The organism is Rhodospirillales bacterium RIFCSPLOWO2_02_FULL_58_16 (assembly GCA_001830425.1).
GTDB lineage: Bacteria > Pseudomonadota > Alphaproteobacteria > Rhodospirillales > 2-02-FULL-58-16 > 2-02-FULL-58-16.
This window is the reverse complement of the sequence record MIAA01000016.1, coordinates 52253-103883: the sequence shown is the minus strand read 5'-3', so window position 1 is coordinate 103883 and position 51631 is coordinate 52253. Positions and strand designations below refer to the sequence as shown.

Below are 51631 nucleotides of genomic sequence, written 5' to 3'. Positions count from 1 at the left end.
CCGTAACCGGCGATTCCGACCTTTAGTTTATCCGTCATGACAATGGAGTCCGGTAACGCTTTGAAATTTCATCGTCTTTACGGCCAAGGCGAACGGATTGCCGGTCGCTGTTTACGTCTGCCCAGTCTCCCGTTTCGTCCGAGCGGTAAAAGGCGTGCAACAGCTTCAGGGTGCCGAGGCAGTCGGCATGGTCAACCGGGTAGGGAACGCCGCCGGCGAAGAAAGCGGCGATATCCCTGTACATTTCGCTGTGGCCGAAGCCGTAGACGGCGCCGTGGCCCTTAACGCCCTTGAAATCCTCGCTGTTGGCGGCGCAGGCGTCGGGATCAGGGGTGAAGATTTGCAGCTCGTTGACGGCGATGCCGCCGATCTGGGCCAGACCCTTGGCGCCGACGATGCTTAAGGACGCCTCGAAGTCATCAGGCCGCGCCGCCGTCGTCACCTCGACGGTTCCCACCGCGCCGGAGCGATAGTTGATAATGGCGACCGCCGTGTCCTCGACCTCGATGTCGGCGCCCAACGTCGTCATAACGGCGTTGACCCGCTCGACCTCGCCGCCCAGATAGCGCAACAAATCGACATGGTGAATACCTTGATTGGTCAGGGCGCCGCCGTCATGGGAGAAGGTTCCGCGCCACGGCGCCATGTCGTAGTAGCGCTGGGGCCGGCACCAGCGGACTCTTGCCGCGACAATGCGGATATCGCCCAGTTCGTCGTTATCCAGCGCCTGCTTGGCGCGGCGAACCGCCTTGTTGTAGCGATTCTGGAATACCGGGAACATCTTCAGGCCGAGGCGGTCAGCGGCGGCGAGAGCGTCATGGAGCTGCTCAGGGCGCATAAAGGTGGGTTTTTCCATGATGACGTGCTTGCCGTGGCGCTCCATCACGTCCATGGCGTGCTCAAAATGCATGCCGGACGGCGTGATGACGGCGGCGATGTCGATGTCGCGGACTTTGTTGAACATAGCGTGGTAATCGGTGAAGCCGGGGACGCCGAATTCTCCGGCGTAGGCTTGCGCTCTTTCGTCGATCAGATCGCATACCGCCGCCAGTTCAATTCCTTCCACGGAAGAAATGGCGCGGCAGTGGTGTCCGGCAATGCGGCCGCAGCCGATCAAGGCGACTCTGATGGTCATTATGCTTTCTCCCCCCGGCCCGCGTGCATATCATTAGTAAGCAGACGACGCCAGAGGTCCATGTCCGGATGAGAAAGAACCCGCTCCCAGGCAAGGCGCTCAGGCTTGGCCGGAGCATCCATGATTTGGGACACGGTGTGGATGGTTACGCTCTGCGCCTCCATTTCGGCGGGCAGGACATCAATGGCGATGCGGTCTTCCAGCATCAGCCGATAGGCGGGCAGGCCGGCGAGCAACGCCTCCAGCGCCGATGTCCCGGTGCTGTACAACACCGCCGACAGGCCGGTCTGCTCCTGAAGCGGCACATCGGTGCGCGACAGGTTGGGGGCGTCCTTGAAGTCCAGCGGATACATCGGGTGTTCCTTGACCACCACCCGGCGGCCGGTTTTGGCGATGGCGCGGGCGGCTTCCACCTGCCGGCGGGCGGCCATGGGAATCGCCGACAAGGGGACGAACACCGGCCCTTGCGCGTCATAAATGCTTTTGGCGAAGGGCTTGAAGCGCAAGGCGCCGCCGATGACCAGACGGTCGGCGGGGATGCCCCAGGCCTCCAGTTCGCTCCGGTAGGCCGGGCCGTTGCTGACTACCAGATCGGGAATGCCGGCCAGGCCGTCGTGGTTGGTGGCGGTGGAGTAGTTGATCTGATAAGGCCCGATCACCGTGTGCTGATAGCCCAAGGTGGGGACGCCGAGCCGCCGCGCCGCCCGGCAAAAGGCCCGCTCCCAGCCGTGGTTCTCCCAGGGCCACGCCACCCGCGACGGCTTTACGGCTTGCAGCCATCGTTGCTGGCAGTGGTGCTGCCAGCGGTTCATCGCCGGGCCGCCGCCGCCGTTTTCTTTTGCCGCAGAGCGGCGCACCAGCCACCCGTAGGGGCCATGGGTATGAATTCGTTCCGGTCGCCACCGCGTCGCCGCCGGCCATAAGGCGAAAAGCGGACTACCCCAGCCGTGAAGGCTCGCCGTCTTGCCGTCGACGGCCAGTTCCTGCGCCCGGCGGGGCGGACAATCGGTATGCAACAATCTTTTCAGCCCCGGAATGTCTTTCATCAGGCTTCCGAAATAATCATCGAAGCCCTCGGCGTTGCTGCGGGGATGCCCGTAAACCAGCAGGAAATAAGCACCCTTGGCGTGGGCGCCGTTGAATCGTTTCAGTAAAAGCGAGGCGACGGCTACGCTGAGGCTGACCTTGATCCCGGCCATCAGGCCTCTCAGGCGCAGGAAGACAAGGCGGGGCCAAAGCGGCGGCGGCTTTCCCGCCTTGACGCCGGGCAAGCGGGCCAGATGACGAAACAGCCAGGGATCGGAGCAGACGGCGAGGCAAGTTTCTTCATCGGCGGCAGTCTGTTCGGCGATTTTGCTCCATGCCAGCATTAACCCGAAGTCCGAGCCGAAGGCCGCCGCCGTCGGGGTTTGCGCTGTTGAAGCGGTGGGGGCGGCGCTCATTTCCCGTCCTAATCGCCACCAAATATCCCGGCAGTCCTTGAACGCATCTTCCAGGCGCCGTTCCAGTTGCGGCAATCTGTTCGCGGCGTCAAGCGCCGCCGCCGCATCCGTCGTCGCAAACCATCGGCTATAGGAGCCGGGTTCCGGCAAATCATAGGGTGTGTGCAAAAGCAGCGTCATGGTGTTAAAGTCTTGCGGCAATATTGGTTGTACCGGAGTCCCTCATGTTTTTTGAAAAAGTCCTCAACTGCATCCGTGAATCTGACCTGAACGGCCCCTTGTCCTGCAAGGGCGGCGATGTCCTTGATGGTCTTTCCGGCAGCAAAACGGTCGGCGTTCTGCAAAGGCTGACGGGGTTGTTTGCCGATGATCCGACGGCTTGTTATGTGGAAATCGGGGTATTCCAGGGGCTGACCTTGTTTTCAGTAGCCGTTCATTTCCCGGACTTCCCCTGTTTCGGCATCGACAATTTCTCGATTCTCGACCCTCAAGGGAAAAATTACGATATAGTAACGAACCGCAAGGCCAGACTCAATGCGACAAACGCGACATTAATTAACAAGGACTTCGAGGTTGCTCTTGAGACTCTGGGTGAGCATTTGGCGGGGCGCAAGGTCGGGGTCTATTTCATTGACGGCGCCCATGACTACCGGAGTCAACTGATCGCCCTTTTGCTGGCCGCGCCCCTTTTGCATGAAAATGCGGTGATTCTGGTCGATGACGCCAACTATGCTTTTGTGCGGCAATCGACCCGGGACTTTCTGATCTCCCATCCGAAATACAAGATGATTTTCGAGGCCTACAGCCCGGATCATCCCGCCAATATGGCGCCGAACGCCTTGAAACAGTGGGAGAAGGGATGGCTTAACGGCATTAATATTCTGGTGCGCGACCCTGCGGGGGCGTTGCCCGAAATGCTGCCGCCGACGGAAGCGGATCGCACCCTTTACGTCAATGATTGGCTGGTGCATCGCCATCAGCTTGCCGAACTGGCTCCCCAAGCGTTGAATCTGGCCCAAGCGGTTTGCCGAGGCGACGGCGCGGCGGAGGCCGCATGCCGCGAGGAACTCATCAATCGCTTTAACAAAATGCGCGATGGCCTTGATTTGCGCCGCCCGGATCGCAACACTTACAGCGCCGGATTAACAACCGGGCGGTATAATGAACTTTAAAGGCAATCCTGCAAAACCGGTTCAAATTCTTTTAAAAAGGCGTTGGTCCAAATCTCCGCGCTGGCCGGGTTCAGGTGGCCTGAATCGCTGCCGGTCAGGCCTTCTACATCAGGTTGGATAAAAGGAGTTCCCAGGTTCTCGGCGATCTTCCGGCCGACTAGCGGAGTGGCGACAGGAGACGGCACCACGGTAATGACAAGACATATTTTTCTGTCGGATGCGAATTTCTTGAATTTCCGCGCATTGTTCAGCAATTCCTGAAAAGCGTTCTCGGGGTAATCATCGGAATAGGATACCGGAATGTTTTCGTTCGGCCAGTTCGGAGACGTTATGCGACCGTTCTTGCGGGATCTGTATTGTGTTTTCTGGTCGCCGCAGAGCAAGTTTTTAAAGAGGCGTCTTTCGCCGCCGCAAATATCTTTGTGAAGAGGCTGCACCCAGGCTTTCATGGTATATTCGAATTTAGCCATAGGGGTTTCCGACATTATTTTTTTGGCCGTAGAATTGGCGCTGTTATAAAAAAAATAATCGGAATTAATGATTATTATCCGGGGAGACAAGGCATATTTTTCAATAATTTTCCTTGGGAAAACATCCTGTTCGCCGTTAAAGGTCAGATTGAAGTGTTTAATGTTCCTGTCATCAAAAAAAGCCTGAATAGCGGTTGTTGAAAATGCCATCTGCGCTCGGCTGTTTCCAAGAATTAAAACATCGGCAAGTTTTAAATTGCGAATGCTCTCTTCATCCGTTCCCAGAAATATAGCGCCGTGTTCATAACTGCCGAACGCTTGGTCGGCGCAATACGACAAGTAATATTCGCTTGAATAAAGGGAAGCATTGCATCTGAACACCCAAAAGTTTGTACTTAAATATCCAAATACCATGGCATATACAAACATAATACTTGTCGCAATTCCCCCTCCAACCAGGAGGATAATATTATACCGTCTAAATATTTTCTTTGTCATTATGCTTAATTAGAATTGCCAATAAAGAAACTCACTTGGCCGTAGCGCAAGAATAAGAGCGATGCCGACCAGCATAACGGTAACGCCGGCCCAGAGGGGCGTGGGACGCCAAAGGAAGGCGCGCGGTAAGCCGGGATAAGGCTCAACGGCGTCGGTGGACGGATAGTAGCGTCGTGTCCATTGCTGGGTGTTGGGAAAGGCGAGGGCCAGAATCATGACGGCGGCGAGCCATCCTATTTGTGAGCGGCCGTCGAAATAGATCAACGGCGCCGAGGCTATCTTAAAGTTTCCGATCAGCGGCTTTAATAATTCAAAAAAAGGCGCGTAGCCGACCGTCACTACAAGACGACCGTCCATGCCGCTCATTCCCTGGAGCACATTAAGGGCCGCCTCCCAGGATTCGGCGCGGAAAAAGACCCACGCTATAACGACCGCCATAAATGTTATTAACCACGAGACAGCACGGCCTATGGGCGAGGTAACGCCGGGAGCAAGGCTCAAACGGCGCCGAACAGCATGCCAGACATGATTACAAATCAGGTAAAAACCATGTAAAAATCCCCAAAATACAAATGTCCAGCCGGCGCCGTGCCATAAACCGCCGAGCAGCATAACCGTCAAAAGGTTAATGTAACGGCGCGAGGGGCCTTTTCGGTTGCCGCCCAGGGGATAGTACAAATAGTCACGGAAAAAACGGGAAAGGGTCATATGCCAGCAACGCCAAAATTCAATAATATTGAGGGCTTTGTAGGGGGAATTGAAATTTAGGGGGAGCTTGACGCCGAACATGCAGGAGAGGCCGATCGCCATATCCGAGTATCCGGAAAAATCAAAATAAATCTGGAATGTATAGGCCAGAGATCCTCCCCATGCTTCCAGGAAGGTAATGGCTTCTCCCGCCGCCGCTCCGGTAAACATGGGAGTTGAATATCCGGCCATGTTATCGGCGATGACTACCTTCTTAAACAGGCCGAGAATGAAAATGGTCGCGCCGACGGCAAAATTTTCGGACGTTAATTTTCTGTCGCCACGGGTAAATTGGGGTAACATTTCCGCTTGATGAACAATGGGGCCGGCCACCAGTTGGGGGAAAAAGGTGACAAACAGGCCATATTCAACCCAGCCGTGAGGCACAGTCAGGCGCTTGTATGAATCCACTAGATAAGCAACCTGCTGGAAGGTGAAGAACGAAATGCCTAGGGGCAATAAGATATCGCCAAGATCGAACGAGGCCCCTGTGGCGTCGGAAAAGATTCCGGCAAAGAAGCCCGCGTATTTAAAATAGCCCAGCAGAGAAAGATTAAAGGTAATGGCTAGGACAAAAATAGTCTTTGATGAATTACGATAAAGATAAGATCCGGCGGCGAAATTCAATAAAAGCGATAATATGATGGGCCACACAAAAAGGGGGTTCCACCATCCGTAAAAGAACAGAGAGACGATAAGCAGCCATCCTATCGCCAGGCGGTTAGAGCGTTTTCCGGCAAGAAAATAGCCGCCGAGCGCCACCGGCAGGAACAGAAAGATAAAGAGGTAAGAGTTGAACAGCATAGGTCAGCGCAAAATAAATTCCCGCAGCAACGGCCGACGATAACGCACGGTGATCTGCGGCGTCCCTGCCGGAACCGCCACCGCCATATGGATGCCGTCGGCGGGGACGATGCCTAAGGGCTGGTCGCCGGCCCACGCTTGCCAGAAGGGCGAAAACGTTTGATTCAAAACCAGGACGCCGCCTTTCGGCGCATCCGTCGCGACATCAAAACCGTCGCGCACTTTTTGGAAAGACGTGACCTGCAAGTTTCCAGGCCCGCTTAAATCTTTCATGAATCTTTCCTGCACAATGATCGTGCGGGCCGGGGCGGCGGCGACTTGGCTGTAAAGCGTCGACTCATCGATCATGGCGTTGACGCCCTTTGCGCCGAAAACCCTGGGGAGCGCGTCGGGCAATTCGTAGACATAAAGTTTTCCGGGGTCGAATATGCGCTTCAGACGGTAGCGGGCGAAGGCCGCGAAGCCGTCAAAGAATTGTGGACGAACCTTGGCCCAATCCTCTTTTTTCGATGCCGAAACCAGAACCATGTCTTTTCCCGACAGCGGAAGGGCGCTGAAAATATAGCGGACGCCGGCGATCTTCAGAAGATCGGTGCGGATATGGCTTTCGATATCGTAAACTTCGCCGTTCCATAGCGGCCATTTAACGCCGGCGCGGGTCCCCAGGACATGGCTCGTATCGCGGCGCATGATTTCAAACCAATACTTTTCCCATGCCGCGCTTCCCAGGTTTGTCATCCCGTCGAAGGAATCAAAATCGTAAAAGCCGGAGACTACGTTAGGCGGCGGAGCTTCGAACAAAGTGATGACCCGATAATTTTTGTCGGGATTCCATTGAGGATTGTTTAGGGTTTCATAGCCGATGAGATTGCCTTGTCCGCCGAACCACAGCCAATCCCCGAAATTAACAAATTTATTCCAGGTGGCTATCGACAGGCCCATGGCGATGATGACAATTTCCGGGCGCAAGAATCCTTGGCGGATCAACCTTGAAGCATCAAGACCGGCAAGCGCCCCGGCGGCGACCGGCACGAACAGAGTGGTTATCGAAATCAGCATATAGTAGTGGCTGATTTTATTGACGAACGCCAACCCTACGCTTTCCCAGGGGAAGGATTGAGCGACGGCAAAAGTCAGAATCAGCATGGCCAAAACGCCGATAGAGCGCAACGCGAGACGGTCTTTGCGTATAACCAAAACCATGACGCCGGCAAGATACAGGGAGGTGGGAACCCAATTTCTCAACAGAATGTCAACGCCGGACAGAATTGCCTCAAGGAAATTATCAGAAGTTTTAACCCCTCGCCCCGTATCCGCCGCGCCCAGATAATTGGCGAAAAGAAACTCATGCCAGACAAGGAGGGAAAAAAAGGCAAATATGGAAAAACCGATAACTACCTTTTTCAAATCTACGTCTTTGAACAGCAAGGCGCCGCCGATGACGGCAAGGGCGAGGGGAGGGAAGGTATGAATCGGTTCGCCGGCGGCCAAAACCAGGGTCGCCAGAAAAATCCATCGCCAAAAAAAGCGATCCTTTGAGCAGACAACGCAGGCGTAAACGGCCAACGGCAGCGCCGCAAAGCCGGTTCCCCAGTTGGTGCTGAAATTCAGCAGATATTCGTGGGAAACCGGGAATATCGCGGCGACGGCGACGGCGATCGCCCGGTTGTCCGGGGCTGCCTTGCGGGCCAATAGATAACTGCCGGCGAATCCTAAAGCCGCCAGGAATATTTTGTGCGCCGCCACCACGATCCAGGTGGGGAAGATATACGCCAACAGCAGTTCCGGGTTGAAATACTGCTTTCCCGGCAACATGGAATAAACATCCTGCCCGCCGCTGAATTGGTGAGAGAAGCGACCGCCGTTATACTGGTGGGACAGGTAATAATTTAAGGCAACGTTGAAGTTGCCTTCGTGGCTCATCTCGATAAACGAATAAGGGCCGAGGATGTAGAACTCGAAGGTAAACAAAAGCAGCCAGACGGCGAAAAATATGCCGACGTGGCGCGGGGCGGTAATTTTGAGTCTGTCTGAGGCGAGGGCGAAATAGTACGGCGCGCTCAAAGCGGCGGAGACGATAAGGGCGGCGGTTAAAGCCTTGTTTTCAAATATCGGCATCAGTCAGCTTTTGGCGAACATCCGGAAAAACAGTCCGATGTAATAAGCGCCTTCGCGCCGCCAATTAATGGGGTTCAGCTTCATTTTCAGGCAGTAGCCGTACCATAAATAATAAACGGCGCGGTAAAATCCGCTGAAAGGAAGGCGACACAAAAACCCGACGGCGGGCCTGAGAAACGGGAAACTGACTATGAGGCCGAACAACTTATGCAGGTTCTCTATTTTTCTTTTTTCTGCGGGCGAAGAAAAATCAAGCATGGATGAGCGCTTGTAGGTTTCCATGTAAACCGGCTCGCCTTTAAGGAATCCCTTTTCGCGGGCATAGCGTTCGATGGGGGTGCCGGGAAACGGATAAAGGATCGAAGAACCGGCATAGGCCGGCTTGATTTTTATATTGAGATCAAGCGTTTTCAAATCCGTTTGGTAGGGATCAGGGACCGGCAGCCCGATGATGTTGAGAGTCAGGATGCCGACTCCATGGCGATGGAGCATTGCGGCGGCGGAAATAATTTGTTCGTTGCTCAGGCCGCGACCGAGAATATCATTGGCCGCTTGTTCATCGCCGCTTTCGATTCCCATCCACACAAAGCTGAGTCCGGCGTCGCGTAATTGAATCAGAACATCTTCTTTCAGCGAATTGGCGCGCACTGTGCCGTCGAAGGGAATGCCGATCCGATCCTTGTATAATCTGCAAAATTCATCAAACCATTTTCCCGGTTTCGCTGGAAAGGTGTCATCGACGAAAGCGATATGGTCGGTCGGATAACGGTCGCGTATCCATTCTATCTCCTGGATTACCTGCTCCGGCGTCCGCCAGCGCAGCACCTTGCCGAGGCCCTTGTAGGACTGGTTGTATTCCACGTTGAAGCAATAGGCGCATTTGTAAGGGCAGCCGCGCGCCGCCATGACGAACCGGTTGCCGGTTCCGGCCAGACCGGGGTCGGCGTCGTAGAGAATCTTGTGGTCGGGAAAGGGAAGAGCCGAGACGTCGACCAGCGCCATCAGGGGATTTTTATATGTCTTGCCGTCATGCTTCACATGAAAGCTGGGCGTTTCCCAATGGTTTTCTCCGTTTTCAAGGCGGCGGCAGAACTCGGGAAAGGCTTCGTCTCCCTCGCCGGCGCAGATGGCGTCAACACCGTCTTCATCAATAAGTTCGGGAAAGAAAGTGGCATGGGCGCCGCCGAACACCGAGGTAAATCGGAAATCCTTTTTGAGTTTGCGGTTCAATTTCAGAAGCGAGATGTGTTCGCCGGTCATGGCGCTGTAGCCGACGACATGCGGGGCGAAATCTTGCATCGTCGCCGCCAGCTTGCCCGGTTCCGTTACTCCCTGAATGACAAGGGCGACTTGATGACCGCGCTCTTTAAGGACGGCGCTCAGGCAGCAGATGGCCATGCGGTCCTGGGCGAAAGAGTCTTTATAGACGAGAAGGATTTTCATTAAAAAACGGCTCTTAAGAAGAACCAAATCTTCCGGCCGGGTTGCCCATGTAGGTTCCCGGTTCGGTGATATTTTTCGTCACCACGGCGCCAGCGCCGATTACCACATTATCGCAAATCGTTACCGGCAGGATAGTCACGTTGGAGCCGATAGAGACATTGTTGCCGATGCCGGTCGGCAGCCATAGTTCAGGGTTTTCCCGCGCCGGTTTTCCGGCCTTGAACAGATCGTTGATGAACATCACCCCATGACCGATGAAGCAATCGTCGCCGATGGTTACAAGCTCACAGATGAAACTATGTGATTGAATTCGGCATCTTTTGCCGATAACTGCGTTGCGTTGGATTTCGACGAAAGGGCCGACGAAGCAGTCATCGCCTATGGCGCATCCGTAAAGATTTACGGGGCGCACGATGGTGACGTTATCGCCGAAAGTAACATCTTTGATCCCTGAATCCCTGAATGTAACCATTCTGTTTTTCGGATTATCGCCTGTTGAAGAAAAAGATAAAAAGCTCCCTGATGGTTTTCAGGATCGTTCTTGGCTGCACGCCGGTCGGAATGCCTGATTCCCGCTCGGTGTAGTTGACGTCAACTCCGACGATCCTCAATCCCAGGCGCTTGGCGCGAATAATATTTTCCGCCAGAAGAAAAACCCCGTCGCTTTTTCCCAGATAGGTTTCGATCTGGTCGCGTTTGTACATATGGATCCAGTTGACGTCGAAGAAATTGAGATTGAAAACCAAATTTACCAACTGATGATAAATCGCCGAAACCATTTTTCCGTAAAACGGAAGCTGAAGCCGGCGATGACGCCGGTAGCCGATAACGATGTCGGCATATCTGATTAGCACAAGATAGACGTTAAAATCTTCCAGCGTGAAGCGGTAGTCGGCGGGGCAGATCATGACATAGGTCTTTGTCGCCCGCATGAGGCCGGTGCGGACGGTTATGCCGAAGCCGCCGTTTTTTTTCTGTTGAATGCCGATGACATTTTTGTACTTGTTCGCCAATTCATCGACGATGCGTCCGGTCGAATCGGAGCTGCCGTCGTTGACGACTATAACTTCAAGGTCATCCACCCATTGGGGCGCCGTGGCCAGCAGGTGCTCGACGGTATGGGCTATTAACTCTTCTTCATTGTAGGCGGGAACGACGATGCTCAGGCTGGCTTTTGAATCTTTTTTTGTCATGCGCCTGCCTTGGCGGTGAAACGGGCAAGGGTTTCGACCGTGCGACTGATCTGTTCGTCGGTAATTTCCGGAAATATCGGCAATGAAAGAATCCGTTTGCAAGCATCTTCAGCAACCGGAAAGTCGCCTTTTTTATAGCCGAGATTCTTGTAGCATTCCTGCAAGTGGATCACTTTGGGGTAATGAATCTGCGCCATCACGCCGTTTTCCCGCAAATAGGCATGGCAGGCGTCCCGATTATCAACCTGGATCACATAGAGATGATAAACCGGCTCGGCCCCCTTGGCCGTAACGGGACGCTTGACGGGAAGCGGTTTAAGCAATTCGTCATACTTGGCGGCGGCTCTTTGTCGCGCCGCTGTCCATTCCTTCAAGTAGGGGAGCTTGCACAGCAAAATCGCCGCCTGAAGCGCGTCAAGACGTGAGTTATAGCCGATGTCCTCATGAATCCCGGTCATTGATCGCCCGTTTTGGCCGTAGTTGGACAGGCGCAGCGCCGTCGCCGCCGATTGATCGTCGTTAGTCAGAATAAGGCCGCCGTCGCCGAAGCCGCCGAGATTCTTGCTGGGATAGAAACTGAAACAGGAGATATCGCCGATGGCGCCCGCTATCCTGCCGTCGCTTTCGGCCAGGGTCGCCTGGGCGACATCCTCAATGATGCGGATGCCGCGAGGCCGGCATATGGCCTCGATTGCCGCCATCGGCGCCGGGTGTCCGAAAAGGTGAACCGGAATCACCGCCCTGGTGCGGGGCGTTATGGCTTTTTCCAGGGCCTCAGGGTTCATCTGATAGGTGTCGGGATCAATATCCGCAAAAACCGGCGTCGCTCCGGCGTGGGAGACGGCGAAAGCGGTGGAAATCCAGGTATTGGGAACGGTAATCACTTCGTCCCCCGGCCCGATGCCGAGCGCCCGCACCGCCAGGAACAGGGCGTCGGTTCCCGACGCCGTCCCGATGGCGTGGCGGACATTGTGCAGCGCCGCGAACCGCTCCTCGAATTCGGCGAGGACCGGGCCGCGAATAAAACACGCCTCCTCGGCGACCTTTCTTATGGCGGACATGATCTCGGCGTCCAGGCTTGAGAACTGCCGGGTAAGATCGACAAAGGGAATGACATCTGTTTTGGTCGGCGACATCGTTCTTCCTATTACAGCCAATCGCCGCCGGTCAACGGAATCATCTGGCCGGTGATGAATTGGGACCATCCCGACAACAGATAGATCATCAGCGCGGCGGCTTCATCCGGATGGCCGCCCCGTTTCAAAGGCACCATTTCGGCGCGTTCCTGCATATCTTTTTCGGTTTTATTGTGCCAGCGTTGATGAAATCCGCTGGCAATAAAACCGAGGCGGACGCCGTTCACCAGAATGTTATCGGGCGCTCCTTCGCGGGCCAGACCCTGGACCAGACATTCGGTTCCGCGCTTGGCGACGGCGTAGGGGAAAGACATGGCGCTGCCGCCGTGCAGAGCCGATTCGGTGCCGGTTAACAAGATGCGCCCTCCCCGGCCTTGTTTTTTCATGCGGGCCATGGCGGCGCGGGCCAGGTAGAAAGGCCGGTTGAGATTGAGGTCGATGTCTTGCTCCCATTCCGCCGCCGGCATGTCCTTCCAATGGCCGCTGAAATGAATGCCTCCCGACAGGACCGCCAGGGCGTCAACGCCTCCCGCTTTTTCAGAAAATTCATCGACAACCGCGACGCAGTCCGCTTCATCCGCGAACTTTCGCGTCAGCGGAATAATGCGGGCGTCATTTTTTTGACCGGCGTGGCTTTGACCATGGGCGCCGATGATGCAGTCCGACCCCGCAAGCAGCATTTTGACAAGGGCTTGGCCCAGGCCGCCGGTGGCGCCGGCGATTAATATGCGCGATCCCGGCGGCGCCTTGGGGGTCCAGTCGGGAAAATTCAGTTTGCTCATCGGTAACATTCTTTCAGAACGGCGGCGCTCCGCGCAATGTCGGCGAGCGGGTCCGCTTCGTTTAACATGCGCTGCTCGATAGAAACAAAACCATCATATCCTATGTCGTCAAGCATACGGCCCATGGCGGCGTGGTCAACGGCTCCGGAGACGCCCAATACCCCAAGACCCGGCTCGTTGGCGTGAAAATGAACCAGATGCTCCTTCACCGCCCGGAAGGTGGCGGGTTCAGCCTCGTTATTGTCAACCAGGGCCTTGGCGTCCAGTTGAACCTGTAGCGCCGGATGGTTTATTGAATTGACGATATCCAGGGATTCAAAGGCCGAGTTGATGAAATCGGCGTCTTGCGGACCCAGCGGCTCGAAGCAATAACAGACGCCGTGGCCTTCGATGCGGCGGCACAGTTCCCCAAGGAAGCCGACCGCTTCCTTGGTCGCTTCATCAAGGGGAGTATTATTGCGTCTGCGTCCGCCGCCGTAGATGATGGTCTTGCCGCCCAGGTCGCGGCATACCGCCGAAAGATGTTCCATGAAGTCCATGGTGCGGCTGCGGGTTTCCCTGTCGCGGAACAGCCCCAATTCCGGGTGGTCATAGAAAATGGAATGCAGCCCGATCACCTTAAGACTGGCGGTCTCCGCCTGTCGGCGGTAAGCCTCGACCTGTTGCGGCGCAGGGCCGGGCCAGGTGTCTCTCCAGACGCGGCCGGGGGCCACCTCCAGTCCTTGCAGGCCTAACTCGGGCAGACGTTCCAGCTCCGCCGCATGATCAAAGGCGTTGAGCGCGATATTGGAGACGGCGAATTTAGGCATTAGGTTTTAAGATAAATTCAGTATTAAAAGCCTCCGGGTGATTGACAAGTTCATTAATATCAAGTGGAGACAGAAAAGAGGATAATACTTCAAATATAAATATGGTATAATTTATTTCATGTAACAGCGAAAGAAGTTCTTCAGGAGTATGCTTGGCCATTTGTTGGGAGCAAAAATAATATTCCAACTGAATAATAGGCCGAAACTTTTTGATTGTGGCTATTCCTCCTTTAAGAAAGTTGATTTCATGGCCTTCCACATCAACCTTCAAGTAATCCATTCGTCGGATGTCATTGTCGGCTATATAGTTGTCCAGAGTATCGAAGCGGGCTTCCTGTGAAAGGATTCTTATCGCCGGGTCATCTTGATTCACATACACCGTAAAGTTTCCGGAATCGCTATCGATTTTCGGTGGGCCGATGAGCATTGAAGCCTTTTTGTCTGAAAGGCCGATGTTAACAGGGATGATGTTTTTCACGTTATTTATGCGGATGTTTTCCTCGAAAAAACTAAACGTGCTTGGCGTTGGCTCGAAGCCGTAAACCGAGGCGCCGTTGATGCGTGAAAAAGCCAGTGCGGATAATCCGATGTTTGCGCCTACATCAAAAATGACCGGACTTGGGCCGCAGAGGACTACGGCCATATCGGCCATTGCGGAGAATTCCTTCAGGCCGTTTATAATATTTCCGGCGGCATAAGGGGTTTTCCATTCCTCGCGGATGGTAAAGCCGTTCCAGCGAAAGACGCGATATCCCTGATTTTTTGATCGCCAACGAATCCATGCCTTCAGAAGTTTAACGGCCATGTCATAAAACAGCAGATAAACGGCGCGCGCAAACGCATACATACGGCGGGTCAAAGGGTGGGAACGCAGGAGTTTTTTCATAAAGGGGCGCCGTTAATGTCGATATTTCCGATTTGAACCAGGCGTTGAAAATCCGGGTTTTTTTCCATCAGTTCATTAAATGTCCCCGTATCTTTGATGTGGCCGTCCTTCATGAGAATCAGGCGTCGGCATCGGCGTACGGTGCTGAGTCTATGGGCGATAATTATCAACGTCTTTTCTCCTGACAATTCTTCAATAGCCCGCGTTACCTCGTGTTCGGTTTTTCCATCAAGGGACGAAGTAGCCTCGTCGAAAACCAGGATGTCCGGATCACGGTAAAGCGCTCTGGCGATGCCGATACGCTGCTGCTGCCCGCCGGACAGCCTCATTCCTCTCTCGCCGACTTCCGTACCAAGCCCCGCCGGCAACTCGGCAACCAGGTCTTCCAGGTGGGCCATGCTGACCACTTCGGCGATGCGCTCTTCATTGATGTTTTCATCCTCTATGCCGAAGGCGATATTGCGCCTGAGGGTGTCATCGAGAAGATAGACCTGTTGAGGGACATATCCTAAATGGTTTTGCCATGCGCGCAAGCGGGAGAAGGCGTCGATGCCGTCAACCAGCATTTCGCCGGTGCCGGGGTGCAACAACCCCATAAAAATGTTGATCAGGGTGGTCTTTCCCGACCCGGAAGGCCCGACCACGCCGATGGACTCTCCTTTGGCGATGCGCAGGTTGATTCCATACAGGGCAGATTTATCCTGGGCCGCTTGTTCATAGCGGAAGGTAAGGTTATTCAGGTGAATTTCATGCTCAAAGGGCAGGCTTTCCCCGGCGTCGCCCTGCTTGTTTTTCTCGGCGTCAATCAGGCCTTCCTGAAAATCCACATACAAAGCATCGACCATTGCGGTGCGTTGTTTGATTTCGGCCATGGAACTGATGATGCGGTTCATGGAGGGCATCAGCCTGAGGGTGGCCATGCCGAACAAGCCGAGGACCGAGATGGCTTCTTCAACCGAGCCGCGTAGTTCCAACAGAACAATAACGACCACCATGAACCCCAGAATAATTATGGTTTCGATAAGCAATCGCGGCGATTGGTTAGCGGTTATGGTTCGTGTTAACAAAACGGCCCGGCGGGCGGTTTTTTCGGCGAAGGCGCGGTTCAAATAATCATGACAATCAAGAATCTTGATATCCTTGATGGCGCCGAATCCCTGGCTGATCGACTTAATGATCTCGGCTTCCAGACTGAACCCTTGTGCGCCCCACCGTTGCAGGAGCGGCGCAAGCTTACGATAAAAAGCCAGGCTCATGATCAACAGAAAAATCCCAACGCCGATGGTAACCCAAGGTTCGACGATCAAAAGCAATAAGCAGGCCGCCGCCGCCAATAAAACATCCATGAGCAGATTCATGATCAGGCGCAGACCGTCGAAGGACGAGCCGATGCTACTGCCTAGGTCGCGTATGGTTTTGGCGGTGTTGCGCCGAAGATGAAAGGCATATGGCCGTTGCAGATATAAATTGAACATTTGCTGCTGAAAAAGCGCCATCCTGGTTTGCGTGAACCGTGTAATCAAAAACAGCATCGTCAGAATGGCGGCGTTTTTCAAAATGAAAAAAACAACAAACACGCCGACCATATAAAATAATAATTGTTGCTGGTCTGCGAGCATCGGTGGGGATAGCGCCCATGCCATATATTTTTGATATTTATCGGTGCTGTTTCCAATTAATGCGAACGACAGCGGCAAGATCATGCCGATGCTGGCCATTTCCAGGATTGATGTCGCCAGCATCGGCGCCAACAGCAGATAAAACTGCCGGCGCGACCGGGAATCCATGAAAGCCAGCAACTTAAGCGCGACGTTAAGCATGAATGGGCAAGGCCCTATGGTTTAATATTTTGATGTTAAAACCTGTTCTCAAAGAGATACGTCGTTCGGAAGGCGTGTGATGGTATAACCCAGCGGCCGGATCGTGGCCTTCATCAGGCATTTTGCCTTGTCTATGGCGCGAAGCCGCGCCAGTCGCAAGGCGCCTTGAGCAGTCGAAGGCAGCGAAGTCGGCTCTTTGGGATATACGCCGTGGAAATTCATAGCCAGATTCAGGTAGGCAATATCGGCTCCCGTTAAGTGCTTGTACCAGCGTTCATTATCGATGGCGCCGACGTAGGGCTGGATGGCTTTGTCTTCAAAGCTCACATTATTCCCCCGGACGACGTTTTCGGACGTGTTGCCGTGGAAAGTACCGCCGCGCCGGTTGAGTAGCTTGATGTTCCTGACTTTCTCGCCCAGCCATTCGGAAATCTCGAACAGACATTTGTCGGTATTTTCGGTTAAGTCCTCGTAACGCACCACCAGAAATCTTTCATGCCGGAACGTGGCGGCAAAGCGTAAAGCGTCTTCCTTGTTGAGATTGTTGGACACGAGGTCATCCCAGCCGCCTTTCTTTTCCGAGGAATAGGTGGCATAGGGCGAACGCACGAGTTCGAGCCAGTAAGCCCTGGGCGAATCGAGAAATACAGGCGCGTAATTATGATTGTATGTCCACTTTGTCGCCATGACTTTGACGCCGGTTGCTTCCCCCATCGCCGCAAGAAGCGCCGCGATATCGGTGATTGGATCGTGCTGGCTGATGATGTCCATGAGCGCCATGAGCTGATCCTTGGATAATCCGTAAATATTGTTGTGTTCCGAGGCTAAGTAATGCGGCGACGTGCTGATGCCGGCAATCATGGACATGTAGGAATTCATGAGGGCATAACGCAGGAGGCTATATGACTTCTCCGTTATTCTGTTCATGCCGGAGGTGAATGATTCGCGGACGATAAAATCCTTTTCAGGCAGTCCGCGCATGCCGGCGATGATCCGCAGCATCTCAAAAAGATGACCGAAGCATATCATGTCCGGCTGAGAGTCGATCAATCGCTCCAGCATGGTGGTGCCGCTGCGGTGAAGGCCGTTGATGACTAGAGACTTGATCATGTCTGTATCCTATCGATATTGGGAACTATCTTTTCGACGGTCTCGTCCGGCGTTGTGGACTCCACGTCCAAAGCTTGGTCATGTTGCAAAATTGTGGTGCGCACGTTCTCAATTATGTGAGCGCGGCATCACATTTTCGAGGCATGTTAACATCAGGTTTCTTGGCGATAATTCTCAGGTCGCGTCCGCGTTCGCCTGCGGCATGGTAACTTTCAAAGGATTGAAAGACGGCATCATGGGAATACAGATGTCCGCCATCGCTGTTGATCGGCTCCTGTTCCCAAGGACGCCCCCCGGGAGCAATGATGACTTTATCCGGCGCAGGGTTCAGCCGGTCAATGAAGAAACGCGCGGATTTTGATGTAAAGTGCAGTGTGTGCGGGATGTCCATTCGGTCAGGTATCTTATGATACTCCTGAGTTGTATTGGGCACCTCAAGAAACAGAAAGCCGCCGGGCGCTACATGTTCCCATAAGAATGATAATGAAGCAGATGGATCGAGCAAGTGCTCCCATACTCCGGTGGCGGCGACAATGTCAAAAGACCGGCCTATCAAAACCCCTTCAGCATATACTTTTTCGAAAACATTCATCTCTTTAAGGAGGTTCACTTTTCTTTCTACGTCGGTCGCAAAAAGTTGCCAGTCAGGCCTCTTGAACTTGATCTGTTGCGCAAGGCCGCCAAGGCCGGCGCCGAAGTCAAGAAGTGAGCAGACGGTTTTGTCGCTACAATAGAACAGTAAGAAATCTACTCTGTTAATTAATTCGGGAGACGAATCTATATTATTTTCGCTTATATTCAAATCTTCCGGCGTTGATTGGTAGTATTCGTTATAAAATAATTTGACATCATTATGTGACGGCATAGGCTCGATTTTTCCAAACCCACAATCTTCACATATTGACAAATTATGGTGGCAAAAAACAGATTGAGTTAGTCGCCCGCTCCAATGTTTCCCGAAAAAAACCCTTAAAAAAAGCAGCAAATGCACAACGCGCCATACAACCCTGCGAATAGCGAAAAGATACGGGTTTGAGGTCATATCGGCTCTATAGACCCGCCTAAATATCCGTACAGAACCGCACGCATCACATTGTTTCATTCGAGAATTCTCCGGATAAATTCAGTGAAGTAGTTCTATTCGACCGGACAGTCCGGTAGCGAAGTTAAGATGCTTTTGCAACAGGCCTATCTGGAGCACGTCAGGATTGCAGGGATGCGATGGCTTCATCGGATAATCGGCTGGGACTGAAATAGAAGGCGTCATTGGAATTAGCGCGGCATCCGGTTCCGCCCTCGACATAGTGCCGTAATTTTTCTTCCTGGGTCAGTCCCAGGAATTCGGATTTATATATATCCATAAATTCAGCCAGAACGGCATCTCCTTCGGCGTCGGCGGTTTCGGCGCGGCGGAGTCTTTCCCATTGATCCTTGGGGAAGTAGCAATAGAGAGGCACTACGCGCATCAGACCGTCAATGTCGCCGGCACTCAGATACGGAGCCGGCATGGACAGGAGTGATCGTGAGGTGGTGTGAACGGTTATGGTATTCGGATCCAGCCAGCCGTTGCGAACCGCCACCTCGCGCAGTTTGGCGCCGTGGTAGGGAGTGAAGATGCTGACCGTGATCGAGTCATAGCCACAAATCGAACGGACCAGTTCGACGGTATCCATGACATGCTCTCGCGTCTCGCCGGGGAAGCCGATGATCAGATTGACGGAAAAAGCAATTCCGGACGCCGCGATACGCTCGAACGATTCAATGATCTGACGGTTGTTGTTGCGGCGTTGCAGTACGTTGCGCCGGAACTCCTCGTTGCCTGATTCGATACCGAACGAGATACGGTAGGCTCCGACTTCCTTAAGTCGAATCAGAACATCTTCGGTGCAGGCCTCGGGCCGGGTGTTGAACCAGAACGGCAGCTTATATTCTTCATACATATTGCAAAATTCAAAGATTTCCCGGTAGGGGCGGGCCAGAAAACTGTCATCAATAAAGTAAAAAAATTCCGGGTGATATCGGTCGATGACTTCACGCAATTCTTCACGCAGTTGAGTCATGTTCTTGCGCCGCAGGAAATTGCCGAGACCCGCCGCCCGTGATTGTGATGTCTGCATAGGTGAATTACAGAATGTGCAGGTAAAGGGACACCCGCGATAAGTTTCGATCGGCATGGTGCGAAAGATTTTTCCGCCCATGGGCCGGTAGAAGCGTCGTTCATCGAACAAGCTGAAATCGGGGCGATATTTGCCTATATCCACTAACGGCGGACGGGTATTCTTGCGAATACGTCCGTCGGGCAGGCGCGTCCATACGCCGTTAATGTTCTCGGTAGGCAATCCCAGGCGAATCGCTTCGGCCATTTCAAGGACGATCTTCTCTCCCTCTCCCAAAGCGATTTGCCGGATTACCGGATGCTTGAAGCAGGTTTCCGGCGCGCTGGTGGGAAAAACACCGCCGACCAGGTGGGCAATAGCCAAGTCGTTAATTGCCGTCATTAAGGATATACATTGAAGGAAGGCATCCTCAACAACCGAATACAGAATAAGGTCGGGTTGAAACGCCGATACTTCTTCGCGGAAATCGACGCACATGTCGCTGCGACGCGGTTTGATGCCCAGGTCGTGCTCGTAGTCGAAATTACGCGCTTGTGAGAACTTGACGCGGTTCTCAGGGCTGGAACTGTCTACTTCCGGCGGCAGATAGCCGGTGGTTTCGAAGAGTTTGACGGCGTATCCCTGACCTTTGAGTATCCGCGTAAAAATACTTACGCTGAGTGACGGAACCAGCATCAGCGGGAGATTGGGGTAAACGATCAGGACTCGGAAATCGGTTTTATCCTTCATGGTCATTCACTATGCTTCCGGAGATTAGGGGTAAGCGAACAGGTTGACAGCGGATTGGGGCGCGTTCCGGCGGCCGATTATATGCTGTTGTTCACGCTTTTGAATTCTGGCGGCAAGCCGATGTCTTCTCTGACGATATCGAAGAAAACTCGTCCTGAAAGATCGATAAGATCGGCGTAACTTTCTCTGGGGTATTTCCAATCCCCGGATTCCAGATTCTTGACCCGCATTATGGCTTCTTCGGCGGATTTTACGCAAATTCCCGGAAAATTCCTGAATATGCAAACCTCATGGATGTCCGAAATATCGAGCATGAATGACGCCAAACCGAATTGCATAGCCTCAATAACCACGGTTGAGGGGTCTGAAAAGGCGAAAGTCACCCGTTTGAAAATGTCGAAAATAGGATCGCGGGTATAAACAACATTTGTAAGGCCGCAGCTACAGGCGTTGACAAAATCTATACCACGTTTCATACCGGCGTAATTGGCCTTTACTTGCAGCCAAATGGTGCGTTCGGGAAATGCCGTTGCAAGACTTCGCACGATTTCTACAAAAATTGAGGAGTTGGTGAAAAGACCGGCGAGAACGGCTATGTCATTGGGACGAGGATCGCCCATGCACATATAATCCTTTCTGGATGCTCCAAACGTTCCTGACGGCACGACGGCCATGTCCTTCGCCCATGTGTCTTTATATATCTCTTGAAGAATTTTTCCGAAGACATAGTAGCGGTCGTAATTTATGTAGCGAAACGGGGCCAAGAGATCGGCATATGGGCCAAAGCCCAGGCAGACCCCATATGAGTGTTTGCCGATGCGGTTCAACTCCTGACGCCTTAGTATGTGCTCCACATTGTATTCGTCGCGTCCCCAGAAATATTCCGGCGTGAAGCGCGAGAATAATGCCCGCAGCATCGTTCTGCGGTGCGGCAGGGTGGCGATCTGGAAGAAAACGGCAGGATCCATGGACCGAAAATGTTTAAAAAGGCGGAATGTGTCTCTCATTGCAAGCGCCGATAATTCAATGCCATCCCGAATCGTCAATAGTCCATCCTTGGAATTACATGTGCGGTAGGTGTTGAGCGTTTCTTCTTCAAGGGGGTGGCCGGACAAACACCTGATAACCAGTAATATCGGCCCACCGTCCGCAATTTCCCGGTAAAGGTGAACATCACGTGGATCGCCCAGATAATCCGCTGCGAAAAAAAAGGTTTCATGTCGGAACCCAAAGGGCCGTACGCGCGAAATTATCCAGGCGCAGGCATAGACGGCTATGGCGACGGCGGCGAGCATATTGACCGCCGGGTGGTAAAGGGAAGTTCGTGGGGTGATGTCCTTGAAACACGAACGCTCGGCATAAACATTCATGGCTTGCAGCATGGCGGGAGGCAATCCCTTGACTTTTGCCCCCGCTAGTTCCGGTTTGTCCAATGCCGCCGCCAGTGTAAGAATAAAGATGAATCTCCAGTCGAAGTGCTTACATACGACATTCTTATACGCCATGGCATAATCGGGAATGATTCGGTCCACCTTTGCAAAGTCGAAATAGTCGTTTATCCACGGCTCGATTTTTCCGAAAACATTATACAGATAGACCTCTGAATGTCTGTCCTTGACATGTTGGAGGTCGGGGCACAGTTCGATCAGATCGTGCGCCCGTCCGGATCTGATCGACCAGACGAGAACCATTTGGAGTGGGCGCTGCAGAATGAAAAACAAAGGATCAATACAAAGGACATAAACTTTTCTACGAAACAGGCACAATAACACAAACCGGAAAACCGTTATCTCGTTGAGAATTATTATATGCGTCATTGTCGGGTAACTTCATCCACATCAAGGATTACCTTGAGCACATCGCCACTCTTGCTTTTTTCCCATGCGGCGTGAAAATCATCAAGCCTCATAGGGCATTGGAGATAGGCGTCAAGATCCAGCTTATCAAGCAGCTTGATCGCTTCTTCAAAATCTTCCGCCGTACTGCCGACGGAACCGACGACCGTCTTGTCATAGGCGGTTACGGCCTCAAAGGAAAACGGCTTCTTGCCGTAGGGCAGTCCCAGCAACAATATGGAGGCGTCGGCCGGGCTTAGGTGAAGAACCTTGTCCAGCACTTCCGGGTCGCCGGTGATCTCGATAATGACATTGAATTTTGCGAGGTCGTCCAGACAGTCGGAACTTTTTATGCCTGTTCCATCGAACAGGGCGCGGCGTTTGGGGTTGCGGTCAAAAGCGGTGACTTCATGGCCGAAATGGGCCAGCGTTTTGGCGAACATGTGGCCCAGCGGACCGGCGCCGACGACGAAGCAATGTCGCCGCCCCGACTTGGCACCAAGCAACGGAGTCAATCGGCGCAGACTCTTCAAGACCACCGCCAGCGGTTCGGCGAGGGCGGCCCGGCGCAAGTCCATGGTTTGCGGCAGCTTATGGACAAAGCGCGCCGGCGCGCTCACATAACCGGCATAGGCGCCGTTACGTCTTAAAACGCCCAGTTCGGCCCGTTCCCCGCAACCGATGAAGTTGCCGGATCGGCATTCCCCGCAGATTCCGCAACTCTGGATGCATTCGACGACTACCGGCGTCTGTTCGGCAAGGTTTTTGACGTTCCGGCCAACGGCGACGACGCGGCCGCTGAATTCGTGGCCGGGAACGATGGGGTACTTGGCCATGCCGTTTTTGTAATAGCCGAGGGCGCCGCTGAAAATCTCCAGGTCGGTGGCGCAGACCGCCACATGGGCGACGCGAATCAAGACATCGCCCGGCTTTATCTCAGGGATTTTCAGTTCCTCGAAAGCGGCCCGGTTGGGGCCATGAATAACAACGGCTTCGGTGGGGCGGTCGAAAAAGACCTTTTCCTGTGATTCCCGCGTTTCAAGGGGATGCGATTCCAGTAGTCCCTTGAGAGCGCCTGTGTTTTTATGCAGGCGGTAATAAATGATTTCGCGCATTCGCTGTCCCGGCGTCAAGCGGGCGCTTACCGGATTATCATTAACGGTCACGGCATTATAGAAATCACTTAAAGTGAAAAATATTTCCCGCATCAGTTCTCTAGGAGCGGAGGCGCGGCTCTTGATGCCGATTCTTCTGAAAGATACCGCTTCCCGGTAGGCGCGGCGGCGGATCTGCCCCCATGTTTCTTCGTGGATATGTTTAAGAACGGCAGCAGGCTCGTAGGCCGCTTTATATCCTCGCGCCATCCAATGCTTCGCCCAGTCGATATCCTCCAGTCCGAGGAGTTTTTCGTCGAAGGGGTATTGCTCCCACAGTTCTTTGCGGATTGCGGAATTGGCGTTGTTGACGGCGAGGCGCTCCATCGATTCAAAAAGTTTTTGGTCGCCGAACATGCGCTTGTAGTCTTCGTTCTCGCTGAATTTCGAGCAAGCCGCGCCGATTTGCCGACCGTAGGACATCGCCGTTTTTTCTTCCCTTAAGGGAGCAATCAGATTTTCCAGCCAATGATCGTTCTCAGGGATGGTGTGGGCCGAGGCGATGGCGATGAAGCGTCCTTGCGCCTCTTTGATTCCGGCATTCAGTGAATAGCCGTAGGTGAAATCGTGGCTGTTGATGCAGACCAGACGGGCGGCCCGCTTGCCGGCGATTTCACGGGACCGATCCAGCGATCCCGAATCCACGGCGATAACCTCGAAGTCTTTATATGTCTGGCGGTCAAAACCATCGAAAAGCCTGTTCAAATGCTTTTCTTCATTGAACATGCGGACGATGATCGAGGTTTCCACGAGAGTCTCTACGCTGCTTCATTAAGAGCGTTAAGAAGCTGATTGAGGGTGCTCCAATGCACCCGCTCCCACGCCTTGGGGCTTGAGTTGGAGTTGTGGGGCGCCGTCATGACATTGTCCATTTTAAGCAGCGGACTATTCCTGGGCAGAGGCTCACATTCAAAAACATCTAGCGCGGCGCCGGCGATCAATCCCTGTTGAAGGGCGTCAATAAGGGCCGGCTCATCGACTATCGGTCCTCGCGCCAGATTGATAAACACCGCAGTCTTCTTCATCGCCGCGAATTGCGGCGCCCCCATCAGGCGATATGAGGTCGGGTTGAGGTCGCAGTTGATGCTGACGAAGTCGGCGCCGGCGAACAGATCGTCCTTGGAGACCATCCCGACGCCCAGTTCTTCAATGAGGTTCGGGTTAATCTCGCGGATGTCGTTAGCCAGCAGCTTCATGCCGAAAGCCTTGGCGCGGCGCAGGGTCGCCGTGCCGGTATTGCCGACGCCGATGACTCCCAGCGAACATTCATTGAGCGCCCGTCCCGGAATTTTGTCCCAGATTCCCTGTTTCATCTGGGCGTCCATCCAGGGTTGACGCCGGGCGAAGGCGAGAATGTAGCCGAGCGCGCTGTCGGCCACCGGGTGAGTGAAGGCGTCCGGCGTCCGGCAAATGCGGATGCCCCGCCTTTCCGCCGCTTCCTTGTCTATGGAATCGATGCCTGTGCCCCATTTGGCGATGACCTTGAGTCTGGGGGCTGCCGCCAGCACCCGGTCGGTGAAGCGGTCATCGCCGCAAATGACGCCGTCAATGTCGGAAACAATGCCCAGCAAATCTTCTTCTTCCAGCCGCTCTTTCACCTTTGCCGGGACGATTTCCATATTATTTTTTACGAAAAAATCGGAAAAGCGGTCGATTGCCGGCAGCATGTAGGGGGCGCTGATCAGAATTTTCCAGGTCATGACGAATAGCTTTCGGTTAAGGGATCATGAGTCATCAATTTTTCCACACGGGTCAGATCCTCGGGGGTGTCCACCGCGTGGGTGTTGAAGCGGGTTTCCACCATGCGCACCGGATAACCGTGTTCAAGGAAACGCAACATGTCGATGGATTCGGCTATCTCCAGGGGCGTCGGCTTCAGCGCCGAAAATGTCTTCAGAGCCTGGCGGCTGAACGGGATGATGCATACCTGCTTGTACGGGGTTATCGCCGCGAAGTTTGCCTCAACGGCGTAAGGAATCGGCCGGCGCGAGAAGTAAAGGGCATTGCCGGTCCGGTCGATTGCCACCTTGATGGTGTTGGGGTTGTTGAATTCATCCATGCTTTCTATGCGCGTAGTCAAATTGACGCAGGAAATATCCGGGTTATTGCCGAAGGGCGCCGTCGCCTCGTCGATCATGTCCGGGCGCGTCATCGGTTCATCGCCCTGGACCATGACCACCACATCGGCCTCGATGCCCTCAATGGCCTCGGCGACGCGGTCGCCAGCCCGCTCGTGGCGGTTTGAGGTCATCACCGCCTTGCCGCCGAAGCCTTCGACCGCATCGCGGATTTTTTCATCACAGGTGGCGACATAGACCCCCAGGAGAGACTTGCTCATGGCGGTGCGCCTGTAGACGTGCTCAATCATGGTTTTGCCGAGCAACGGCGCCAGCGGCTTGCCGGGGAATCGCGACGAGCCGAGGCGGGCGGGAATTATGGCGACGATTTTCACGCTCGTTTCCGTTCCCATTCCAGGGCGGTGCGAATGATGACGTCAAGGTCGGTAAAGCGGGGAACCCAGCCGAGGATTTTCCGAATGCGCGTGACATCGGCCACCAGTTCGGGGACATCGCCGGGACGGCGCGGCGCGATGCGGATATCAAGGGTTTGACCGGAAACTTTTTGTACGGCGTTCAAAACCTCGCGCACCGAGGCGCCCCGGCCATAGCCGCAATTCAGAATCAAGTTATCGCCTCCGTTCAAAAGATGATTGAAGGCCTTGACATGAGCGTCCGCCAGATCGCTGACATGGATGTAGTCACGGATGCAGGCGCCGTCGGGCGTATCATAGTCGTCGCCGAAAATTTCCATATGCCGGCGCCGCCCGAGAACCGTCTCGACGGCGATCTTGATCAGATGGGTCGATTGGGGGCCGACCTGACCGGCGCGGCCTTTTGCGTCGGCGCCGGCGACGTTGAAATAACGCAAGGCGGCGTAACTAAGGCCATGGGCCGAGGAAACGTCTTTCAATATTCTCTCGATGATCAGTTTTGAAAAGCCATAGGGGTTTTCCGGCGCCGTCGGCGCATCCTCATTGATGGGAACGGTTTTGGGGCGACCGTAAACGGAAGCGGTTGATGAGAAGATAAAGGTCTTGATATTTTCCGCCAGCGCCGCCTCGATCAGTGCCCGGCCGGCTTCGGCGTTGTTGCGGTAATATTTCAGCGGGTCGTGGACGGATTCAGGAACGATGATCGACCCGGCAAAATGCATTATGCCGCAACATTGGTTTTCCCTGAGCGTTCGCCGCACCAGCGCCATGTCGGCGACGTTTCCCTGAACAAAGGGGACGCCCTCGGGGACCATATCCCGGCTTCCCGTGGACAGGTCGTCAAGGACGACTGCCGGTATGCCGGCGGCGACCAGGGCCAGCACCGTGTGGCTGCCGATATAGCCGGCGCCGCCGGTGACGAGGATGGGGCGGGGTATGGGCTTGGCCTTTATGTTCAAAACGGTTTACGCCGCGCCTGCATGATGGTTTCGACCAGCAGTAAATCCAGTTCGGTGTCCACGTCGATTGATCGTTCGGGAGGCATGACATAGGCCGCTGTATCCGGGGCGTAAAACGTCTGGTTTTTCCTGTACCATGGAACTTCCGCCACATAGACGGCGCCGTTGGCGGCATAGGCGGCGGGCAGATTCTGGCGTTGGTGCCAAGGTCCGTCTTTTTTCAAAAACGGCGACATGCGTCCCTGACCATCTATCTGAAACATCCAGTAGGGTGATTTTTCGGTTTTGCATACGGAGACGCAGGCGGGGACGCCGCGTCGGCGGCATGTCGTGATGCAGTTGTCGATATCCTGCGCCTCGCGTAAGGGTGAAGTAGGTTGCAGAAGCACAATATAATCATAGGTTTCTTCAAGATGATCGAGGGCGTGAATAAGCGCATGCTCGGTCGAGGTTTCATCGTGCGCAAGCTCAAGCGGTCGTTTGAAGGGGACGTCACATCCCCATTCCCTGCCTACCCGAATAATTTCGTCGTCGTCTGATGACAGAATAGTTCTATCCAAAAGACTTGATTTTTCGGCGGCGTCGACGCTCCACGCCAGCATCGGGCGGCCGCCCACTTCAAGGATATTTTTGCGCGGCAGTCCTTTGGAGCCGCCGCGAGCGGTGATCACCGCCAATACCTTTTTGCCGTCAATCATGCCGCCTCGTTGCTTTCCGCCAATGCTTTCCAAACGCAGCCGACGGAATCGGGGATATCATCCATGGAACAAAAATCCTGGAGAATGGCTGTTGCGTCCGGCTTCATGCCGCTTTTCAGGGCGCGCCGTAAATCCGCCACCGAGGACATGATGGGGGTGTTTTCAAAATACGCGGGGTTGATGCCGGTGGGCCAGGGGCGGAAAGCGAAATAAGAACGTCCCGCCCCCAAGGTTTCCAGCAGGGCGCCGGACCCTATCGGTCCGGCCACAAAATCGGCCCAATAAATATGATCAATCAATCCGCCGTCCTGAAAAACCGGATAATTTAATTTGTGAAAGGTCAGTATTTTTTCAAAATACGCCTTTTGTTTCGGCATTCCGGGGTGCAGCTTGATGCGGATGTTTTTATATCCGAGATCGGTTAATGTCCTGACAACATCCACCAGCGTTGAAAACATGTTGGACATGAGTCCTCGGCTGTCGTCGCCGTCCGTGTAACAAGGCATGATCAGCCAATTATTTTGCCTCGGCGGCATCGTTTCCGGTTTTTGTCTCCATGCGCCGTCAGGAGGATAGCCGGCGCGAAGGCGCTTCAGGCCGAAAGCGGATTTTTGCGCCCATCTTTCGTCGACGGCTCCTCTGGCCAGCAGACGATTGTTTCCCCCCCGGGCGATGCGGGCGTCGTTTTGCCGGTCGGTCAGAAACATCCCATTGAGCAGTTCATCGAAAGGAGCGTTGTGAACGCGGGCTGTCTCGGCAATAATGCGGCATTCCGTATTTGTAATGTCGCCGACCATTACGCGACGGAATTGATGGCGCTTCATAAAGGCGTTGTAGCGCTTGACCCTCGCGGCGCGGTCACGAAGCAATCCGGAGTCAATACACCTTTCCTTGATGAAGGCGCGACGGGCTTTCTCAAGACCGCTTGCAGGGGCGGACCATGACTTAAAGAGCTTTTGCGTCATAGCCCGTAAGGCCGCCTTATCGGCGCCGGTTAAAGAGGCTCGGGGCAGTTCGGCGAGAACGACACCATTTTGCCGGCATGATCGAAGGAAGCGCAGCGACTTGGGCCATTGTTCCGCCAGAATGACCGGGGCCACGGCGGCGTCTCGGCTCTTTTCCAGCAAAGCATCCATAACGGCGGCGTTATTGAATAAAAAGACTTTCGGCTTGCCGCTTCTTAGCCGCCACAGCAGGCCGAAGGCGGCCCCCACAGCCATGGCGTAGCAACCTCGAAGAAACTCGCGTAACTGCGGCTCCTCAATACGGACGCCGTAAAGGGTGGTTTCGGGCGCCGCAGGGTCATGCCTGTCAACGAGGACGGCGCCGTGACGATCCGCTGTTTCGCGGACCAGATCGCGCCGGATATGGGGGTCCAGAAGGTCATAGTCTGATCGTAAGTCGTAAAGGATTATCTCGGAAGGCCCGAAATGCAGGCAAATTCGATCCAGGGCATGGGAAAGCCGGTCGTAAGCGCGACACGCCAACGTCACCTCGCGCCAGAAAAGGGTTGCCAGCGAAACGCCATGAAATTCGGTGACATCGACGCCGTCCACCTTGGCCCAGTCGTTATAGTGCAGGTAAAGTTCGCCTTCCTTTATTTCCGGGTTGATGCGCTCGGCGAGCGCCCATTCAAAATGGATACAGTGTCGGTTTTCGCTCACGCATTGACGCCATTGCAGCCAGTCCGTAGTGACGATCAGGGTCGAGTCATCATGCTTTACGTTTTCCAGATGACGGGGATGAGATATCAGGGCCAGACGCGGGTACTGACCCCGGATATGTTCCGGGAGCTTCAAAACCGACAATTCGCTAAGGTCTTCAAGCCGCTCCAAAGGAGACTGCAACGGGCTTACCACGCCGTCCACCCGCCATCGACCGTCATCATCTGCCCGGTCATATAGCTTGAGGCGTCGGAGGCCAGATAGACGACGGCGCCGACCATTTCCTCGGCCTGCGCCATGCGGCCCATCGGCACATGTTCATTATAGGCTTTCAGGAAAGGGCCGTCCTGGCCGCTTTCGACGCCGCCGGGAACCAGCGTATTCACCCGGATGCCTTTGTCCGCCCAGTAAGCGGCCAGATATCTGGTCAGCCCGATTACGGCGGCCTTGGATGCGGAATAGACGGCCGGCGTGTTGATTTTTTTACCGATGATATTTGATATCTCATAGATTTTCTGATGAGGGGCGACGATGCCGTAAATAGAGGAGGTCTGGATGATGCTGCCGCCGTTGCCCTGCTTGATCATCTGCTTGCCCACGGCCTGGGCGACCAGGAACATGCCGTCCAGGTTGACGGCCATGATCTCGCGCCATGTTTCCAGTTTGAAATCCTCGAAAGAGGCAAAAAAATCATTCATGTTTGCCGCTTTGGTGGCGGCGTTGTTATGTAAAATGTGAATGCCTCCCAGCTTGTCGCAAACGGTTTTCGCCATTTCCGCTACCGATTGAGGCGAGGAAACGTCGCAAAGGACACCGATGGCCTTGACCCCGAATTCATCGGCGATTTGCTCAGCCAGCGTCTTGGCGGCCGCGCCGTTGACGTCAACCACCGCCACGGCGGCGCCGTGTTCGGCCAAACCTTTGCAAACCGGGGTTCCGATTATGCCGGCGCCGCCGGTCACTACGGCGACCTTGCCGCTCAGGTCAAAGATGTCAGACATGGCTTTTCTCTCAATACTTGGGATAAAAGAAATTCGACGAATTGGAAATCCAGTTCGCAATCAATGTCGAGGGAACGTTCCTCCGGCATAATGAACAGTCGGGTGTCGTCTCCGAAGATCGTATCGCTCCCGGAAAGAAGCGCCCGGCGGCGCCACGCATAGATGGAGGCGTTGAGATCGTAGCACTTGGGAGAGTCCTGGCGTCTTTCTATGGGGGTCTTCAGCGGCTTGCTGAGATGGACCCCGCCCTGTTCATCCACCTCGACCAGATTAAAATAGGGCGAACGCCGGGACGGCGTTCCAGTCAACACTATGCCGACGCCGCCGGCTTCGAGAAGGGCGACGGCGTCCTGGATGTCTTTTACCGCCCGCAAGGGCGAGGTGCAGTCGAGATCAACAAACGTATCGAATTTTGTTCGGCATTGTTTCTCAATCGTTTCGGCGCAGTGACGAATTGCCGGAAGCTTGCCCGCCGTGTCCGAGGCCATTTCGGCGGGTCGCTCAACGAGGTAATCGGCGCCCCACTCATCGGCGGTTTTCAAAATATCATTGCTGTCGCTGCTGACGCCGATCGCCTCGAACAAACCTGATTGGCGGGCTTGTTCAATGGAGTGGGCAATCAAGGGCTTGCCGGCGAGCAGACGCAGGTTCTTGCCCTTGACCCCCTTGGAGCCGCCACGGGCGCAGATGGTGCACAGCCGTTTCATTTCGTTACCCAAACATTCTCAAGGGCGGCCTTCTCGGCGGCGGCGATCATGTGAAGCGCCTCCAGCCCTTCGTCGAGAGAGCAGGCGATGTCATTTTCGCCGGCTAAGGCCGCCTTGTGCTCGGCGATATAAGTCGCGTCACGCTCCGTCTGTAATGATTCTGTTTCGCCTGCGAAATCAATAGTTCCGGCGATCAGGTCGGCGCGGATGGAGCCGTTGTCGGTGAGGACGATGATGTTTCGGCTTGGTGTGCTGTCCAGATAGTTCATTTGCAGGGAAACAATCGGGCAGTCCCTAGTTTTGAATAAAATCGAAAAAATGTCGTCGCTGTCGATTTCCAGTCGGCTGAAGCGCCCTCCGGCGGCGGTAAGTCCGGTCCATCCGCCTAACAGCCGGTTAAGGTAATCCAGTTCGTGGCTGAGGTCCCTGAGAGCGCCGCCGCCTTCGGCTTTGTGGGCCGAGTAGCCGAGACGATAATCCGTTTCCGGGCGCCATTTTGGAAGATACTGGCCGACATAGGCGTGAACGGCCAAAGGAGGGATTTGCTTAAGGATGCCCCTCAACCTGTTGATGACAGGATGAAAACGCAGATTATAGGCGACATGGACGCCGGCAAATTGATGCTCAGGGATGGTCGCCGGTCCGTCGAAGAGAGGTTTTTCCACAAGCACCTTTCCGCGAAAGCCGGTCCCGGCAAGGGCGGCAAAATCCGAGCGATGCTCGCCGGTGCGGCCGGCGATCACCACATAGTCGGGTTTCCAGTCGGCTGCCGCCATGGGAATCGTCGGATAAACTTTAGCGGCGCTTACGACCCGGCGGCTGGCTACCGCCACATTCAGGCCCATATCGGCGAGGATGCGGGCATGACGCGCCCCGCTTGAGCCGAAGCCGACGACCAGCGCCTTCATCACAGCATAGCTTTTTTGGCGGGAACGCCACGGACAACGATTCCGGGCGCGACATTATCGACAACCACCGCTCCGGCGGCGATTATGCAGTCATTGCCTATGGAACATTCCTGGATGACCGTCGCGCCGCTGCCTAAATGAGCGCCGTCGCCGATAATTACGGCTCCGGATAAGGTAACCCCCGGCGCAATATGAACGTGATCGCCGATCCGGCAGTCGTGATCCACCGATGAGCGCGTGTTGATGATGCTGTTGATGCCGGTCCTGACGCCGGTCTGGATGACGACTCCGGCCATGATTTGACACCCTTCGCCGATTTCCACGTCTCTGGCGATGACGGCGGAGGGATGGATAACTGTTCTGAAAACGTATCCAAGCTTTTTGAAGCGGTAGAAAACCGCCCGCCGGGCCTTCGGGTTTCCAGTGGAGCCTATGCCGTTCGCCAGCATGACGGAATCAGGGGCGTGCTCGGCGGCGATGCGGTCTTCCCCGATGATGGGGATGCTCAGGATAGATTGTCCTCGTCTGGCGGGGTCGATGTCGGCGGCGGCGAAAACTTTGATGCCGATCAGCAACAAGGCGTCAATAACGACCTTGGCATGGCCGCCGGCACCGATGATTATAACGGGTCTGTTCATTAATCAGGCTTCATTTTCCCATGCGGGATGACGCAAGACCCATTTATCGCCGTCTTGCATCCACAGGTGGGGGGAGCGGAACTTGTCTTGAATCTTGAGGAAGTGTTCAGGCTCCATTTCAATGTAATCCATCACATCCTTGAAATAACGTTCGGGGAACTCGCCGTCGAAACGCTTGGCCAGGGCGATGCCTTCTTCCCTGGTGATGTGCTTGTTGCGGATTTCCTGGCTGGCGTCGTAGGTGGCGCGGCCGAGGCCGAACTTGATCCAGGTAGTGTAGTAGTGGAAGCCGTCGATTTTGTCGTCCAGGCTGTTGTATTTGCTGTAGGTGCCTTCGGTTCTTATCGGATTGGCCTCAAAGCCGGTGTTCTCGACGGCGTAATAGTAAGCCTCCTGGGGCGTCCATCTGGTGTAGTAGCCGAGATAGTGGACCTGAATTTTCTTTTCCCGGAGTTCCTGCGGGGCGGGCGGAAAGTATGGCGACAGCTCGTTAAGGGTGAGTCCGTGCTTTTCGATCAGTTCAGGCACCGCCACTCCGGCCAGATAGACTTCGGAAAGGTCGTCTGCCGAGAAGTATGACTCATCGCGGCGCGCCGATGTCGATTCGGCGATGGGGTTGCCGTACTCGGCTTCCGACTCGCCGTAAAAGACCAACGGAATATCAAACTTCGCGGCCATCTTCGGCGCCAGATTTTTTTGCCCGAGGATAAAGGTCTGAAACGGGTGAAACAGGTTCTCGATGGAAAGCCGGGTCAGCAGCTTCTGGGCGCGGCCATTGGGCTTGAAGGAGATGTTGTCAAAGCCGCCGATTTCGATCCACGAACGGAAATTTTTCAATCCGATGTCCGTATAAAGAATCGGCGGCCAGGTTACGGTCAACGGGTTCATGCCGTATTTGTACTTCAGGAGATGGGCGGCGATGCAGCTATCCTTGCCGCCGCTGCCCGGAACCAGACAATCGTAACCGCCGTCGGCGCGGCGATGCTTGTCAAGAAGGATGAGAAGCTCCTCCTCACGCGCTTTCCAGTCGATCTGTTCTTTCTTTTCATTGCAACGGCAGGCGTCACAGATGCCGTCACCCCAGATGTTGAGGCTGGGGGTCTTGCGCTTTATGGTGTGGCGGAACTCCGGGTACGAGGACGGCCGCTGGTTCGACATGATGCATTTTGTGCAGTACGTCACTTCCTGGGGCAGGCCGTAAAAGGCCTCGGGTACGTTAGGTTTGGTCATTTCAATTCTTCTTTCGCGCCGATTGAATCATTTCGCCTTCAGCAATATCGCATTCGGCGGGTTTGTTTATATGCCGCCAGTATTCCATGGGCGAAACGCCGGTTCCCGGGCGCATGGCCGTCAGGTGATCGGCGGTAATGATCTCCCCCTTGCGGATGTCCTTCGCCGCGAACAAGCTTTTGCGGGCGATAGAAAGATTGGCGGTTTCCGACGGTCTGATTTGTTTAACGCCGTCTCCCAGCGCGGCGGTCACATGGCGGATGGCCGTTATCATTTCCTTGAGTTCTCCCGGCTCCAGCGAGGCTTTATGGTCGGGGCCGGGAAGAGATCGGTCAAGGGTGAAGTGTTTTTCAATTATTGCCGCGCCGCGAGCGGCGGCGGCGATGGCGACGGCAATACCTGCGGAATGATCGGAAAGACCGACCGGCAGATCAAAGGTTTCGGCCAGGGCGTCCATGGCTCTCAGGTTGATATCCTCAAACGGGGCCGGATATTCGGTGGTGCAGTGCAACAGGGCGACGTTCTCTTTCAGCGCAGTCTTGCCCGCCGCCGAGGCGAAGGCTTGGCCGAAGGCGTCGCGGGAGGGAGGCTTGCCGGGCATGGCGTAGCCGAAGGCGAAGACTCCCAGGGCGTCGGCGACCTCTTCCATGGAACTCATGCCCGTCGAGCAGATTATTTTTGCGCCGCTGCTTGCCGCCGCCAGCAATAACGGGCCGTTGGTGATCTCTCCGGAAGGAATTTTAAGGGTTTTGAGCTTCATCTCATCAACGAGAAAACGCAGACTATCGTGGTCAAAGGGAGTGGAAAGAAAGTCAATTCCCCGCTCTTTGCACCGCGTCATCAGGCGGTGGTGCTGATCTTTATTCAGTTCAAGGCGACGAATCATGTCCAACTGGGACTCGGCGACGTCGGTGGTGGATTTCTGGTATTCGGCCTTGGGGGCGTCGGCGCTGACCACGCTCTCGGCTTTGAAGGTCTGGAACTTGACGGCGTCGGCCCCCGCCTCGGCGGCGACGTCTACTAAGGCCAGCGCCTTGTCCAGCTCGCCGTTATGGTTGACGCCGGCCTCGGCAATGATATAGACGCCGCTCATGACGCCGCCGGCAGGTCGTGGAAGCGTTTCACCAGGATGCCTTCCAGGGGGAAGTCTTTCAGCACGGCCTTGATTCTGGCGGCGACGCCGGGCGTTCCATAAGGATGGACGGCGCTTTGCGTGGTTTCACGGAATTCATGGCTCACGGCTTTACGGACGGCGGCGGCGATTTCGTTCCGGCTTTCGCCGCAATCGATGATCGTCGCCCCGCGAATACGGCCGCTCTGGCGTTCGCCGATATTCACCGTCGGCGTCTTTATTGCCGGCGCTTCGATAATGCCGCTGGAGGAATTGCCGATGACGGCGGCGGCGTGCTTCATGGCGCTCAGGTAACGCAACTGCCCCAGCGAGGCGCGCAGGGACACGCGGTCAGGTTGCCCGTCGGCATAGCTTTTCAGCCTGGAGGCAATATCTTTATGGCCGGGGTCGGCATTCACTCCGGTGATAAGGATATTGTAGTCGGGAAACATATCCAGCGTCGCCAAAAGCTCATTGATAGCCGTTGATGTCTCCATCAGGGTTACCGGGTGATAAGTGACCAACAGGAACCGTTTTCCCAACTTATGGCCGATGGCGTTCTCCAGCTCGGGCCTGCTCAGCAGGTCAAGATAGGCGATATTATCCAGACCCGGCGCTCCGACGCAAAAAACGCGCTCCGGGGTTTCGCCGAGTTGAATAACGCGCCGTCGGTAAGGCTCGGCGGCGACAAAGTGCAGATGGGCCATTTTGGTGACGGCGTGGCGCATGGCGTCGTCCATGGCGCCTTCGGAAAGTTCGCCGCCATGAATATGGGCCAGGGGAATGCGGTTCAGCATGGCGGCCTGGGCGGCGGCGAAAATCTCGAAACGGTCGCCGAGGACGACGGCGATATCGGGCTTGATCTCGCCGAGGGCCTTTGCCATGCCGGTGAGCGCGGCGCTCATCGACCGGGCGATATCAGGCGGGGCGTCGCCGGACAAATGAAGGTCTACTTTGGCGTTGATGGCGAATCCGTCTTCTTCGATGACGCGCCAGGTTTCTCCGAATTCGGGCGACAGGTGGGCGCCGGTCACTATCAGCCGCAATTCCAGGTCCGCGTCGTCCCTGATTTCCCTGAGCAGCCAGGACAGCAACCCGTACTCGGCCCGCGACCCGGTGATGACGCAGACGCTACGAGTCATTTTCCAGGTTGGGGCTGGAGGGAATATTGATAATGCGCGCGTACAGGTCTTCGGCGACATCCAGGTTCATGCTCGGGCAATTCTTGTACATTTCCAGATGGTGCATGGGACGCCATGTCGGGCGCGTCATCACTCCGGCATCGTTGGCGGCTTCCAGGATGGAATCTCTCAGGCCGGCATGCTCTTTCTCAAGGATCAATGCGTTGAGCCAGTAGTTGCTGCGGCAATTTTGCGGCTCATGGAAAAAGCGGACGCCGGCGATGCCGGCAAAAGCCTCACCATAGCGCCGGGCCAAACGCCGTTTGCGGTCGATGAATCCCGGCAGTTGCTCCATTTGCGCACAGCCGATGGCGGCGTTGATGTTGGGCATCCGGTAATTGAACCCCACCCGGTCATGGATGAACTCCCAGCGGTGAGGCAACTTGGCGGTGGTGGTCAGGTGTCTGGCCGCCTTGGCCAGTTCCTTGTCGTTGGTAAGGACCGCGCCGCCGCCGCCGGTGGTTATGATCTTGTTGCCGTTGAAACTCAAGGCGCTGAGAAGGCCGTCTCTGCCCGTATGGCGATCTTTGTAAAAGGAGCCTAGGGATTCGGCGGCGTCCTCGATCAACGGCAACTTGAAATGCCGGCATACCTTGATCAGCGGATCGATATCCACCGGATGGCCGAAGGTGTGCATGCAAACGACGGCGGCGATTCTTTTTCCGGTGCGCCGGTTGAAGCACTTCCCTTGGGTGATATGGGCGGTGCGTTCCAGGTATTTTTCCAGCTTGGCCGGGTCCAGGCCGAGGGTTGCTTCTTCGCTGTCGGCGAAGTGAGGGACGGCGCCGCAATAGGCGACGGCGTTGGCGGTGGCGACGAAGGTCAGCGTCGGGATGATGACTTCGTCGCCGGAGGCGACGCCGGCCATCAATAGACATGTATGCAGCGCCGCCGTTCCGTTGACGCAGGCGACGGCGTATCCGGCGCCGGTATAATCGGCAAGGACGCCCTCGAAGCGGTCAACGAAGGCGCCGACGGGAGATACCCAGCCCGACTTCAGGCATTCTTCGACATAAACCCGTTCATTGCCGGCGATTTCCGGTTCATGGAGGGGCGAGCCGGAGGGGATTGCTTCGGCAAGAATTTTGACGATTTTTTTAGCGCTGAAGATGACGACTACACCATATACTTTGCATCTGCCCGTACGCGGTCCATGCGGGGGCGCCACCAGTCGATGGTGCGTCGCAGTCCTTCCTCCAGGGAGACGGACGGCGTCCAGCCCGATGCCTCTTTAAGTTTGGCGGCATCGGCCATCAGGGCCATGACCTCGCTGTCGGCCGGGCGTTTGCGCGCCTCTTCCTGAATGATCGGCTTGTCGCAGCCGATGATGGCGCACGTCATTTTTACCATGTCGCCGATGGCGACCATGCGTCCGCTGCCGGCGTTGAATGTCTTGCCTGTGTTGCCGTCATCCAGCTCGGCGGCCTTGAGGAAGGCCGAAACGGTGTCGCTTACATAATTAAAGTCGCGGGACGGCGATAAATCACCCAGTCGGATAGCGTCGCAACGAGAATCCAGCGCCTGGCGGATGACCGTGCTGATAACCGCCCGTTCGCTCTGGCGCGGGCCATATGTGTTGAAGGGGCGCAGGGTGATTACCGGCAAGGCGAAGGAGCGGGCGAAAGCCTCAGCCATCATATCGGCGGCGATCTTGGAGGCGGAATAAGGGGACTGCCCCCGCAGGGGATGGTCCTCGGTAATGGGGGTAAAAAGGGCGGTGCCGTAGACTTCGCTGGTGGACGTGCAAATGACGCGGGATGCCCCGGCGTCAAGCGCTCCCTTCAATACATTGACGGCGCCCTGAACATTGGTTTGCACATAGCTGGACGGAGCTTCGTAGGAATAGGGGATAGCGATCAGGGCGGCCAGATGGAAGACCGCGTCTTGCCCTTTGCACAATTCGATCATCTGATGAGAATCACGCACGTCGCCTCTGACCAAACGCATGGAGCGGCGGATTTCCGGGTCCGTATCGTCCAGCCAGCCATGGCTGTCAAAGGAGTTGTAAAGGGCAAGGGCGGTGACCTCAGCGCCGCTTTTGACCAAGGCCTCCGCCAAATGCGAGCCGATAAAGCCGTCGGCGCCGGTTATGAAAACTTTTTGGTTTTTCAAAGCAAAATCCGCTCGTGCTACCGCAGTCCGGGTGAATTCGCCCGGACGGCAAAACTCGTTGCTTTTTTGCCGACGCCCCCCTGTCGGGGGCTATGCGCAGGCGCTGACTGTGGCCGCCGGAAGGCGGACTTTTACTTCACGGCCAAGAAGATTCAACAAGATAACAACCCGCTTGTCATCATCGGCGCAATCAAAAAAACCGACATGATCGTACATCGCTCCGGCGGTGATTCGAACCATGTCGCCTTTCTTGAAGGAACAGGCGGCGTTCAAGACAACCATGCCTGTCTCGTCCTCGTGGGTTTGAATGTCTTCGACGACGCCGGTAGGCACCGGCGTGGGAAGATGGCCCTGAGTGAACAGGCGAATCACGCCGATTGTCGAGTTGATGACATGCCAACAAGTCTGCTTTATGTCCATTTCGACAAAAAGGTAGCGGGGAAACAGGGGGGAAGGCACCCAGTCGATGCGTCTGGCGTGTCGGCGCCGCTTGAGGTGAAGGGGAAGATAGGCCGAGAACCCTTGGCGGTGAAGATTCAAGAGGGCTTGTTTTTCGCTTTTAGCGTGGGTGTAAACGACATACCACTGGTTCATGGGTTCACCTATTCCATTAAAACTTGGGGGGTGCGCGAAATATTAAGAATCGAGGGGGCAAGGATGCGTTCAACGGGCAAATGCCGCGTCAGCGCATCAAATCCATCCTGTGGGTTGTTCAAATCCGTTAATATAACTGCGTCAATTCCGCCGCCGGCATTTTTGGCGGACTGAAAATCTTTGACTATGGGAATGTCCCCGACATTGCCGCCGGCGCTTGTCGGGTCAATTACCGCAATAAGCGATATAGAGTATTCACGCGCACACAAGGTGGCGATTTCCGCCAGATCGCTGACGCCGTGCAACGCTATGCGGCTCCAGCCGTTCTCGACGCTTAGGGCAAACAGTTCCGAACACTGTCGGCGCGCATCGCGGAAGAAGTTAAAGGATATGGATAAATACTGCTGCGTAAGTTGGCTTTTCTCGGCGAATCCATGGGGGGTAAGATAATATAGATACCGGTTAGCCGGCGCCTGGGCGACCTTGACCCAGCCCTTTTTGACGCACCGTTTGAGGTAGGTGTTAACCAGTCCGAGGGCAATTCCCAACTCCACCGCCGCCGAGCGCTGCGTAACCGAACTGTTTTCGTAGATGGCGTTCAAAAGGCCGAGAGTAATCTCGGCCTCGTTGCCTAATGCGCCGGATGATTGTCTCGGCTTACTCACAACGCTTCTGCCCATGCCTGATGGCGTTCATGCGGCGAACATTACCGCGTTCATGTCACGAACGTCAAGAGGGATTCACGGCGTGAACACGATAGAGCGACCGGTCGGCAATAATAATTTCATGGTAGGATTATGATCTGCTGTATTAGTCTGTTATAGAATTACTCTGAAAAATTCTCCCCCTTGCTTCAAGGGGGAGTTAGAGGGGGTATTTGCAGCAACCTCCCCTGACCCCTCCTTGGTAAGGAGGGGAAAATGATTGAGGCCGATGGTATTATTAGATTTGAATGCGGTTCCGACTTTTAAGGGTTTACGGCCTGCCATGTTTTTTTTCCGCCGATTCATGTCGTTTTTGGTCTTTATTCTTCTTATGGCGACCTTTTTCGCCATCCCGGCGGCGTTGGCAACCGAAGGCTCCGGGTTGCCATTGCCGCGATTTGTCAGTCTGCGCGCCGGCGAGGTGAACCTGCGCACCGGCCCCGGCGTTCAATACCCGGTGGAATGGGTATATCTCCGCCAGAAACTTCCGGTGGAAGTTATCGCCGAATATCTGACCTGGCGTAAAATCAGGGATTGGCAGGGCGCCCAGGGCTGGGTTCATCAGAGCATGGTGGGGGGACTGCGCACCATCATTATTACCGGCAATACCCGCACGCTTCGACGTGAAGCCAAGGTTGAAAGCGCGCCTGTGGCGCTGGCCGATGTCGGCGTCATCGGGCAAATTCTCGAATGCCCGGAAGATTCCGGCTGGTGCAAGGTAGATATCAGCGGTCACAAGGGCTGGTTGCGACGAGTTGATTTCTGGGGCGTGCATCGTGACGAGAAAGTAGAATGATCCTCTGTTTTTTATTCCAGGGTGTTGAGCGCCTTCTGAAAGCGGCCGGCGTGTGATTTTTCGGCCTTGGCCAGCGTTTCGAACCAGTCGGCTATTTCATCGAACCCTTCATTTCTGGCGATTTTAGCCATCTCCGGGTACATTTCGGCATATTCATAGGTCTCGCCGGCAATTGCCGCCGCCAGATTATCCCTGGTGTCGCCGATGGGCATGTCGGTAGTCGGATCGCCTGCTTCTTCGAGAAATTCAAGGTGGCCATGGGCATGGCCGGTTTCGCCTTCGGCGATTGAGCGAAAGACCGAGGCGATATCGTTGAGTCCCTCAATATCGGCTTTCTGGGCGAAGTAGAGGTAACGCCGGTTCCCCTGAGCCTCGCCGCTGAACGCCTTCTTCAGATTTAATGCCGTCTTGGAACCATTTAACGGGGGCATGAAATTCTCCTTATATCCCTAAATAGACGCAAAACAAATTGACGAAACTTCCCGAAAGAAACTGACTCGCCAAGGCCATGACTATTATAGACAGCCCGATAAGGCGGCGGACAAGAGGCATTTGATCAAGGGAAACGGTCCAACGCGACAGCAGTCCGGCGGCCATCATAACCGGCAGCGTGCCGGAACCAAAGCCTATCATGACCAGCGCCCCCTTCGCCGGGTCTCCCGAGGCAAAGGCAAAAATCAGGGCGGAATAAATCAGTCCGCATGGCAACCATCCCCAAACGGCGCCGTAGAGAAGCGCTCGGCCGGGGTTGCGCGCCGGCAATAAACCGCTGCCGAGAGGCGCGATTCGCCGCCATAGCGGCGCTCCGACGCCCTCGATCAAAGCGTAAGCAGGGAACCACCCGGCCACATAAAGCCCGATGCCGCACAGCACGGCGAAGCCGAGTCCTCTTAACAGCAAACGACCGTAGCCCGGACTGAATACTTGTAAAATACCGGCGCCGAAAGCGCCGACGACGGCGCCGGCTATCGCATAGCTGCAAAGCCGTCCCAGATTGTAGGCGCCGGCATAGGTAAGCAGTTGCCTGTGGTCCCGACGAATCTCGTCAGGCAGACTCATGGTCAAGGCGCCGGCGATGCCGCCGCACATGCCGAGGCAGTGCAGGCTGCTCAACAGTCCTATTGTGAACGCCGTAAACAGGATGGACAGGTCCATTTAAACTATATCCGGGTTGGTCTTCAAGCGCAGGCGGGCGCGCACGATGCGGGAAATGTGGTCAACGGCGATGTTCAGCAGGGCGGTGATGATGATCAACGCCAGGGCGCGGTCGAAGCGGATGTCGGTAAAGGCGCTGTCCACATAAAAGCCCAGCGTCTTGATGCCGAGAATGCCGAGAATGGCGGTCTCGCGCATGATTACCTCCCAGCGGTAAAAGAGGAAAGCCATGAACTGGCCGTAAACTCTGGGGACTATATTGTAGGTGTAAAGGTTCATTCCTTTCGGCGCATCGGGGCGCAACGGCAACTCGTCCGCGTAGCGACCGATTAAATGGCCGATGATGGCTCCGTTGTGCAGCGACAGGGCGACGATGGCGGGCAGCATGGACGGCCCCCATAGCTGCAAAAAGACATAGGCGAGGATGTACTCGGGAGTCGAGCGCACGACCACCAGGAATATGTGGCCGACGGCGCGTCGGCGGCGACCGAAGAACTTTTTGGAAATCAGCGGGAAGAAAACAAGGGTCAGGATGCCGGCGCCGACCAGGGCGATCATGGTCAGCAGCACCGTGTTGACGACGCCGGGCAAAGCTTCCCTGTACAGAAGGTTCCATGCCCAATGGCCCAGGCTGTCAAGCGCGTTGCCGTCTATTGTATTAACCCACCTTAGGGGGCCGGGGATGATATCCTGGGTGAGGAAGCGCGTCACGTTGGTCATGGAGATATCGGCGCCTACCGGCAACACTATAAAAGCGCCGAGCAGATATGCCGGCAACAGCCTCGGGCGCATCCACAGCCTCATTGAGGCGATGATGATGAAGAACAGATACAGCAGCGCCGACACTTCCGAATAGTTGCCGTTGCTGAACGCCGTTTCCAGATGAAAGCCGATGGTCGGCAGGCCGACGAAGCCGAGCACGGCGGAAGAGCGCAGGCCGCATTCCATACGATACATGGTGTAGGTCTTGAAGTGAGTCCATATGTCGGGAATGCGGGCGTAAAACAATGTCGAGACGTAACCGCTGCCCTTGGGGATTGTCTTGAGCGGCGAAGCGTCGGCTTCTTCTATTATCTCCGAATAGACCTTGGCGAAGGCGCCGGCGAAGGGAATGGCGATGGCCAGGATGCCGGTGATCGGCGTCAGTCCGAAGGCTTGCAGGAAAATCAGCGCCCAGAACAACTCGTGGACGGCGCGGATGAAGGCGCAGAAAAACCTCACCGCCGGGTAGCGGAAAATCAGGGACAGGGCGAATCCGCAAGCGCTGCCCAACACGACGCCGATGAAGGCGAAGGACAGGGTATTGAGAATGGCGCCGCCCAGATGCTCGGTGGCGAAGAAGTCCGGCGTGAAAACGCCTTTCACCATGCGGGCCATTTCTCCCCACGGATCAAGGGTGGAAATTTCCACGTCGCCGACGATCAGGCAGAAGACGGCGATGCCGACGAAGGAGAGGCTGACCCTCGCCAACGGTCGGGGCGGACGATTTACATGATCAATGGTGGAAGACGTCATCGAGGTCGGAACGGGTCATGCCCGATGTCGGTTGGTCCATGACTATGCGGCCGGCCTTGACGCCGATGATGCGGTCGGCGAAGGAGAGAGCCATATCCACGTCGTGCAAAGCCAGAACCACTGTTTCATGCTCTTTAACCAGACAGTCCAGCACGACGCCCGCCTGTTTTTCATCAATCGCCGAAAGCGGCTCGTCGCCGAGCAGGATGCGGCTGTGCTGATATAGGGCGCGACCGACGGCGGTGCGTTGCTGCTGGCCGCCGGAAAGCTCGCCCGCCGGGGTGAACAGCTTGTCTTCAAAGCGCAGCCGTTGCACCACTTCGCGGATGGCCTCGACTTCTTTCTTTTTGGGGAAAGCAAGGTTTGACAGATTGTACCAGACCGAATGGCGATTCAGCCGCGCCATGAAGATGTTGTGAAAAACCGACAGCGTCTTGACCAGTCCCAGCTCCTGGGGCAGCAAGGAAGTCTCCTCCTTATGCTGGTCATAAAGGAGACCGAGGAGAGAGGATTTGCCGGCGCCGTTCGGCCCGACTATGGCGATTTTTTCTCCCCGGTGAATCTTCAGCGTTACGCCGCTGAGCGCCGGGGAGCCGTTGTATTGTACGCCGGCGTTATCAAGCTCGAACAAAAGCATAGGCCAGCGTACTCCAGAGATGCCGCTTCGTCCATCAGTCGTCCTGATCCAGCAGGCCGGTCTCCTTGCCGACGTCGAGGATCATCTGATAGTCGGCGTTGCCGGCGGGGATGAAGCTCTTGCGGGGGAATGAAGCCAGCAGGTCCGGGTCTTTCATTTCCAGCAGGGCCTTGGCGACCCTGTCCTTGAAGCCGGGGCCGAAGTCTTTATCGACGCCGCTGCGGATCGACCATTGGTAATCGGGATAAGTCGGCGTCTTCCAGATGATCTTGACCTTGGCGGGATCAATCTTGCCGTCCTTCAGGTCGTTTTCCCAGGCCTTGTAGTTGATGGCGCCGACTTGATAGGCGCCGGACTGGACCAACTGGATGGTCTTGGAGTGATCGCCGCTGAAGCCGACCGTCTTGAAGACTTCGTCGGGAGATTTGCCGAAGTGCTTGCGGATGAAATATTCGGGCATCAGGCGACCGGAGGTGGACCCCTTGGAGCCGAAGGTGAAGGTCAGGCCCTTTATGGCTTCGGGAAAATCTTTGCCCTCGTTGAGGCCGGTAGAGGCGTTGGCAATGAAATAGGTGAAGAACACCGGGTCTTCCTCGCCCTGGGCGATGGCTTCGGAACCGGGAACCCGCACCCTGGCGCGCACGCCGGAAAGGCCGCCGAACCAGGCAAGCTGGACCTGATTATTCATAAAGGCGGCGACCGACGCTCCGTAGGATTTGACCGGGACATATTTGACGTCGATGCCGAGCTGTTTGGAAAGATAGACCGCCACTTTGTCGAAGCGGCTGCGCAGCCGGGCCTCGTCTTCGTCGGGAATTGCCGTAAAGGTGAAGGTTCCGGCATGGGCGAAGGAGGCCAGGCTCAGGAGGACGGCAAATGCGAATAAAACCTTTTTCATTATTCTTCTCCACTGGAGGGCAATCGGCTTAGGGGCGGACCCTAGATCAAAGGCGTTATTATGAAAATCTTTCAATGAATCAAAAGGTTAATTGATTAATTATGTCCCCGTAATTCCCGGCAACAATTTCTTAATCCTTAATCGACAAGATTGATTCCATTAATGAAATCGTCTTGACAGAAACCATGTATAAAAGACATCTTTCCAGGGTTGTGACGGCTTGCCGCCGCTTGGGCGCACGGTGCGGCGGCGAAAACTGGGAACTGGGGATAATGTTTTTCAGGCCTTTGTTGGCGGCGGTCGTGGTGACCGCCGGGGTGGTATTGTCGGCGCGGTTCGTCCTGTACACGCCGGACGGAACCGATGCCGACGGATCATCTGTCGCCGTAGCGTTGGCGAAATCTTCATTTTCGCTGGGTAATTCCGCCGCCGCCGCCACTCTTCATCCCCGTCTCCCCGGCGAACGTGGAGTGATCTTGCCGGCTGATCCTCCTCCTTTCAGCACCTCTCTGGTTTTTAGCGACGGCGATACCCTGACTGAATTATTGAAAGACGCCGGAGCGTCATACGCGGACGCCGCCGCCGCCACCGTTGCCTTGGGTCAATATTACAATCCGCGACACATCAAGGCGGGGCAGGAAATTACCGTTGCCTTCAAACCCCGCATCGGGTTTGACGGAAGCGCCGAAGTTCCGGGGCGGTTCAACGGGTTCTCAATGGCGCCCGACTACACTCGCCTGATCGCCGTTTCCAGGTCCGACAAGGGCGGATTCGCCGTAACCGAGGAAGAACGTAAATTGTCCCGCAATCTGGTCCGCGCCACCGGCGAGATCCGCGACAGCCTTTTCGTCGCCGCCTCCAGGGCCGGCCTGCCGGCGGCAGTTTTGGCCGAGCTTATCCGCGCTTATTCCTGGGATGTTGATTTTCAGCGCGACATCCATCCCGGCGATCATTTTGAAATCATGTTCGAGCGCTTTCGCGGCGAGAACGGATCGCTGGTCCACGACGGGCGCATCCTGTACGCCGCCCTGCGTTTAAGCGGCAAGCGCCGCTCCATCTATTTTCATACTCTCAGCGACGGACAAAGTGATTACTTCAATGAAAAGGGCCAAAGCGCCCGCCGGGCGTTAATGCGCACCCCTATTGACGGCGCCCGCCTTTCATCGGGCTTCGGCCAACGGCGCCATCCCATTCTCGGCTACATGAAGCAGCATCGCGGCGTTGATTTCGCGGCGGCTCCGGGGACTCCCGTTTACGCCGCCGGAGACGGCGTTGTCGAAGAGGCGGGGTGGAACGGGGATTATGGGAAATATGTGCGCATCCGGCATAATTCGGAATACTCCACCGCCTACGCTCACATGAACAGCATCAAGATCGGCAAGGGCAAGCGTGTGCGCCAGGGCCAGGTGATCGGGCATGTCGGTTCGACCGGGCGCTCAACCGGACCCCACCTGCACTACGAGATTCTTAAAAGCGGCGTACGCGCCAACCCGCTGCTGGTGAAAATGCAGTCCGGGCGCGAGCTGAAAGGGGCGGCGCTTACCCGCTTCATGGAGGCCGTGACCAAGGTCGACTATCAACTTTCCTACCTTGCCGAAGACGCCGCCGAAACCAGGGTGGCCGGCGCCGAGGTTACGCCGCGTTAGCGAGTTCCCCGGCAATAGAGGCGAATACCCTGTTCCAGTCCTCGCCGACGCGCCGTCTGATGATTCGCGCCGAGGGATAAAAAGGAACGCCGGCGGTTCCCTGTATTGGGGGTCAGGTCTTGCCTTTTGCCATAGTGTGGCGTAGTCTGCAAAGATCGTTGTCCCGCGTGGAGTCCCGTCATGTCGCGTCCGCTACGCCTTGAATATCCGGGGGCTGTTTATCACATAACAGCGCGCGGCAACGACAAGCGACCGATTTACCTGGACGATAAGGACCGCAATCTGTTCCTCGACCGGCTCGCCGAGACGGCGCAACGCTTCGAGTGGCGGTTTTACGCCTATTGCCTGATGGGTAACCACTATCACCTGTTGATCGAGACGCCGAAGCCCAATCTTGCGTACGGCATGCGGCAGATTAACGGCGTTTATACCCAGTTGTTTAACCGGCGCCACCGGCATTGCGGGCACCTGTTTCAGGGGCGCTATAAGGCTATCCTTGTCGATGGCGAGGCTTATCTGCTGGAACTGGCCCGCTACATAGCGCTGAACCCGGTGCGGGCAAAGTTGGCGGAGAAGGCCGCCGACTGGCCATGGAGCAGTTATCGCGCCACCGTCGGCCTGACGCCAGCGCCGGGATGGCTGGCGGTGGAGGAAATCCTCGGACCGCTGGGAAGTGAGCGGGCCGCCGCGCGGCGGGCCTATGCCGCTTTTGTTGCCGAGGGTAGGAGCGACGCAGTATGGGACGAGGTGCGCAATCAGGTCTTCCTGGGCGATGAGGAGTTTGTTGTGCGTAGTTTGGAGATGATTCGAGGGAGCGCCTCGGTCGAGGTGCCGCGAAGGCAATGGCGGCCGCCGCCGCCGTCGTTGGCGGAGATCGCTGCTGCTGCGCCCGATCGCAACGAGGCCATCCGCACTGCATGGTCACTCGGCGCCTACACCCTGGCCGAGATAGGGGCGCATTTTGGTCTCCACTACAGCCGCATAAGTCGCATCGTCCGCTGCGTCGGGGTCGGCGGTCGGTAGCGGGCAAAAGGCAAGACCTGACCCCAACAGCAGGGTGGTGGTTTGCAGTATTTTCCTCGGTAGCCTTGCGCGGCTTTATGCGCAAGGTCCGGTGGAATGATGGGTTAGCCCGCAGCATTTTGTTGGGAAGGTCGATCCCAATTCAACAACCTGAGATGGGTGTCGGACTGGCCGTCAACGAAGGAAAAGAGCTTCTCCAATATCTGCGCATCGGGAGTTCCCTTGACCTTCTCTGCTTGATAAAGCGCGATTCGTCCCGCAGTGACTTTGGCGGCTTCCGCCTTGAAAGCCGCGAGGCTTTCTTCTGTAACTACTTCTCCTGTGGCCGAGTATCGGATCGGGTCGTGGGAAATATCGACCATGGGGCCGTGTTTCTCGAAACTATCGTTATAAGCAAAATGTTCTGCCGTTTTCTTCGCAAAAGCTGGATCAACCTCCGCATTGCGAAGCGTGACAGCCCGGTAATTGAGCCATTGATTGCCCGACGTTTCGGTTGCGACCAGATCGCGGGCAGCTTGCGAAATGGTTACGGTATAGGCCGAACTTGCCGCAGGGGCGGCCGAACTTGCCGACGATGTTGCAGCCAGTTCATTCTGCCGCGATACGACCCTAGAGAAAGAGAACAACGGGTTCGACTCTTGGACTTGCATGACGGGCCTCCCATATTTGATGATGACAACATCGTTGACGCAAGAAGCGCGCCATCCATTCCGGTGCTATGTGGGCTAACTTAATAATATACGGACCCACCGATCATTCCTCGCCTTCCGAGTCCGGCCCGTCTTCCGTTGCTATGATACGTAATAGCGGTTCGCTGTTCATGCAAAGGGGTCATGAGGTCATGGGGTCAGGTCTTGCTTTTTGCCTCAACTGCAAGCGTAGCGGGGTCACGGCATTAGGCAAAAGACAAGACCTGACCCCAATATTTACAGGACGCGAACTGAAAGGGGCGGCGCTGACCCGTTTCATGGAATCCGTAACCAAGGTCGACTATCAACTTTCCTACCTTGCCGAAGACGCCGCCGAAACCAGGGTGGCCGGCGCCGAGGTTACGCCGCGTTAGCAAGTTCCCCGGCAATAGAGGCGAATACCCTGTTCCAGTCCTCGCCGACGCGCTGCCTGATGATTCGCGCCGAGGGATAAAAGGGAACGCCGGTGGTTCCCAGCGACACTATGCACGGATGGGGCGGATGGAAGGCGAAGGTGGGGATGCCCAACGCGCCGCCCATCTCGTAGATAGAGGTCAGCGGCGTAACCACCGCGTCCAGACATGAGGTCAGCGCCGCCGCGCCGTCCAGATCATTCATCAGATCGGTATCGTTCCATGTGTGAATAACAATGCCGAAACGCTTTTCGGCCTCGGCGATCTCGTCGGCGCAGCGGTCATACTGGAGATTTACGAATATCGTATTGTCCATGGTCAGCAGCGGCGCCATGTCGGCGAGGGCGGCGAAGTAGATGCGGCGGCTGTGGGTCATCAGCCCGCTGCGCCATGACAGACCTACCTTCAAACCCTTCCCCAACGCCGACAGGCGGTCCCGCCAGAACCGTCGCCGTTCTTCATCAACCGCCAGATAGCTTGACCGCTCCGGGAAGTCGCTGACGGCGGGTCGCAGGAACTTCAGCAGGCTGCCCATGGAGAGATGATAATCAAACGTCGCCTCGCCGTTTTCGGCTTCAAGGTAGGGGCGGGCGTGTACGCAGGCCTGGGGAAAGGAACGGGCGAACAAACCCGCCAGCCGGGGATCGCACTCAACGGCGCAATCGGCGCCCATGTCAATAATATCGGGGATCATCGAGGCAAAGCAGATTTCATCGCCCACGCCCTGTTCCGCCGATAACAGGATCGACTTGCCTTTGAGGGATGATCCATTCCAGTCCGGCTGGGGAAAGCCCCTTTTGCGCATCGGCGGCGAGGCGCGTTTCCAGCGCCACTCATATTCGGTCCATCCCTGCGGCAATTCACCCCGCGCCAGTAAAACGCCGGACAAGTTGCAGTGGGCGCCGGCGTGGTCGGGATCGATTTTCAAGGCGCGATGAAAATGGTCAAGCGCCTCGTCGGTTCTGTCCGGCCCGAGCAGGGCCGCGCCCATATTGTTGAGGGCGTCGGCATGATCGGGGTCGATTTCCAGCGCCCGGCGGTAGTGGGCCATGGCTTCGTCCGCCCTGTCCAGGTCTTCCAGCGCCGCGCCGAGGTTGGAATGGGCGTCGGCGTTTCCGGGATCGATTTCCAGCGCCCGAAGCAACGACTCGGCGGCTTCGTCAAGACGATCCAGGTTGATCAGCGCCGTACCCAGGTTGTAGTGGGCGGCGTCGTCGTCGGGAGCAAGGGCGGTCGCCCGTTTTAGCGAGTCGACGGCTTCCCCAAATCGCCTCAGGCCGTTAAGGGCGAGGCCGAGATTGAAATGAGCCTGGTCCAGGCCGGGGTCGATGCGCAGCGACTCTTGATAACAGGCGACCGCCTGTTCAGCCTCGCCGAGGTCGGCCAGCACATTGCCGAGGTTGTAGTGGGCGGCGGCGTTGCCGGGGGCGGCCTCAACGGCGCGGCGATAGCTGCCGGCGGCATCGTTCAATCTGCCCAGTTTCCTCTGCGCCGCCGCCAGATTGAAAAAGGCCTCGGCGTGGCCGGGGTTGTTTGCCAGCGCCTTTTCGATATAGGCGACGCCCTGTTCTTCATCGCCCATGCGTAAACACAGCCGCCCCGAGAAATACAGGGCGTCGAAATCATCGGGATGCCGACCGCGAATCTCCGCCGCCATCCGTTGTGCCTCATCCATCCTTCCCGCCCGGAAATGGTGAAGGGCCTGATTTAGCGCCGCCCTTAAAGACATTACTCCATCGCCTCCAGTTCATCGATGAAGCCGGAGATGACAGCGAGGCCGCGCTTCCAGAAGCCGGGGTCCGAGGCGTTGAGGCCGAAGGGAGCCAACAGTTCCTTGTGCCGGAGAGTTCCGCCGGCGCGCAGCATGTTCATGTACTTGTCCTGAAAGCCGTCATGCCCGTCACTGAAGACGCCGTACAGCGAGTTCACCAGACAGTCGCCGAAGGCATAGGCGTAGACATAAAAAGGGGTATGCACGAAGTGGGGAATGTAGGCCCAGTAGTTGCGGTATTCCCCATCAAGGCGGATGGCCGGGCCGAGGCTTCGGCTTTGCGTCTCCATCCATATTTTGCCGAGGAGTTCGGCGCTGAGTTCCTTCTTTCGGCGCAGGTCGTGAACAAGCGTCTCGAACTGATGAAAGGCGATCTGGCGGACTACCGTGTTCAGCATGTCTTCGACCTTGCCGGCGAGCAGGATGCGACGGCGTCCGGCATCGGCTTCGCCGTTCAGCATGGCGCGGAAGGTCAGCATCTCGCCGAAGACGGAAGCGGTCTCGGCCAGGGTCAGCGGCGCGCCGGACATCAGCGCCCCCTGGCCGGCCGCCAACACCTGATGCACCCCGTGTCCGAGTTCGTGAGCCAACGTCATCACGTCGTGCGCCTTGCCGTGGAAGTTCATCAGGATATAAGGATGGATCGAAGGCGTCGTCGGATGGGAAAAAGCGCCGGAGTCCTTGCCGGGACGCACCGCTGCGTCGATCCAGCGCTGATCGAAAAAGCGCCGGGCGATATTCGCCATGTCGGGACAAAAGTCGCCGTAGGCGTTCAGTACTAAATCTTTGGCCTGTTCCCAGGAATAGCGTCGGTCGTCATCATCGGGCAGGGGCGCGTTGCGGTCCCAGTAGTCCAAAGCCTCTTGGCCGAACCAATGCGCCTTGAGCCGGTAATAGCGATGCGCCAGGGCGGGAAAAGCGTCAACCACCGATCCGGCCAGCGCTTCCACCACTTCGTCTTCCAACTGATTGCTCAGGTTGCGCTCGGCTGCGGGGTGGGGATACTTGCGCCACGAATCCTCGATCTCCTTGTCCTTGATCAGGGTGTTGGCGATCAGGGTGAACAGGCGGATGTCGGCGTTCAGCCCCGCTCCCAGCGCCTTGGCCGCCTTGCGCCTGAGGCCGCCGTCCTTGTCCGACAGCAGATTCAGGACTTCCGACATGGTCAGTTGCTTGCCGTCAACGGCGAAGCGCATGTCGGCGAAGGTCTCCTCGAACAAGCGCACCCAGGCCGCGCTTCCGGTCGGCGACTTTTCGTGAAGCAATTTCTCCAGATCGTCGGAAAGCTGATGCGTGCGGAATACCCGCGTGTTCCTGATCCATGGCGCGTAACGGGCGGCCTCGTCCGCCGTCAGTTGCGCCGCCAGCACGGCGTCGTCCAGTCGGTTGATCTCAAGGGTAAAAAACAGGGCGTCCGTCGAGATGGCGGTCACCCGCTCCCTGATGTCCTGCATGAAGCTCCCGCTTTCGGCGTTGGAGGCGTCGGCGGAAAACAGCAGTTGGGCGTAGCTCATGATCTTGTCGAGAATCTCGGAGAGGGATTCATAGGCGGTGATGGCGGAACCCAGTTGCAGGCCGTTCAGTTCGGCCAAGTGTCCCCGGTAGCGGTTGTTAAAGGCTTTGGCCTCATTGCTTGCCCGTTCCAGGTCGGCCTTCAACTCCGGCGCCTGCGGCCCGGCGTAAAGATCGC

46 protein-coding genes are annotated in these 51631 nt (G+C 56.0%); 4 read left to right on the top strand and 42 right to left on the bottom strand.

The window, feature by feature from the left end; translation table 11 throughout:
* Positions 1-34: 34 nt before the first annotated feature.
* On the bottom strand, positions 35-1135 hold the full coding sequence (locus A3H92_02345; GenBank protein OHC75535.1) for a dehydrogenase: 1101 nt from the start codon (positions 1133-1135) through the stop codon (positions 35-37).
* A complete protein-coding gene (locus tag A3H92_02340; GenBank protein OHC75534.1) occupies positions 1135-2757 on the bottom strand; it encodes a hypothetical protein in 1623 nt (540 codons plus the stop codon). The genes A3H92_02345 and A3H92_02340 overlap by 1 nt, the downstream gene beginning before the upstream one ends.
* 44 nt (positions 2758-2801) lie before the next feature.
* Between A3H92_02340 and A3H92_02335 the strand changes: the two genes are divergently transcribed.
* Positions 2802-3749: a hypothetical protein gene (locus tag A3H92_02335; protein ID OHC75533.1), complete on the top strand. Its 948-nt coding sequence runs from the start codon at positions 2802-2804 to the stop codon at positions 3747-3749.
* Here the strand turns inward: A3H92_02335 and A3H92_02330 are convergent.
* From A3H92_02330 to A3H92_02175, 32 genes are all read right to left on the bottom strand, one after another.
* A complete protein-coding gene (locus A3H92_02330) occupies positions 3746-4648 on the bottom strand; it encodes a hypothetical protein (protein ID OHC75532.1) in 903 nt (300 codons plus the stop codon). The two genes, A3H92_02335 and A3H92_02330, sit on opposite strands and share 4 nt — an antisense overlap.
* 78 nt (positions 4649-4726) lie before the next feature.
* A complete protein-coding gene (locus A3H92_02325) occupies positions 4727-6268 on the bottom strand; it encodes a hypothetical protein (protein ID OHC75531.1) in 1542 nt (513 codons plus the stop codon).
* A 3-nt stretch (positions 6269-6271) separates the two neighbouring features.
* Positions 6272-8386, bottom strand: coding sequence for a hypothetical protein (locus A3H92_02320; protein OHC75530.1), 2115 nt, complete (start codon positions 8384-8386; stop codon positions 6272-6274).
* Between the two features lie 3 nt (positions 8387-8389).
* Positions 8390-9829, bottom strand: coding sequence for a hypothetical protein (locus tag A3H92_02315; protein ID OHC75529.1), 1440 nt, complete (start codon positions 9827-9829; stop codon positions 8390-8392).
* 13 nt (positions 9830-9842) lie between these two features.
* Complete coding sequence (locus A3H92_02310) at positions 9843-10301, bottom strand: UDP-3-O-(3-hydroxymyristoyl)glucosamine N-acyltransferase (GenBank protein ID OHC75528.1); 459 nt, start codon at positions 10299-10301, stop codon at positions 9843-9845.
* A 13-nt stretch (positions 10302-10314) separates the two neighbouring features.
* Positions 10315-11022, bottom strand: a complete 708-nt coding sequence (locus A3H92_02305; protein OHC75527.1) for a hypothetical protein — start codon at positions 11020-11022, stop codon at positions 10315-10317.
* Positions 11019-12158 (bottom strand): hypothetical protein, encoded by a 1140-nt coding sequence (locus A3H92_02300; GenBank protein OHC75526.1) that lies wholly within the window; start codon positions 12156-12158, stop codon positions 11019-11021. Before A3H92_02300 ends, A3H92_02305 begins: the two co-directional genes overlap by 4 nt.
* An 11-nt stretch (positions 12159-12169) precedes the next feature.
* Positions 12170-12940 (bottom strand): hypothetical protein, encoded by a 771-nt coding sequence (locus A3H92_02295; GenBank protein ID OHC75525.1) that lies wholly within the window; start codon positions 12938-12940, stop codon positions 12170-12172.
* A complete protein-coding gene (locus tag A3H92_02290; protein OHC75524.1) occupies positions 12937-13749 on the bottom strand; it encodes a hypothetical protein in 813 nt (270 codons plus the stop codon). Before A3H92_02290 ends, A3H92_02295 begins: the two co-directional genes overlap by 4 nt.
* Positions 13742-14635 carry a hypothetical protein gene (locus A3H92_02285; protein ID OHC75523.1) on the bottom strand — a complete coding sequence of 298 codons (894 nt, stop codon included), beginning with the start codon at positions 14633-14635 and terminating at the stop codon, positions 13742-13744. Before A3H92_02285 ends, A3H92_02290 begins: the two co-directional genes overlap by 8 nt.
* The gene (locus A3H92_02280; GenBank protein OHC75522.1) at positions 14632-16455 is read right to left on the bottom strand and encodes a hypothetical protein; all 1824 of its coding nucleotides are present in this window, start codon (positions 16453-16455) and stop codon (positions 14632-14634) included. The genes A3H92_02285 and A3H92_02280 overlap by 4 nt, the downstream gene beginning before the upstream one ends.
* 48 nt (positions 16456-16503) lie before the next feature.
* Complete coding sequence (locus A3H92_02275; protein ID OHC75521.1) at positions 16504-17565, bottom strand: hypothetical protein; 1062 nt, start codon at positions 17563-17565, stop codon at positions 16504-16506.
* 112 nt (positions 17566-17677) lie between these two features.
* A complete protein-coding gene (locus tag A3H92_02270) occupies positions 17678-18430 on the bottom strand; it encodes a hypothetical protein (protein OHC75520.1) in 753 nt (250 codons plus the stop codon).
* 337 nt (positions 18431-18767) lie between these two features.
* Entirely contained in the window at positions 18768-20417 is a 1650-nt protein-coding gene (locus A3H92_02265; protein OHC75519.1) for a hypothetical protein, read from the bottom strand.
* A 71-nt stretch (positions 20418-20488) separates the two neighbouring features.
* Positions 20489-22102 (bottom strand): hypothetical protein, encoded by a 1614-nt coding sequence (locus tag A3H92_02260; protein ID OHC75518.1) that lies wholly within the window; start codon positions 22100-22102, stop codon positions 20489-20491.
* Between the two features lie 122 nt (positions 22103-22224).
* Positions 22225-24150 (bottom strand): hypothetical protein, encoded by a 1926-nt coding sequence (locus A3H92_02255; GenBank protein OHC75517.1) that lies wholly within the window; start codon positions 24148-24150, stop codon positions 22225-22227.
* An 8-nt stretch (positions 24151-24158) separates the two neighbouring features.
* The gene (locus A3H92_02250; GenBank protein OHC75516.1) at positions 24159-25100 is read right to left on the bottom strand and encodes a hypothetical protein; all 942 of its coding nucleotides are present in this window, start codon (positions 25098-25100) and stop codon (positions 24159-24161) included.
* Positions 25097-25852: a 3-deoxy-manno-octulosonate cytidylyltransferase gene (locus A3H92_02245; GenBank protein OHC75515.1), complete on the bottom strand. Its 756-nt coding sequence runs from the start codon at positions 25850-25852 to the stop codon at positions 25097-25099. Before A3H92_02245 ends, A3H92_02250 begins: the two co-directional genes overlap by 4 nt.
* Positions 25849-26817 carry a UDP-glucose 4-epimerase GalE gene (locus A3H92_02240; GenBank protein OHC75743.1) on the bottom strand — a complete coding sequence of 323 codons (969 nt, stop codon included), beginning with the start codon at positions 26815-26817 and terminating at the stop codon, positions 25849-25851. Before A3H92_02240 ends, A3H92_02245 begins: the two co-directional genes overlap by 4 nt.
* A 29-nt stretch (positions 26818-26846) precedes the next feature.
* Entirely contained in the window at positions 26847-27548 is a 702-nt protein-coding gene (locus tag A3H92_02235; GenBank protein ID OHC75514.1) for an acylneuraminate cytidylyltransferase, read from the bottom strand.
* A complete protein-coding gene (locus tag A3H92_02230) occupies positions 27545-29383 on the bottom strand; it encodes a hypothetical protein (GenBank protein ID OHC75513.1) in 1839 nt (612 codons plus the stop codon). Before A3H92_02230 ends, A3H92_02235 begins: the two co-directional genes overlap by 4 nt.
* Before the next feature lie 17 nt (positions 29384-29400).
* Positions 29401-30213, bottom strand: coding sequence for a short-chain dehydrogenase (locus A3H92_02225; protein OHC75512.1), 813 nt, complete (start codon positions 30211-30213; stop codon positions 29401-29403).
* Positions 30192-30920 (bottom strand): flagellar modification protein B, encoded by a 729-nt coding sequence (locus tag A3H92_02220; protein ID OHC75511.1) that lies wholly within the window; start codon positions 30918-30920, stop codon positions 30192-30194. Before A3H92_02220 ends, A3H92_02225 begins: the two co-directional genes overlap by 22 nt.
* Positions 30917-31828, bottom strand: a complete 912-nt coding sequence (locus A3H92_02215) for a hypothetical protein (protein ID OHC75510.1) — start codon at positions 31826-31828, stop codon at positions 30917-30919. Before A3H92_02215 ends, A3H92_02220 begins: the two co-directional genes overlap by 4 nt.
* A complete protein-coding gene (locus A3H92_02210; GenBank protein OHC75509.1) occupies positions 31828-32466 on the bottom strand; it encodes a sugar acetyltransferase in 639 nt (212 codons plus the stop codon). Before A3H92_02210 ends, A3H92_02215 begins: the two co-directional genes overlap by 1 nt.
* Before the next feature lie 3 nt (positions 32467-32469).
* Positions 32470-33696 (bottom strand): LPS biosynthesis protein, encoded by a 1227-nt coding sequence (locus A3H92_02205; GenBank protein OHC75508.1) that lies wholly within the window; start codon positions 33694-33696, stop codon positions 32470-32472.
* A gap of 1 nt (position 33697) precedes the next feature.
* Positions 33698-34789 (bottom strand): N-acetylneuraminate synthase, encoded by a 1092-nt coding sequence (locus tag A3H92_02200; GenBank protein OHC75507.1) that lies wholly within the window; start codon positions 34787-34789, stop codon positions 33698-33700.
* Positions 34786-35949, bottom strand: coding sequence for a UDP-N-acetyl-D-glucosamine 2-epimerase, UDP-hydrolysing (locus tag A3H92_02195; protein ID OHC75506.1), 1164 nt, complete (start codon positions 35947-35949; stop codon positions 34786-34788). The genes A3H92_02200 and A3H92_02195 overlap by 4 nt, the downstream gene beginning before the upstream one ends.
* Entirely contained in the window at positions 35939-37099 is a 1161-nt protein-coding gene (locus A3H92_02190; protein OHC75742.1) for an aminotransferase DegT, read from the bottom strand. Before A3H92_02190 ends, A3H92_02195 begins: the two co-directional genes overlap by 11 nt.
* A gap of 5 nt (positions 37100-37104) precedes the next feature.
* Complete coding sequence (locus A3H92_02185) at positions 37105-38100, bottom strand: NAD-dependent dehydratase (protein ID OHC75505.1); 996 nt, start codon at positions 38098-38100, stop codon at positions 37105-37107.
* 90 nt (positions 38101-38190) lie between these two features.
* Positions 38191-38694, bottom strand: coding sequence for a hypothetical protein (locus tag A3H92_02180; protein OHC75504.1), 504 nt, complete (start codon positions 38692-38694; stop codon positions 38191-38193).
* An 8-nt stretch (positions 38695-38702) separates the two neighbouring features.
* Entirely contained in the window at positions 38703-39374 is a 672-nt protein-coding gene (locus tag A3H92_02175; GenBank protein ID OHC75503.1) for a hypothetical protein, read from the bottom strand.
* Between the two features lie 328 nt (positions 39375-39702).
* On the opposite strand from A3H92_02175, the gene A3H92_02170 reads away from it, so the two are divergent.
* Complete coding sequence (locus A3H92_02170) at positions 39703-40194, top strand: hypothetical protein (protein ID OHC75741.1); 492 nt, start codon at positions 39703-39705, stop codon at positions 40192-40194.
* A gap of 11 nt (positions 40195-40205) precedes the next feature.
* Here the strand turns inward: A3H92_02170 and A3H92_02165 are convergent, their stop codons facing one another.
* Genes A3H92_02165 through A3H92_02145 form a run of 5 tightly spaced genes read right to left on the bottom strand, consistent with a single transcriptional unit; the run spans position 40206 to position 44399 of the window.
* A complete protein-coding gene (locus A3H92_02165; protein ID OHC75502.1) occupies positions 40206-40625 on the bottom strand; it encodes a rubrerythrin in 420 nt (139 codons plus the stop codon).
* Between the two features lie 10 nt (positions 40626-40635).
* Positions 40636-41349, bottom strand: a complete 714-nt coding sequence (locus A3H92_02160) for a hypothetical protein (protein ID OHC75501.1) — start codon at positions 41347-41349, stop codon at positions 40636-40638.
* Positions 41350-42864, bottom strand: coding sequence for an ABC transporter permease (locus tag A3H92_02155; GenBank protein ID OHC75500.1), 1515 nt, complete (start codon positions 42862-42864; stop codon positions 41350-41352).
* Positions 42845-43501: a hypothetical protein gene (locus A3H92_02150; GenBank protein OHC75499.1), complete on the bottom strand. Its 657-nt coding sequence runs from the start codon at positions 43499-43501 to the stop codon at positions 42845-42847. The genes A3H92_02155 and A3H92_02150 overlap by 20 nt, the downstream gene beginning before the upstream one ends.
* Before the next feature lie 34 nt (positions 43502-43535).
* Positions 43536-44399: a putative selenate ABC transporter substrate-binding protein gene (locus A3H92_02145; protein ID OHC75498.1), complete on the bottom strand. Its 864-nt coding sequence runs from the start codon at positions 44397-44399 to the stop codon at positions 43536-43538.
* A gap of 230 nt (positions 44400-44629) precedes the next feature.
* Here A3H92_02145 and A3H92_02140 point away from each other — a divergent pair, with 230 nt between their 5' ends.
* Both A3H92_02140 and A3H92_02135 read left to right on the top strand, forming a co-directional pair.
* Positions 44630-46045: a hypothetical protein gene (locus A3H92_02140; protein OHC75497.1), complete on the top strand. Its 1416-nt coding sequence runs from the start codon at positions 44630-44632 to the stop codon at positions 46043-46045.
* 180 nt (positions 46046-46225) lie between these two features.
* Positions 46226-47068, top strand: a complete 843-nt coding sequence (locus tag A3H92_02135) for an addiction module toxin RelE (GenBank protein OHC75496.1) — start codon at positions 46226-46228, stop codon at positions 47066-47068.
* Positions 47069-47172: 104 nt separating this feature from the next.
* On the opposite strand, the gene A3H92_02130 is transcribed toward A3H92_02135, so the two are convergent.
* The 3 genes from A3H92_02130 to A3H92_02120 form a co-directional block, all read right to left on the bottom strand.
* Positions 47173-47718, bottom strand: a complete 546-nt coding sequence (locus tag A3H92_02130) for a hypothetical protein (GenBank protein OHC75495.1) — start codon at positions 47716-47718, stop codon at positions 47173-47175.
* 399 nt (positions 47719-48117) lie between these two features.
* Entirely contained in the window at positions 48118-49899 is a 1782-nt protein-coding gene (locus tag A3H92_02125; GenBank protein ID OHC75494.1) for a hypothetical protein, read from the bottom strand.
* The coding region (locus A3H92_02120; GenBank protein OHC75740.1) for an oligoendopeptidase F at positions 49899-51631 on the bottom strand (1733 nt) is incomplete at its 5' end. The genes A3H92_02125 and A3H92_02120, both read right to left, overlap by 1 nt.

Bases quoted from the DNA above. Each gene is read 5' to 3' on its own strand.
- A3H92_02345 (OHC75535.1), bottom strand. From the start codon at position 1,135: ATGACCATCAGAGTCGCCTTGATCGGCTGCGGCCGCATTGCCGGACAC.
- A3H92_02340 (OHC75534.1), bottom strand. From the start codon at position 2,757: ATGACGCTGCTTTTGCACACACCCTATGATTTGCCGGAACCCGGCTCC.
- A3H92_02335 (OHC75533.1), top strand. From the start codon at position 2,802: ATGTTTTTTGAAAAAGTCCTCAACTGCATCCGTGAATCTGACCTGAAC.
- A3H92_02330 (OHC75532.1), bottom strand. From the start codon at position 4,648: ATGTTTGTATATGCCATGGTATTTGGATATTTAAGTACAAACTTTTGG.
- A3H92_02325 (OHC75531.1), bottom strand. From the start codon at position 6,268: ATGCTGTTCAACTCTTACCTCTTTATCTTTCTGTTCCTGCCGGTGGCG.
- A3H92_02320 (OHC75530.1), bottom strand. From the start codon at position 8,386: ATGCCGATATTTGAAAACAAGGCTTTAACCGCCGCCCTTATCGTCTCC.
- A3H92_02315 (OHC75529.1), bottom strand. From the start codon at position 9,829: ATGAAAATCCTTCTCGTCTATAAAGACTCTTTCGCCCAGGACCGCATG.
- A3H92_02310 (OHC75528.1), bottom strand. From the start codon at position 10,301: ATGGTTACATTCAGGGATTCAGGGATCAAAGATGTTACTTTCGGCGAT.
- A3H92_02305 (OHC75527.1), bottom strand. From the start codon at position 11,022: ATGACAAAAAAAGATTCAAAAGCCAGCCTGAGCATCGTCGTTCCCGCC.
- A3H92_02300 (OHC75526.1), bottom strand. From the start codon at position 12,158: ATGTCGCCGACCAAAACAGATGTCATTCCCTTTGTCGATCTTACCCGG.
- A3H92_02295 (OHC75525.1), bottom strand. From the start codon at position 12,940: ATGAGCAAACTGAATTTTCCCGACTGGACCCCCAAGGCGCCGCCGGGA.
- A3H92_02290 (OHC75524.1), bottom strand. From the start codon at position 13,749: ATGCCTAAATTCGCCGTCTCCAATATCGCGCTCAACGCCTTTGATCAT.
- A3H92_02285 (OHC75523.1), bottom strand. From the start codon at position 14,635: ATGAAAAAACTCCTGCGTTCCCACCCTTTGACCCGCCGTATGTATGCG.
- A3H92_02280 (OHC75522.1), bottom strand. From the start codon at position 16,455: ATGCTTAACGTCGCGCTTAAGTTGCTGGCTTTCATGGATTCCCGGTCG.
- A3H92_02275 (OHC75521.1), bottom strand. From the start codon at position 17,565: ATGATCAAGTCTCTAGTCATCAACGGCCTTCACCGCAGCGGCACCACC.
- A3H92_02270 (OHC75520.1), bottom strand. From the start codon at position 18,430: ATGCCGTCACATAATGATGTCAAATTATTTTATAACGAATACTACCAA.
- A3H92_02265 (OHC75519.1), bottom strand. From the start codon at position 20,417: ATGACCATGAAGGATAAAACCGATTTCCGAGTCCTGATCGTTTACCCC.
- A3H92_02260 (OHC75518.1), bottom strand. From the start codon at position 22,102: ATGGTTCTCGTCTGGTCGATCAGATCCGGACGGGCGCACGATCTGATC.
- A3H92_02250 (OHC75516.1), bottom strand. From the start codon at position 25,100: ATGACCTGGAAAATTCTGATCAGCGCCCCCTACATGCTGCCGGCAATC.
- A3H92_02235 (OHC75514.1), bottom strand. From the start codon at position 27,548: ATGATTGACGGCAAAAAGGTATTGGCGGTGATCACCGCTCGCGGCGGC.
- A3H92_02225 (OHC75512.1), bottom strand. From the start codon at position 30,213: ATGTCTGACATCTTTGACCTGAGCGGCAAGGTCGCCGTAGTGACCGGC.
- A3H92_02220 (OHC75511.1), bottom strand. From the start codon at position 30,920: ATGAAACGGCTGTGCACCATCTGCGCCCGTGGCGGCTCCAAGGGGGTC.
- A3H92_02215 (OHC75510.1), bottom strand. From the start codon at position 31,828: ATGAAGGCGCTGGTCGTCGGCTTCGGCTCAAGCGGGGCGCGTCATGCC.
- A3H92_02210 (OHC75509.1), bottom strand. From the start codon at position 32,466: ATGAACAGACCCGTTATAATCATCGGTGCCGGCGGCCATGCCAAGGTC.
- A3H92_02205 (OHC75508.1), bottom strand. From the start codon at position 33,696: ATGACCAAACCTAACGTACCCGAGGCCTTTTACGGCCTGCCCCAGGAA.
- A3H92_02200 (OHC75507.1), bottom strand. From the start codon at position 34,789: ATGAGCGGCGTCTATATCATTGCCGAGGCCGGCGTCAACCATAACGGC.
- A3H92_02195 (OHC75506.1), bottom strand. From the start codon at position 35,949: ATGACTCGTAGCGTCTGCGTCATCACCGGGTCGCGGGCCGAGTACGGG.
- A3H92_02180 (OHC75504.1), bottom strand. From the start codon at position 38,694: ATGAACCAGTGGTATGTCGTTTACACCCACGCTAAAAGCGAAAAACAA.
- A3H92_02175 (OHC75503.1), bottom strand. From the start codon at position 39,374: ATGGGCAGAAGCGTTGTGAGTAAGCCGAGACAATCATCCGGCGCATTA.
- A3H92_02170 (OHC75741.1), top strand. From the start codon at position 39,703: ATGTCGTTTTTGGTCTTTATTCTTCTTATGGCGACCTTTTTCGCCATC.
- A3H92_02165 (OHC75502.1), bottom strand. From the start codon at position 40,625: ATGCCCCCGTTAAATGGTTCCAAGACGGCATTAAATCTGAAGAAGGCG.
- A3H92_02160 (OHC75501.1), bottom strand. From the start codon at position 41,349: ATGGACCTGTCCATCCTGTTTACGGCGTTCACAATAGGACTGTTGAGC.
- A3H92_02155 (OHC75500.1), bottom strand. From the start codon at position 42,864: ATGACGTCTTCCACCATTGATCATGTAAATCGTCCGCCCCGACCGTTG.
- A3H92_02150 (OHC75499.1), bottom strand. From the start codon at position 43,501: ATGCTTTTGTTCGAGCTTGATAACGCCGGCGTACAATACAACGGCTCC.
- A3H92_02145 (OHC75498.1), bottom strand. From the start codon at position 44,399: ATGAAAAAGGTTTTATTCGCATTTGCCGTCCTCCTGAGCCTGGCCTCC.
- A3H92_02135 (OHC75496.1), top strand. From the start codon at position 46,226: ATGTCGCGTCCGCTACGCCTTGAATATCCGGGGGCTGTTTATCACATA.
- A3H92_02130 (OHC75495.1), bottom strand. From the start codon at position 47,718: ATGCAAGTCCAAGAGTCGAACCCGTTGTTCTCTTTCTCTAGGGTCGTA.
- A3H92_02125 (OHC75494.1), bottom strand. From the start codon at position 49,899: ATGTCTTTAAGGGCGGCGCTAAATCAGGCCCTTCACCATTTCCGGGCG.